We start from the raw sequence: 55,785 nt of genomic DNA on the forward strand, positions 1-55,785 counted from the left end.
CGCACCAGGCGCTCAACATGCGACCGCCAATGCCCGAGACTCTACAAAGAAGTGGCCCAGTCCGTGGGGGCTAGACAGATCTATGAGGACAGTTGAGTTCTCAGAAGTATTCAAAGGGCTTTCTTTCGAATACTGGTGTAACCTTTTGATTAAACGTCCGTCGCACTGAGACGCACCAAGGCCGCGCTGATCTACCGTGAACCAGGCTTGGGGCAGCGTGTTTCAAGCGATAACCGGCGCGACGCAATATGTGCCGAAAGGACGGGCGATGACCGGGACCAGCCGCAACGGGCCCAAGTTCTTTGGTTTGCGCGAGGTCGCAAAGCCATGATCCGCCAACGCTGCGCAATCTACACCCGCAAGTCGACCGAGGAGGGGCTGGAGCAGGACTTCAACTCGCTGCATGCGCAGCGGGAAGCCTGCGCGGCCTATATCCTCAGCCAAAAGCACGAAGGTTGGGCAGAGCTCTCTGATCGCTATGACGATGGCGGGTTCTCCGGCGGATCCATGGACCGACCTGGACTTGTACAATTGCTCAACGATGTTGAGGCAGGCCGCGTCGACGTCATCGTCGTATACAAAGTTGACCGCCTGACCCGGTCGCTGGCGGACTTTGCGAAGATGGTCGATCTCTTCGACGGGGCAGGGGTGTCGTTCGTGTCGGTCACCCAAGCCTTCAATACGACATCGTCTATGGGTCGCCTGACCCTAAACGTCCTATTGTCATTCGCACAGTTCGAGCGCGAGGTGACGGCTGAGCGTATCCGGGACAAGGTTGCAGCTTCCAAACGTAAGGGGATCTGGATGGGGGGCGCGGTGCCAATGGGGTATGACGTCAACGACAAAGCCTTGGTTGTTAACCCGGTTGAGGCCGAAGCGATCCGCACCATATTTGCTGAGTATCTGGCGGCCGGATCGGTACGCCAACTGTCCGACAGGCTCGACGTGCTCAGTATCGTAAGCAAACGCCGGACCGACCGGTACGGGCGCACGACGGGAGGTACGTCTTTCTCTCGTGGTGCGCTCTACAACATCCTGCGCAACCCCATCTACATCGGCAAGACCCGTCACAAGAACGAGCTCTATGAAGGGTTGCACGAGGCGATCATCGATAGTGTCACCTGGCAGAAGGTGCAGGACCAACTCACAGACCACGGTGGCAAGAAGATCAGCGCGTCCCGACGGTCGGCGAAGCGCCTGCTGGATGGGGTTCTCTATGATTCCAAGGGCCGCTTGATGCGCACGACCTACGCCATCAAGTCGAAGCGCTCTGGCGGAACAGAACAATCGCGGCGGTACTGGTATTACACATCCAAGCCAACCAGTTCAGACGACCAATGCCGTATCGAACGTTTTCCGGCCGAAGAAGTCGAGCGGATGGTTCTCAGTGCGATCATCAACCACTTGGCGGATAAGATCTGGCTGACCCAGCAAATTGGATCGACGGTCGATCTTGATCCTAGTTCGTTCCCGGAGATCCTCGCGGCGGCGGATGCCTTGTGTGCCCAAGCCGAGGCAACAAATGACGACTCAGTATCTGAGCATCTCAGCGGGTTGATCGATCGCATTGATGTAACAAAGCGGCGGTTTCTTGTTCAGATCAATCTGGGTGCTTTGCTGTCATCTGAAACAACCCAGCGTCTGGTTCATGCCGCCTTGGAGTTCTCATTCAAGAAGCGTCAGAACGGTCGGGCGAAGCCGATCGTCATTGCGCCGCCAGATGCACCGCAGCCAGACCAAGACCTCATCAACCTTGTCGCTGATGCGAGGAGATGGGGCGGCGAGTTGCTGGAAGGCAAGTCCAGCACCGTCCGCCAGATTGAAGACCGCGAAGGGCTCCGAAGTGGATCGGTTAGTCGCATCCTGCCACTTGCCTGGCTGGCACCGGATATCTCAACGGCCATTCTCGAAGGCCGTCAGCCACAACATCTCACAGCAAAGAAGTTGCGTAGCCTTCCGGAACTGCCGCTGGACTGGCATGAACAGCGGAAGATTCTGGGCTTTCCGCATCAAAAGAGCATCCAGGCCTGCCCCGAGACCTCACGCGCGAATGCGCCACTGAGACTTCTGCCTATATCGCGCTGAAATGGCTCAGAACAGAGACCAAATGCGAAGTCTCTACCGCCACCACCCCTCGTAACTCTCTGATAAATAACCACTATCCAGAGAAGGTGTGTCCGGTATGGTTTTGTGGAGACTGAGTGGTGGGCGACCCTGGAGTCGAACCAGGCGTGCGTCTCCGCGAGGGAACCGCAGGTGGCACCCGCCATCGGGTCGGGCGCAGGGTCGATCCGGGGGATCGACCGGCCGGAACCAGCGCAAAAGGTTTGCGACACTCAAGAGGTGGTACTGTTGAGGGAGAATGGTGGGCGACCCTGGAATCGAACCAGGCGTGCGTCTCCGCGAGGGAGTTACAGTCCCCTGCCACACCTTGCGGCCTGTCGCCCACTGTGCTCATGCGCATTGCGCTGAACGTGGAGGCGTGATTACAAGCGGGCCTGAGGGGCGTCAAGGCAAAATGCGCGGCATTTTCCGGCAGGGGCCGAGCGGGGATAGGGCCATGAAAAAACCCAAGTGGGTGATCCAGAAAGAGCAGGAGAAGAAGGCCGAGGCCAATACGACGGTCTGGCTTTTCGGGCTGCACGCGGTGCGCGATGCGCTGATGAACCCTGCACGCGAGAAACTGACGCTGATGGTCACGCCGAATGCTCTGGCCAAGCTGGAGGATGCGGTTGCCGCATCGGGGATTGAGCCGCAGGTTGTCGATCCACGCAAGTTTCGTCCGCCCATCGATCCGGGCTCGGTCCACCAGGGGGCCGCGCTGGAGGTCAAACCGCTCGACTGGGGGCGGCTTGAGGATGTCTGCATCGGAGATGCGGCCCCTCGGGTTCTGATGCTCGACCGGGTGACGGATCCGCATAACGTCGGAGCGATCCTGCGCTCGGCCGAGGTGCTGGGGGCGTCGGCGGTGATCGGCACGCGACACCATTCGGCACCGGAAACCGGCGCACTGGCCAAGAGCGCCTCGGGCGCGCTGGAGCGGCAGCCCTATCTGCGGGTGCGCAACCTCGCGGACGCGATCCGCAGTCTGCAGGACATGGGGTATCTGGTCTTCGGGCTGGCCGGGGAGGCCACGCAGAGCATCGAGGAGGCCGTCGAGGGACGGCGGGACAGGCCGATTGCGCTGGTCCTCGGCGCCGAGGGGCCGGGCCTGAGGGCAAAGACCCGCGAAACGGTGGACGCATTGGTACGGATCGACGCGACGGGGAAATTCGGCTCGCTCAATGTCTCCAATGCCGCGGCCATCGCCCTATATGCAGTGAGACTACCTGCAAGGGGCTGAGCCATGGGCTATCCGACCAAGATTGCAACCTGCTGCTACTGCGGCAGCCGTTCCGCACTGAAGCTCGACAGACAGCGGCATGAGCTGGCCTGCGCAAGCTGTGGTGCGCCCCTGAGCGTGCTCAAGATGATGCCCGCGTCACGACCGTCTCCCGAACCCGCCGTCAGTCACCACCCCTCACCCCGCAGGTTTCCGAACAAGCCAACCGCGCGGCTTTCTTCCAAGCCCCGCAGACGCAAGGATCGAAAGAACTGGTTGAAGGAGATCGCTGAGGAGGTCTTTGACCTTGTCGAGGATATATTCGACTGACGGGGCGGACACCGGCGGCTGACGATGCTTTTCCTGTCTTGTTCACATTCTCGGGATTGCCCTTTTATGGAGGCAACCCCGTACATATTTGGAGGTGAGGCGAAGGGGTTTTGGAACTCCCCTCTGCCTCTAACTGTCCCTCGTTCCACACTCTTGCGCCTCGGGTTCGCCTTGGGGCGCTTTTTTTCCGGCCCGGTGCAGGCTAGGGTTCGCACATGAACTACGATGACAAACTTCTGCGCGATGTTCTGAACCGCGCCAAGCGCGTGGCGGTCGTGGGCGTTTCGATGAACCCGGTGCGCGCCAGCTATTTCGTGGCACGCTATCTGGGGCTCAAGGGATTCGACGTGGTGCCTGTTAACCCGGTGCACGCCGGCGAGACGCTTTTTGGCAAGAAGATCGTCGCCTCGCTTTCCGAGATCGAAGGCCCTGTGGACATGGTCGACATCTTTCGGCGGTCCGAGGCGGTGCCGGAGATCGTGGATGAGGCATTGGAGGTTTTTCCCGATCTGCAGACGATCTGGATGCAGATCGGTGTGGAACATGCCGAGGCGGCGGCCAAGGCGGAGGCGCGGGGGGTGACGGTGATCCAGAACCGTTGTCCAAAGATCGAATACCAGCGGCTCTTCGGCGAGCTGCGGATGGGTGGATTCGCCACCGGGATCATTTCGAGCAAGCTGTGATCCGGCGGACGCGTCTGGGGCGCGACTCCCTTTATTCGGGGACTCCGCCCAGTCAGCAATGCTGACTCTGCCGGGACTTTCTTGAGCCAGAAAGAGGGACCTCAGCGCGCGGCTTTTTCCGCAATCCCCGATTGCGATTGGCGACGGGCGAGTTCGTCCATCACCGCAGAAAGCGGAACGTCCCGCGCGGCCAGCAGGACCAGCAGGTGATAGAGGACGTCGGCGGCCTCGGAGGTCAGCGCGGCTTTGTCGTCCCTCACCGCCTCGATGATGGCCTCGACGGCTTCCTCTCCGAATTTCTCGGCGCATTTCTCGGGGCCCTTGGCGAGCAGTTGCGCGGTCCAGCTGCTTGCAGGGTCGGCGTCCTTTCGGGCGAGGATGGTGGCGAATAGATCGTCGAGCGTCATGTGAGCCTCATCGGAATGCCTGCGGCGGCCATATGGGCCTTGGCCTCGGCGATGGTGTATTCGCCGAAATGGAAGATCGAGGCAGCCAGAACGGCGGAGGCGTGCCCTTCGATGACGCCATCAACCAGGTGGTCGAGGTTGCCGACGCCACCCGAGGCGATCACCGGGACATCGACGGCATCGGCAATCGCGCGGGTGAGGGGCAGGTTGAAGCCCTGCTTGGTTCCGTCGCGGTCCATGGAGGTGAGCAGGATCTCTCCGGCGCCCTTGGCGGTCACGATTTTGGCGAATTCGACCGCATCGATACCGGTAGGTTTGCGGCCGCCGTGGGTGAAAATCTCCCATTTGCCGGGGCTGACGGTCTTGGCGTCGATGGCGCAGACGATGCACTGGCTGCCGAACTGATCGGCGGCTTCGGCGATCACATCGGGGTTGGCGACGGCGGCGGAGTTGAAGCTGACCTTGTCGGCCCCGGCGAGCAGCAGGGCGCGCACGTCCTGCACGGTGCGCACGCCGCCGCCCACGGTCAGAGGGATATAGCAATGCTCCGCCGTGCGCTGCACGAGGTCGAACATGGTGCCGCGATTTTCATGGGTGGCGTGGATGTCGAGAAAGCAGAGTTCATCCGCGCCCGCGGCATCATAGGCGATGGCGGCATCGACGGGATCGCCCGCGTCGCGTAGGCCGACGAAATTCACGCCCTTGACCACGCGGCCGTCGGCCACGTCGAGGCAGGGGATGATGCGGGTCTTGAGCATGGTGTTCTTTATGGCAGCGGCGGGTCGGGTGGCAAGCCGGGTGTGAGTTGTATTGGAAAGATGAAGCCTAGGAGGACAGCGCCCGGAGGGCTTCGGCAAGGTCGATGGCGCCGTCGTAAAGCGCGCGGCCGGAGATGGCGCCCGAAATCACGCCGGTTTCCTTGAGGGCGGTGAGGTCGTCGAGGGAGGAGACGCCACCCGAGGCGATCACGGGGATCGAGACGGCACGGGCGAGGGCTGCTGTCGCCTCGATGTTGGGGCCACCCATCGCGCCGTCGCGGAGGATGTCGGTGTAGATGATCGCGGCCACGCCCGCGTCTTCGAAGGATTTGGCGAGGTCTGTGGCATCGACGTCGGTTTCCTCGGCCCAGCCCTTGGTGGCCACCTTGCCGTTGCGGGCGTCAATGCCCACGGCGACTTGGCCGGGGAAGGCACGTGCGGCTTCGCGGACAAGACCGGGGTTTTCGACCGCGACCGTTCCGAGGATGACGCGCGCGAGGCCCTTGTCGAGCCATCGCTCGATGGTCGCCATGTCGCGGATGCCGCCGCCCAGTTGCGCGGGCACGTCACAGGACGCCAGGATTGCCTCGACCGGGGCGGCATTCACCGGCTCACCGGCAAATGCGCCGTTCAGATCGACAAGGTGCAGCCACTGGCAGCCGGCCTCGACAAAGCTGCGGGCCTGCGCAGCGGGGTCGTCGTTGAAGACGGTGGATTTCTCCATGTCGCCGTGAACGAGGCGCACGGCCTGTCCGTCCTTGAGGTCGATGGCGGGGAAAAGGATCATGGGCGGGGCTTTCGGTAGCTGTCGGGCGCGGTTTTGCACGTCACGTCACGATTTGCAACGCGACGCAAGGGCACGCTTGCCAGATCGGTTGCAAGCGGGAAGACTGCCCGCGACAACAGGGAGGAGCACATGAGAACTCTTTTGACGGCCGCCGCGATGACCCTTGTGATGGGAGGCGCCGCGCTGGCCGCCGATCCGATCGTTGGCACCTGGCAGACCATCGCCGATGACAACGGCAATTCGGGCCAGATACAGATTTCCGAATGCGGGAATGCGATCTGCGGGACGCTGGTTCAGTCTTTCGATTCGTCCGGCAAGGCGTTCAAATCCGCCAACCAGGGCCGCAAGCTGATCTGGGACATGCAGAACGAGGGCGGCGGTAAGTACGGCGGGGGCAAGGTCTATTCACCGGACCGAGACAAGACCTACAACGGTCAGCTTGTTCTGTCGGGCAATTCGCTTGACGTGAAAGGCTGCGTGCTGGGCATTTGCCGCTCGGGCGGGAAGTGGAAGCGGGTCAAGTAAGCCTGCAATCGTTGAAGAAAAGGCGCGTCCAGCCTAGGGTGGTCGCGTCTTTTGTCGTTTCCGGGGCTTGGTGATGAGCGGGTTATTGCGTCGTGTCATTTTGCTTGCCGCGCTGTGCCTGCCCTCGGCGGCCCTGGCGCAGGCGGAGGGACAGATCGAGGTGCCGCGCGGCCTTTGGGAGACGGAGCCGGATTTCGCCGGGGTCATCCTCCACGTCCGCACGCGGCGCTGCGGTAACGCGCTGTGCGGCAGGGTGGAGCGGGCCAAGAACCGGGCAGGATTCGACGCGCCGTCGAATGCGGTGGGCGACAAGGTGCTCTGGGAGATGCGGGCACAGCCCGACGGCAGTTTCTTCGGGGAATACCGCGGACCGCGCGCGCACCGTTATCTGCAGTCGCGGGCGACGGTGGTTGGACGGGAGTTGCGGCTGGAGGTCTGCGACGAAGAGAAATGCAGCGCGCAGGTCTGGCAGCGCATCCGCTGACGCGGGGGGTCAGGGGGTCCAGGTCAGGAAATTGGCGATCAGGCGCAGGCCGGTCGTCTGGCTTTTTTCAGGGTGGAACTGGGTTCCCAGCATATTGTCGCGCCCGATGATCGCGGTGACGTCGCCGCCGTAGTCCACATGGGCCAGCCGCTCGGCGGGGTTTTCGACCACCATGTGATAGGAATGCACGAAATAGGCGTGATCGCCGGTCTTGAGATCGGCGAAGACAGGGTGGGCGTGATCGACAATCAGGTCGTTCCAACCCATGTGCGGCACCTTGAGCGACGGATCGGAGGGGGTGATCCGCGTGACCTCTCCGGCGATCCAGTCGAGGCCCTGCGTGTCCTCGTACTCGCGCCCCATGGAGGCCATCAGCTGCATGCCGACGCAGATACCGAGGAAGGGGCGGGCCTTGACCGTGACGGCCTCGACCATGGCGTCGTAGAGCCCGCCTGAGCCCTTGAGCGCGGCCATGCAGGCGGGAAAGGCGCCGTCGCCCGGCAAGACGATCCGGTCGGCGCTTGCCAGCACGTCGGCATCGGCCGTGACCGTGACATCGCCGGCACCGACCTCGCGCGCCATGCGCTCGAAGGCCTTGTGGGCGGAATGCAGGTTGCCAGATTCGTAGTCGATGATCGCGGTCAGCACGTCAAAGCGCACCCTTCGTCGACGGGATGGCATCGGCCTTGCGCGGGTCGACCTCGACCGCCTCGCGCAGGGCGCGGGCGACGGATTTGAACGCCGCCTCAGCGATGTGATGGCTGTTCAAACCGTGCAACATGTCCACGTGCAGGGTGATACCCCCGTGGGTGCTGAGCGCCTGGAAGAATTCGCGCACGAGCTCGGTATCGAAGGTGCCGATCTTGGAGGTCGGCATATCGACGTTCCAGATCAGGAAGGGGCGGGCTGACAGATCGAGTGCCGTACGCACCAGCGCGTCATCCATGGGCAGCAGGCAAGCGCCATAGCGTCGGATACCGCGCTTGTCGCCAAGCGCCTTGGTCAGGGCCTGGCCAAGTGTGATGCCCACGTCCTCGACCGTGTGGTGATCGTCGATGTGCAGATCGCCCTTGGCGCGGATCGTCATGTCGATCAGCGAATGGCGCGCCAACTGATCGAGCATATGATCGAAGAAGCCGACCCCGGTCTGATTGTCGTAGGCACCGGTGCCGTCGAGATTGATCTCGACGCTCACATCCGTCTCTGCGGTGGTGCGGGTCAGGCTGGTGCTGCGCATGGGGTGGGCTCCGGCGGCGGTTGGTCGCGGCCCTTATAGCAGCCCCGCCCGGCAGGCCAAGCCAGATCGCCATTGCGGGGGGCAGGACCATGTGCGACCGTGGCATGAACGACCTGATGAGGGCCCCATGACGACCTGTGTGTTTATCCAGATACGCTGCAGACCGGGAACCACCTACAAGGTGGCCGAGGACATCGCACTGCGCGAAATCCACTCGGAGCTTTACTCCACGTCCGGGGAATACGATCTGCTGATGAAGGTCTACATCCCGAAGGGCGAGGATGTGGGCAAGTTCATCAATGACAAGCTGCTGGATATTGAGGGGATCGAGAGGTCGCTCACGACGATGACCTTCAAGGTTTTCTGATGCGGCACTGGCTGGCCGCCGCGGCGCTTTCCGTTCTTTTCCTTGCCCCGCCTGGAGCTGCGCTAAGCCAGCGCACCTACGCCGGGGAGGAAGCAGCCGCGCTGCGCTGTGCCAATACGCTGGCGCTGACAGCGGTGGCGCTGTGGCGGGCGGGCATGATTGAAGAGGCGGAGAAAGAGGTGATGCTGGAGATCACCATTCTGATCCTCGAGCGTCATGTGAGCGGTACCTGGGCGCAGAAGAAGACGGCCATGGCGATCATGCGCGACAGGCGTAGCGTGCCGGACACGCTGGAGGATTATCAGAAGAATGCCGCCCGCTGCCTGCGGCAGTTCCCGATCAACTGAGGCCAGGGACCGGGTCGGCCCCTTCCCCGTTTCAGGTGCGGTGTCCTTGTCAAGAGAGGAACTTGCCGGGGCCGCCGGCCTTGGCCGATTTGCCGTGTTGCCTGTTCTTGATCTTCTCGCGGTTGAAGGCGCGGTCCTTGGCGCGGTCGAAGGTCTTCTTGACGCGCTGGTTGCGGCTTGCGTTCGGGGTGACGGGGTTGCCAACGGCGATGTCGATGCGGATCGGATGGCCGTCGTCGAAGCAGATGTTCTCTTCCGACAGTGCTTCGAGGATCATGTCCTCGATCTCGGGCCATGCGGGGGGCTCCTTGCCCTGCGTGATGCACAGGAACATGCCGTCGCCCTCATAGGCCATCAGCAGGTTGGGGCAGGCGACCACACGATTCACGGCCGATACCATCCCGGCGAGCGCGCGGGCGTATTCATGGGTCTTGCAGGAGGCGAAAACATGGTCGATGTCGGTGATCCGCAGAGCGAAGATCGAACAGTCGTCAAGGTACCGGCGCGAAAGCTGGGACAGGTAATTGCCAAGCGCGAAGGGCAGGATCAGTTTCTCGGCACCGACCAGCCGTACGGGTTCGGTGATGTCGAAATGGTGGCGGCCTTCTACGGCGTTCTCACTTCGCTGTTCGGGGTCGAGCACCGGGGCATTGACGGATTTTTCCGTCATGCGTTCGGCGACGCGCACGCGGGTGGCGATCTCCTTCACATCGAAGGGCTTGGTGATGTAGTCGTCCGCACCTGCGGCGAATGCCCGCTCGATCCGGGTGCTGTCGGATACGGAGGTAAGCATGAGGATCGGTGTGTGGCGATAGCGAGGCATCGCGCGGATCTTGCGGCACAACTCGATGCCGGTCATCTCGGGCATTTCGATGTCAAGGATAAGCCCGTCAACCTCGGTCTCTGGGTCGCTCAGCATCTCCAGTGCATCCGGTCCGGAGGAGGCCACGGTGATCTGCGGCAAGTTCGCCTGCCGGAACACGATCGGTAAAAGATCAAGGATCAGGGGATCATCGTCTACTGCAAGCAATCTCATAGGGGCACCTATCCAGAACGTTCCGGCTCCCGATCAGTCGCGAACCTTGTCTGTGGATAAGAACGTGCGAAACCGGCAATAATATGACGGGTTTTCGTCGAAATTGCATGATTATGCCGGAGATATGGGGGCAGCTTGCCGAAATCGCGGCAAAAGGACCTGCACGCAATCGGGGGAAGCCCAAAACGGCAAAAGACCGCCGATGGCGGTCTTTGCATCATCTGCCGGGGCTGGCAGGTCCCAATTGGAGCGGGCGAGGCGATTCGAACGCCCGACCCTAACCTTGGCAAGGTTATGCTCTACCCCTGAGCTACGCCCGCATCCTTGGGTGAGGGGGAGATACCCATCCCGGCGGTTGCGTGCAAGAGGGAAATCCGCTGCCTGTGCAAAAATTTTTCGATTTCTGGCACGGGTGCGGCCAGCATGCCGCCGTCCGGCGAACGTGACCTGTTCAGATCAGAGCGTGCCCCAGAAGTCCGAGAGCGGAGAGGGCGATCATGCCAAGTGTGAGCGCCATCCCGATCTGTCGCAGGATGATCTTTTGCGGGGTCGAGGCGAAGCCCCAGGCGTGCAGCATACGTCCGAACAGCAATGCGAGGCCAAGCGCATGCAGCACGAGGGCCGGCGCCTCGTTCGCTTCGGTCAGGGCCAGCAGGATCAGGGCGATGGGCGTGTATTCGGCCCAATTCGCCTGTGCGCGCATGCGCTTGAGCAGGTTCTTGTCGCCTTTGTCCCCCAGCGAGATGACATTTGCGCGGCGGTAGAGAATGACCCGCCAGCTGAGCACGAGAAAAAGCAGCGCGGCAAGCGCGGCGTAGATCGGGGTGATGGTCAGGGGCATCGCGGGTGTCCTTCGATCCTTTGTCAGCGTCGCCGCCAGAATGACGAAAGTACCGGCACTTTCCAGTGTGAACGCAACTGACGTTGCGCCACAGTATCTCTTTCGCAGGACCGTGACCTCATGGACGCTGCGAAAAAGAAAAGGCCCCAACCGCCGTTGGGGCCTTTTCTCGGTTTTTTTCAGCGCGCCTTAGTGGCTGTGCTTGTGATCCCACTCTTCCTGCTTGGGCAGGATTTCGAAGGTATGCTCCGGCGGCGGAGAGGGCAGGGTCCACTCCAGCGTGTCGGCATACTCGTTCCAGGGGTTGTTCTCGGTCACCCGCGCACCGGCGCGGAGCGAGTAGAACATCACGCCAAAGAAGAACAGGAACGATGCGAAGGACAGGAACGCGCCCCAGCTCGACCAGTAGTTCCAGTAGGCGAATGCATCCGGATAGTCGATGTAACGACGCGGCATGCCCTGACGCCCCAAGAAGTGCTGCGGGAAGAAGGTCAGGTTGGCACCGATGAACATCGCCCAGAAGTGCAGCTTGCCTGCCCATTCGGGGTACATGCGGCCGGTCATCTTGGGGAAGTAGAAGTAGATCCCCGCGAAGATCGCGAACACGGCACCGAGCGACATCACGTAGTGGAAGTGTGCCACCACGTAGTAGGTGTCGTGGTAGTAGCGGTCCACGGCAGCCTGCGACAGCACGATGCCCGTCACACCGCCAACGGTGAAGAGGAAGAGGAAGCCGAAGGCCCAGAGCATCGGCGTCTTGAACTCGACCGAGCCGCCCCACATCGTGGCGATCCAGCTGAACACCTTCACGCCGGTCGGCACCGCGATGACCATGGTGGCCAGCATGAAGTAGGCCTGCTGGTTCAGGGTCATACCCACGGTGTACATGTGGTGCGCCCAGACGACGAAACCCAGCGCGCCGATGGCGATGATTGCCCAGACCATCGGCAGGTAACCGAAGATCGGCTTGCGGCTGAAGGTGGCGATGACATGGCTGATGATGCCGAAGCCGGGCAGGATGATGATGTAGACTTCCGGGTGGCCGAAGAACCACAGGATGTGCTGGTACAGAACCGGGTCACCGCCGCCCGCAGGATCGAAGAAGGCAAAGCCGAAGTTGCGGTCCATCAGCAGCATGGTGATCGCACCCGCCAGAACCGGCAGGGACAGCAGGATCAGCCAGCTTGTCACGAAGATCGACCAGGAGAACAGCGGCACCTTGAAGAGCGTCATGCCCGGCGCGCGCATGTTCAGGAAGGTGGTGATCATGTTGATCGCACCCAGGATGGACGAGGCACCGGACACGTGAACCGCGAAGATCGCGAGGTCCATGGACATGCCGCCTTCTTTCACGGAAAGCGGCGGATAAAGCACCCAACCCACGCCGGAACCGGCCTGACCGTTACCGCCGGGAGACAGAACCGAGCAGACCGCCAGTGTCGTCCCGGCCACGTAGAGCCAGAAGCTGAGGTTGTTCATGCGCGGGAACGCCATGTCCGGCGCACCGATCTGCAAGGGCATGAAATAGTTGCCGAAACCGCCGAAAAGCGCCGGGATCACGACGAAGAACATCATCAGGATGCCGTGGCCGGTGATCAGCACGTTCCACAGGTGCCCATTGGGCGTACAGGTGGCGGAAGCATCGGCGAATAGCCGTGCGCCTTCCAGACACATGTACTGAACGCCGGGATCCATCAGCTCAAGCCGCATGTAGACGGTGAATGCGACAGATACGAAACCGGCGATCGCTGATACGATCAGGTACAGGATACCGATATCTTTGTGGTTGGTGGACATGAACCAACGGGTAAAGAAGCCCCGTTCGTCCTCATGTTCGTGCCCGTGAATGGCTGCGTCTGCCATGCGGTGCCTCCTGAGATATTTGACTTGATGCACCGCGCCTGTTGGCAACACGCGGTGCTGACTGGTGTTTCTTCTAGTCGGATGCAGGCGCGGGGGCAATGGGCGGGTTTGCCGCAGGACGGGTTATTTTGACGCGGGTTGAGCCATTTTTTCCGGTTGAAGACAGGCCCATGGGAGAGGGGCGGCGTGGCGCCTCGGTTCTCTGGGGGCAGAGGCCGAATCCCCTTGTCGCGCGAGAGTATGAGAACGCGTAGATCAGGCGCATCTTTCTCATTTGACATGGAACAACGACGGTGGGTGCCGCGCGCCCTATCAAATCTGGTGAGTGGTCGGTTCCGCCCCGTGCTGCTTCGATCCAAGAAAAGGGAGGAAATCGCAATGAAAATACTCGTCATTTACGGAACAGTCGAGGGGCAGACCGGCAAGATCGCGCGGTTCGCAGAGGCTGAACTCGAGAAGCTTGGGCACAGAGTCGAGTTGGTGGATGCCGATGATCCGACCGAAATATCCTTTGACGGCGTCGGGGCGGCGATCCTTGCGGCCTCGGTTCATCAGCGCCGACATCCGCGCACCTTTGAGGCGTTGTTGACGGCGCACAGGGAAGACCTCCGGAAAATCAGGACTTTACTGCTGTCGGTCAGCATGAACGCGGCGTTCCCGGAGGGCCTGGAAGAAGCAAGGGAATATCTGACCGAGATGGAAATGCGCACCGGGTTCACACCGAACGAGGAAATGCTGGTGGGCGGGGCGCTGCGTACATCACATTACGACTACTTCGCCATGCAGGTGATCCGGCACGTGGTCATGCGCGACCGTCCCTTCGATCCCTCCGAGACGGACCATGAGTTCACGGATTGGGATGCGGTCGCGGCCTGTCTGAGAGACTTCGCGGGCTGAACGGAGAGTGTCAGACAGCCTCCTTGGGGCTGTCAAAGCTGGGCCGCGGCAGCGCGAAGACAGTTTCGAAGGTCGACCGGAGGGCGACGTCGAGATCGTCCATCGTGACGGGTAGGCCCATATCGACCAATGAGCTCACCCCGTGGTCGGAAATGCCGCAGGGCACGATGCCGCCGAAATGATCGAGCTCGGGTTCCACGTTGATGCTGATGCCGTGAAAGCTGATCCAGCGGCGCAGGCGGATACCGATCGCCGCGATCTTGTCCTCGGCGGGGCTGCCGTCGGGTTGCCGACGCTTTTCCGGCCGTTGGACCCAGACGCCAACCCGTCCGGGCCGGATCTCGCCCCTTAGGTTGAACTGGTCTAGCGTCGCGATCACCCAGGTTTCGAGATCGCGTACGAAGCACCGCACATCGCGGCCCCGCTTGCCCACGTCGAGCATAACATAGACCACCCGCTGCCCCGGACCGTGGTAGGTGAATTGTCCGCCGCGCCTTGTCTCATAGACCGGAAAACGGTCCGGATCGACAAGGTCGGATGCCTTGGCCGAAGTCCCGGCGGTGTAGAGCGGGGGATGTTCGACAAGCCAGATACACTCATCTGCTTCACCTGCGGCAATCGCATCGACGCGGGCCTCCATGAAGGCCTCGGCCGCGCGGTAGTCGGTCAGTCCGTCCGTGATGATCCATTCCACCATGGGCGCGGTTTAGGCGATCAAGGCCTGCGAAGGAAGAGGGGCGTTCAGGCGGCGTCCTTTTCGCTGATCACCTTCGTCAGCATCTGCGCGTATTTTTCGGCACCCTGGGCCCCCGTGAGCAGGTAACGGCCATCGAAGATCATCGATGGCACCCCCGAGATTCCGCGCGAGGTCCAGAATTGCTGGTGCGCGCGCGTCTCTTCGGCGCGACTGCCCGAAGTCAGGATTTCCGCGGCTTCCATCGGGTCCAGCCCGACCCCGGCAGCGGTCTCCACCAGAACCTCCGGGTTCGAGACGTCCTTGCCGTCGGTGAAATGCGCCTCGAACAGCGCAAGTTTCAACGGATGCTGCAGCCCCTTGGTCTGTGCCCAGCCCAATAGCTGATGGGCGCCAAAGGTATTCACGATACGGCTTTGGTCGGTGAAATTGAACGCAATACCCAAAGACGCCCCGAGGTCGGTCAGCATCTTTCGATTCTGGGCGGATTGTTCTGGCGTGGTGCCATACTTCTGGGCCAGGTGTTCGCCCAGGTTCTGCCCCTCCGGCGGCATGGCGGGGTTGAGCTCGAACGGATGCCAGCGGATGTAGGCACCGGCACCGACCCTGCCGAGAGCCTGTTCAAGCTGACGGAAGCCCACGATGCACCACGGGCACATGACGTCTGAGACGATGTCGATCTGGACCACGGGGCCCTGAGGGGCAGTTTCAGCTTCGGACATTTGTCACCTGTTCGTTGCATTCAGTCCTTAAAGTCAGGAATTCCCCACCCGTTTTCAAGGGAAATGGCCGAATCTGCCCGGTCTTCGGGCTTTGGCGCACAAGGAAGCTGTGCTAGCCTGAACACAATATATCGAGTCTTTCATTATTCGGAGCAACTTAATGTATTTCAAAGCCATCACAGGAGCCGTGCTCGCGGTTTCGCTTTCCATCGTCCCGGTCGACACGGCGCGTGCCGATGCGGGTGATTTCATCGCCGGCGCGATCATCGGCGGCATCGTTGGCGCAAACGCCAAGAAGCAGCGCAGCACCACCCGAACCTACAAGAAGACCTACCGTCCCTCGATCCCCTCGACCCACGAAGGCCGCAACATCCAGGCATCGCTGAATTATTTCGGTTTCGATGCAGGTGCGGTGGACGGCCAGCTTGGCCGTCGCAGCCGCGACGCGATCTCGCGCTATCAGGCATACATGGGCTATCCGGTGACGGGCCAGCTTTCCGCCTTTGAACAGAACCTCCTGATCTCAAGCTACAACCGCGCTCAGGCCGGTGGCTACGCCGTCCAGCAGCAGGTGGCTGCGAACCCGGACGGAACCCGCGGATTGCTCAAGACCTACAGAGCCGAAATGGCAGGGCAGTCGCCCGGTGGAGCGCCTGCGCCCCAGACCACGATTGTGGTCGCTCCGCAGCCGGTGCCGCAACCGGTTCCGGCGCCAACGACAACTGTCGCTGCCGCTGCACCGCTTGCGGGTGCAGCCGGTCTTGCCGCCGCGGTGGCCCCGTCCACGGGGCTGCCCAACTTCATGGGTGCAGGAACGCAGGCCTCACTGGCGTCTCATTGCAACACCGTGTCACTCATCACCAATACCAACGGCGGTTTTACGACCCTCGCCAGCATGACCGACCCGAATATCGCCATCAATGAGCAGTTCTGCCTCGCACGCACCTATGCGATCGCCAAATCGGAGGAACTGGTCAGCCAGATCAGCGGTTTCACCCCCGATCAGATCGCGCAGCAATGCGAAGGTTTCGGGCCAGCCATGAAAGACTATGTGTCGTCATTGTCACTCAAGCCGCGTGATGCCGTGGTGGCGGATGTTTCCTCCTTCATTCTGACAACCGGTATGTCGCCTGCACAATTGGCGGGCACCGCACGGATTTGCCTTGGCGTTGGCTACCGCACCGACAATATGGATGTCGCCTTGGGCTCGGCCCTTCTGCTCTTCGCCATGGGCGAAGGTGTCTATGGCGAGCTGATGGGGCATCACCTCAGCCAGGGGTTCGGTCCAGCGAAGCGCGTGGATATGGCAGCAAGCTGGTACGAGGCCGCGCTCGCGGCGGCGGATTCCGGCGCGGCGGCGGTCTTTGTTCCCGGCCAACCTGAAAGGACCGAGCTGATCCGGGCCGCCGCGCAACGGATGGGCGGCGCAGGGGCTCTACCGCAGCCGCAGCCTGCCTCGGGTACTGGTTTGCCAACGTTTTCGATCAGCAAGTAGGACTAGAAAGCTCTCGTGATTTTGAAACCCCGGCTCCGAAATCGGACCGGGGTTTTTCCTTGCTTTTTGCTCTTCACAAGGCCCGCGTTCCCCGCTACACCCCCGCTACCTTCCATGGCATGCGGTCGTGGCGGAATGGTAGACGCGCAGCGTTGAGGTCGCTGTGGGGTAATACCCGTGAGAGTTCGAGTCTCTCCGACCGCACCACTGGCACTTCCGAAAGAAGATGCCAACACTCCCGAGACAGTTGCGTGCGGCAGTCGCGCCGAAGGAGCGATGAGGGCGGATGGCTCCAAATCTGTCTGATTGTCCGCTCCACTCATTTCTTCAATTCCATTTCCTGCTTTCCGCCCGCAGAACCGTCCCATGCGGCCCTCGCCATCAACAAGCGTCGCCGTAGGCTCAGAAGCCGTTTGCACATCCCGGTGACATGGCATTAGATCGATCTAGATAAGCAGAAGACCCGGCAATGAAGGCCTGCCCTGCGAAAGTGCAGGTCGGAACGCATAACAAAGGGCGCTTGGCGTGCGATCGACAGTGAATTCGGTTTTTTCAAATGTGGCGACGGGTCACCGGCTTGCGCTTGCGTTGACCTTTGTTGCCTCCATCGGCCATGCCGCCGACGTCAGGCTGACCGGCGTCGCGCAGGACAGCCCGCTCTACGAGACGTTGCGCGGTGGCTCCCTGCTGGTCGAGCAGGCGGCGGCAGAAACCCAGCCGTCGACACAGGAACTGGTGTCGGCGGCGCAGGCAGACTACGAGCGGCTGCTCTCTGTCCTCTATGACAACGGGTATTATGGCCCGGTCATCAAGATCACGCTCGATGGCATAGATGCCGCAGCGATCCCCCCGGTGCAGCCGCCCCGGCGCATCGACCGCGCGGTCATTGCTGTCGATCCCGGGCCGCTCTTCCGCTTCGGCCGGGCCGAGATCGCGCCGCTTGCCCCGGCTACAGAACTGCCCGCTGGCTTTGCGCGAGGCGAAACAGCGCGCCTTGGCGTGCTGAAGGACACGGTCGAGGCGGGTGTCGATGGCTGGCGCGCGGTGGGCCATGCCAAGGCGGAACTGGCGAGCCAGGAACTGACCGCGCGGCACGTGGACCGGACGATCAACGCGCGCCTGCGCCTTGCGCCGGGACCGAAACTGCGCTTCGGTGTGCTTTCGGTGAAAGGCAACAGTGCCGTGCGCACCAAACGCATTCTCGACATTGCCGGACTGCCCACCGGGCAAACCTATTCACCGCAGGAACTGCGACTGGCGGCGCAGCGCCTCCGGCGCACCGGGGCGTTCAACTCGGTGGCCCTTCTCGAGGCAGAGCGCATCGGGCCAAACGACACCCTGCCGATCACCTTGCAGGTGACGGAAGCGCCGCCGCGCCGCTTTGGTTTCGGGGCGGAGCTTGGATCGCTCGAAGGGCTCACGCTGAGCGCTTTCTGGTTGCACCGCAACCTGCTGGGCGGGGCCGAACGGCTGCGCTTTGATGCCGAGATCAAGGGGATCGGCGGCAATTCAGGCGGAGAGGACTATCGCCTGGGCGTCCGGTTCGAGAGGCCTGCAACCTTCAACGAGGACACGGATTTCTACGCGCTGGCCGGGATCGAGCAACTTGACGAGGTGAACTTCTTTTCACGGCAGGCGGCCATCGGGGCGGGTATCAAACGGTACGCCAACGAAAACCGTACGTATACACTGGGCCTTGGCCTGCGCCGGGCCGAGACGCGGGATGCCTTTGGCGAGAACCGTTTCACTCTTTTCACCCTGCCGCTGGGCGCGACCTTCGACTATCGAGATAACGACCTGAACCCGAAAACGGGCTTCTACGTGAACGCGAGCCTTACCCCCTTCCTTGCGGTGAGCGGCTCCGACAACGGCCTGCGCAGCTACGTCGATACGCGTTTCTATCGCACGTTCGGCACGGCACGGCCCGTCACGCTGGCGCTGCGTGGCCAGCTGGGGTCGGTCTACGGACCTGATCTGAGCGTGGCACCCGCCGATTACCTCTTCTATTCCGGTGGGGGCGGCACCGTTCGCGGCCAGCCTTACCAGGCGCTCGGCGTCGATCTGGGCGGCGGCAACGTCGTGGGCGGGCGCAGTTTCCTGGGCGTCTCGGCAGAGGCACGGGTGGAAGTGACCAAGACGATCGGTCTCGTCGGCTTTCTTGACGGCGGCTACGTCGGCTCTGAGGCATTCTACGATGGCTCGGGCGAATGGCATTCCGGCGCGGGCATCGGGCTGCGCTATAACACCGGGATCGGGCCAATCCGGCTTGACGTGGCGGTGCCAACTTCTGGGCCGGACACAGACGAGAACTTCCAAGTTTATATCGGTATCGGGCAGGCCTTCTGATGCGGTTTCTCGGACATATCATTGCGGTTCTCGGTATCTACCTGATGTCATGGACTACTGTCGCGGCGCAGGAAGACGACAAGGGCTTCCTGACCCGGAAGCTTCAGGAATTGCTGAGCGGGGCAGGACGAACGGTAAGCATCGACGGGTTCGAGGGCGCGCTGAGCTCATCCGCGTCGCTCGACCGGATGACGATCTCGGACGACGAGGGCATCTGGCTGTCGCTGGAAGAGGTGGTGCTGGAATGGAACCGTTCGGCGCTGCTGCGCGGGCGTCTCGAAGTGCAAAGCCTCACCGCGCAGCGGCTCGACATTGACCGCCTGCCTGCCGCGCAGGACGACGCGATGCCCGATGCGGAGGCCGCGCCCTTCAGTCTCCCGGAGCTGCCGGTGGCGATCCAGGTCGCGCAGTTCTCGGTGGCCGAGATCAACCTTGGGGCACCGATCCTCGGCGAGGCCGCGCAATTGACGGTTTCCGCCGCCGCCGCGCTCAACGACACGCTGGGCGACATCGACCTGCAAGCGCGTCGGACGGACGCAAAACGGGGTGAATTCGTCATACGCGCCAATTTCGAACGCAGCGACAGCATCCTCGACCTTCTTTTGCGCCTGAGCGAGGGCGAGGGCGGATTGGCCGCGCGCATTCTCGGCATCCCCGGTCAGCCCGACGTGGACCTTGCCGTCGAAGGCAGCGGCCCGCTTGACGATTTCACCGCCGATGTGTCGGTCAGGACCAAGGGACAGGACCGGCTTGCGGGGCAGGTGACCCTCGGGACCCAGGCGGTACGGGGCGCCTCGACAGGGCCGGACAGGCGTGTGCAGGCCGATATCGGTGGAGACATCACCGCCCTTCTGGCGCCACGATACCGGGAATTCTTTGGCGAAGATCTGCGCATACGGGTCGATGCGGTCCTCGAAAGCAGCGGGGTCATCGAGGTCAGCGATTTCGCCCTGACGGCCCAGGCAGCGGAACTGGCCGGCAAGATCACCCTGAACCAGGACCGCTGGCCAAGCCTGATCGACATCAGCGGTCAGATCGCCAATCCGGACGGTACGTCGATCCTGCTGCCGGTGGGCGGCGCGGGGACCACGGTCGAAACGGTCACGCTCAGGATCGACTACGATGCGGCGGGGGGCGATGCGATAGACGCCGGATTCGACATCGCTGGTCTTGCGATGACAGGCGTCGCAGTAGGCCGGACCCGGCTGGCGCTTAATGGTACGCTTGTCGGAAACGTCGGTGGCGTCGGCGCGTTCAACGGCGACGTCACCTTTGCGGCGGACGGTCTGGCACTGTCCGATCCGGGCTTGGCGCAGGCCCTGGGCGAGCGTGTCGATGGTCGGGCTTCCATCGCCTATCTCGAGGACCGCCCGGTCGAGATTTCCGGCCTGCGCCTCTCCGGTGCCGATTACGCGCTGACGGGGCAGGCGATCATCGACGGAATCGCGACAGGTCTTGTCACCCAGGTCGAGACGACGCTCGATGCACAGGACCTGCAGCGCTTCGCGGCGCTGGCCGGACGGGATCTGTCGGGGGCTGCCCGGCTGTCTCTGTCGGGTCAGGTCACGCCGCTGAGCGGGCAGTTCGACCTCGAGATTGCGGGCCGCACAGACGATCTGGCCCTTGGCATCGCTCAGGCCGATGCGGTCCTGGCGGGCCGGACAGATCTGAGCCTCGCCGCGCGGCGCGACGAGAATGGCACATTTCTGCGGGACCTGATCCTGCAGAACGACGCGCTGGACCTGACCGGCGCGGCGGAACTGCGGAGCGGCAACAGCCGTGCGGAGGCGCGGTTCAGGCTTGCGGATGTCGGTCTTGTGGTTCCGCAATACGAGGGGCCTGTGACGGTCAGGGCGACTGCAACGCAGGATGTCGCAGGCTGGCGCATCGACGCCGCCAGCGACGGACCCTACGGCGCGTCCCTGACCGCCGAGGGCCTTGCGACGGGGCCCGACGCCCTGTTGCGGTTCACTGCGGATATCCCGAACGTGCAACCCTTCGCGGATCAGATCGAGGGGCCGGTGCGGGCAGAGGGCACGCTGCGCCAGACACCTGAGGGTTGGCGGATCGACACCGACGCCACCGGTCCCTATGCGCTCAGCGCGGGGGTCGAGGGGCTTGTTGCGCCAGCGCTCGACGTGAATTTCGAGGTGGCGCTGCCCAACCTGCAGCCGCTGGTCCCGCAGGTGAACGGTCCGCTGAACGCCACCGGCACGCTGCGCCAGACGGAACGTGGCTTTGTCATCGATACGCGGGCGCAGGGGCCCTATGGTGCCGTGGCAGAGGTCGAGGGACTGGCGACGGGACCGGACATGCAGCTGACCTTCGATCTCTCGGTACCGAACGTCCGTCCCCTGGCCCCGGGTGTCTCGGGCCCGCTGGATGCACAGGGCGTGCTGCGGCAGACGCCGGACGGGATTGCCGTCACGGCCAATGCCTCCGGCCCCTATTCCGCGCTGGCCTCGGTTGACGGGGTGGTGACAGGGCCTGCTGCGAACGTCGATTTCTCCTTCGAGATGCCCAACATCGGGGCCTTCGTGGATAGGGTGAATGGCCCCCTGCAAGTGCTTGGTAACGTGCAAAAACAAGGAAACGCCTGGCGGCTTGAGACCGATGTCACCGGACCGTCCGGCACGCAGGCGCGCGCGTCGGGTCTGGTCAATGCCGATGGTACGCTGGCCCTCGACGTGAACGGGTCAGCGCCGCTCGGGCTGAGCCGTCCGTTCCTTGCGCCACGTGATCTGCAGGGTCAGGCGCAGTTCGACCTGAGCATCAACGGACCTGCGGCGCTCTCCTCTGTTTCGGGCACGATACGCACCGCAGATGCAACCTTCAGCGCGCCGAACCTGCGACTGGCGTTGCAGGGGATTTCCGCGGATGTCGACATTGCCAATAGCCGCGTCCAATTGGACGTGCGGGGGCAGGCGACAAACGGCGGCACCATGGCCGCGAGCGGGACGATCTCGCTGACACCCTCGTTGCCTGCGGACATCCGGATCGGCCTCGACAACCTCGTGCTGATCGACCCGAAGCTTTACCGGACCTCGGTCAGCGGCGATCTGAGTCTTGCCGGCCCTCTCACGGGTGGCGCGCGTATCAGCGGGCAGGTCGATGTGGGAGAAACGACAGTCAACGTGCCGTCGACCGGGATCACCAACATCGGGGATATTCCGCCGATCACCCATATCAATGCTCCCGCAGATGTCATCGCCACGCGCAGCAAAGCGGGCCTCGACAGTGCGGCGGCGGGGGATGATCCGACTGCAAACGGTTCGGGCGGATTTGGTCTGAACCTGCGGGTGAATGCGCCGAACCGCATCTTCGTACGGGGCCGGGGCCTTGATGCCGAACTTGGTGGGGCGCTGACGCTCACCGGCACCACCCGCCGCATCATCTCGGCCGGTCGGTTCTCGCTCTTGCGTGGTCGGCTGGATATCCTCGGCCAGCGGTTCGACCTTATTGAAGGGTCGATCCAGTTCCAGGGCGATCTGCTGCCTTTCATCCGTTTCGTCTCGGCCACGAATACTGCAACAGGTGAAGTGCGCGTGATTGTCGAGGGGCCGGCGGATGCGCCCGAGGTACGCTTTGAGTCCACGCCGGAGGCACCGCAGGACGAGGTTCTGGCCCAGCTTCTGTTCGGGCGGAAGATATCCGAAATCTCACCCTTCCAGGCGCTGCAGCTTGCGAACGCTGTCGCGACCCTGGCCGGTCGCGGCGGGGTCAGTGTGATTTCGAACCTCCGCGAGGGCTTTGGCCTGGACGATCTTGACGTTACGACGACCGAAAGTGGCGCGACCGCCGTCCGTGCGGGCAAATACATCTCCGAAAACGTCTACACCGACGTGACCGCCGCGTCAGATGGCACGGGTGAGGTGTCGCTCAACCTCGACATCACCTCGAACCTCAAGGGGAAGGCAACGCTCGGATCGGATGGAAACAGCGGAATCGGTATTTTCTTTGAGAAGGACTACTGAGGGGCGCTGCCTTATTTCGGCGCAAACGTCCCGAAACGGCCCTGGTCGAACAGCAGGCCCGCCCCCTGCCCGGGACGTTCGGAGGCATGCATGATCTGGCCAACGATCATCGAATGATCCCCCGCCGGGTGCACCGCGTAGCGCGTGCAGTGGAACGCGGCGAGGCAACCCGTCAGTTGCGGCGCGCCGTCCGGACCTTCGGTCCAGCCGAATTCCGAGAAGTCGTGTCCCTGTCCTGCGAAATGATTGGCCAGATCCGCCTGATCCTCGGCAAGGATGTGGATGCAGTAATGCCGTGCCTCTGCGAAGGCATTGTGCCGCTTTGATCGCAAGGCGGCTGACCAAAGGACAAGAGGCGGCTCCAGCGAGACGGAGGAAAAGGAATTTGCCGTCATGCCCAGCGGGCCCTGCGCCGTCTGGGTCGTGATCACCGTCACACCCGTACCGAAACGCCCGAAGGCGCTGCGCAACGCCCGGCCGTCAGAAGGCTCAAAGGAGATCATGCCATTGTCCATCGCGTCCTGCGGTGACACGGCGGTCCTGATTTGTCCATAGATGCCCATCGAGCAGCCCTTTTCCTGCAGATGCGCCCACGACCCTGACGGGCGCGGGCGCTTTGCCTTGGGGCTCTACATAAGTCGCGATCGGGTCAGGAACAGGTCCCGATCACGGCGATTATGTGCTTTTCTGCGGCAAATCGCCTATTTGCGGTTCATCCGGTTCTCGATGAGATCGTCCACCACGGCCGGTTCGGCCAGTGTCGAGGTATCGCCAAGCGCGCCGAAATCATCCTCGGCGATCTTGCGCAGGATGCGGCGCATGATCTTGCCCGAGCGGGTCTTGGGCAGTCCCGGCGCCCATTGGATCAGGTCGGGCGAGGCGATGGGGCCGATCTCGGAGCGGACCCAGTTGCGCAGCTCGGTGCGCAGCTCGTCCGAAGGTTCCTGGCCGCCCATCAGGGTGACATAGCAATAGATGCCCTGTCCCTTGATGGCGTGCGGATAGCCGACGACCGCGGCCTCGGCCACCTTTTCGTGGGCGACAAGCGCGCTTTCGACCTCGGCCGTTCCCATGCGGTGGCCGGAGACGTTGATCACGTCGTCAACGCGCCCGGTGATCCAGTAATCGCCGTCCGCGTCCCGCTTGCAGCCGTCGCCGGTGAAGTAGTAGCCGGGATAATCCGCGAAATAGGTCTTTTCGAACCGTTCATGATCGCCCCAGACGGTGCGCATCTGTCCGGGCCAGCTGTCGGCGATGACCAGCACGCCTTCGGCCGGGTTGCTGGTCAATTCCTCGGCGCTGGTAGGTTCCAGCACCTTTGGCTGAATGCCAAAGAAGGGCTTCATCGCCGCACCGGGTTTCATCGCATGCGCGCCGGGCAGGGGGGTCATCAGGTGGCCGCCGGTCTCGGTCTGCCACCAGGTGTCCACGATGGGGCAGCGCCCGCCGCCGACGACATTGTTGTACCAGTTCCAGGCCTCGGGGTTGATCGGCTCACCGACGGTGCCCAGCACCTTAAGACTGGAAAGGTCGCACTTGGTGACAAAGTCGTTGCCCTGGCCCATCAGCGCGCGGATGGCCGTCGGAGCGGTATAGAATTGGTTCACCTTGTGCTTTTCGCAAACCTGCCAGAAGCGCGAGGCATCGGGGTAGGTCGGCACGCCTTCGAACATCAGGGTGGTGGCGCCATTGGCCAGCGGCCCGTAGACGATGTAGCTGTGGCCCGTCACCCAGCCCACGTCCGCCGTGCACCAGTAGATATCGCCGTCGTGGTAATCGAAGGTGATCTCATGCGTCATCGCCGCATAGACGAGGTAGCCGCCGGTGGTGTGTACAACGCCCTTGGGCTTGCCGGTGGAGCCTGAGGTGTAGAGGATGAAGAGCGGGTCCTCGGCGTCCATGGCTTCGGGTGGGCAGTCGTCGGAGACCTTTTCAAGCTCTTCGTGCAGCCAGAAATCCAGATCGCCACGCCAGGCGACCTGCTGGCCGGTGCGCTGTACGACAAGGCATTTCACTTCGTCGAAATCGTTCAGGAGCGCCTTGTTGACGTTGTCCTTGAGGTTCGTGACCCGCCCGCCGCGCGGCGCGCCGTCCGAGGTGATCACCAGCTTGGCATCGCAACCATCCACCCGCGCCCCAAGGGCGTCGGGCGAGAAGCCTGCGAAAACGATGGAATGAATGGCCCCGATCCGCGCGCAGGCCAGCATGGCATAGGCCGCTTCGGGGATCATCGGCAGGTAGATCACCACGCGGTCGCCCTTGCCGATGCCGAGATTTTTCAAAACGTTCGCCATGCGGCTCACGTTGCGGTGAAGGTCCTTGTAGGTGATGTGATGCGCCGCGTCATCGGGGCTGTCGGGCTCCCAGATGATGGCGGTCTGATCGCCGCGTGTCTCAAGATGCCGATCGATGCAGTTTGCCGCGACGTTGAGCTGACCGTCGGCATACCAGTTGATCTTGACCTTGCCGAGGGTGAAGTCGACGTCCTTGACCTGGGTGAAGGGTTTGATCCATTCCACGCGTGCGCCCTGCTCGCGCCAGAAGCCGTCGGGGTCGTCGATAGAGGCCTTGTACATTTCTTCGTAGCGGGCAGCGTTGACGTGGGCGTTCGCGGCCATTTCGTCGGATGGCGGGTAGGTCTTTGCGACAGTATCGGACATTGATCACTTCTCCCTTGGCAGTCTTTCGGCACCTCGTGCGTGCATCCACACCGGGGTGCGCCTCCTCGGGCGCGATCATAGCGTCCCTTTGAGGGAAAGAAATAAGCAACTGGGATGAGAGGGTTTCGGTGTAAAGTATTTTCCGATTGCCGATGTAATCAGTAAAATTCTTGAAATGGAAGTTAAATAATATTCTGATAAATTGAGCATTTGCAGTCAATTCCTTTGTACCCCATCGCTTTACTGCCCGGTATTTCCGAAGCGTTCTCTCCTCTTTCTGAAAGCGGCGACTGTCGTTTTCGCCCGTTGCGCGACCGGCCCCGGTCGGGTGGGGCGCCCGGGGATTTGTGATGACCGTGGCTTGGCCTCAGTCGGACAGGGTTTCTAAGCGGGCCGTCGGTTTCGCGGTGCCCAAGCGCATCTTTCGTGCGCTGCGTGTCCAAATGCCGTTTCCTTCAATTCCTAGGCCGCATCGCGTGTTTCCGGAACGATCGAATAGAAGTAACCTTGGTCTTGGAACTCTCGTTCGGGCGCGCTAGCTTAGGCCGCAAGCGCGCCGAGGAGGGCGCGCAGAAACGGGAGAAACATCAATGACCAAATTTCTGAGCGGCGCAGCCGTATGCGCCATCAGCTTTGCATTTGTCAGCGAAGCAGCCGCGACCGAATGGAACGTGTCCGTCTGGGGTAAGCGCCGCGCCTTCACCGAGCACATCGAGAAACTGGCCGAACTGGTGAGCGAAAAGACCGGTGGCGAGTTCACCATGAACATCAGCTACGGCGGCCTTTCCAAGAACACCGAAAACCTCGACGGTATTTCCATTGGTGCGTTCGAGATGGCCCAGTTCTGCGCGGGCTATCATGCGGACAAGAACCGGGTCATCACCGTGCTTGAGCTGCCGTTCCTCGGTGTCGAGAACCTCAAGCAAGAGCGCGCTGTCTCCAAGGCGGTCTATAGCCACCCGGCCGCCGCCGAGGAAATGGCTCAGTGGAATGCAAAGCTGCTGATGACCTCGCCTATGCCGCAGTACAATCTCGTTGGTACCGGCGAGCCGCGCACAACGCTGGAGGACTTCAAAGGCATGCGTGTGCGCGCGACCGGCGGTCTTGGCAAGGCATTCGAAGCGGTCGGTGGTGTGCCGACCTCTGTGACCGCAACGGAAGCCTATCAGGCCATGGAATCCGGGGTTGTCGACACGGTTGCCTTTGCCCAGCATGCGCACCTGTCCTTCGGCACCATCAATCAGGCGGACTGGTGGACGGCCAACCTGAACCCTGGCACGGTCAACTGCCCGGTGGTGGTAAACATCGACGCATACGAGAGCCTCTCGGACGAGCATCGCGCGGCGCTTGATGGCTCCATCGAGGAATCGCTGGACCATTATCTCGCCAATTACGATGAGCTTCTGAAGCGTTGGGACGCGGTTCTCGAAGAGAAGAAAGTTCAGAAGGTCGAGATTGCACCGGAAGTGCTTGAAGAATTCCGTGCTGCCGCTGCCGCGCCGGCGCGTGATGCCTGGATCGCGGACATGGAAGCGCAAGGCCTGCCGGGCCAGGAGCTCTATGACCTCGTGGTCAAGACACTGGAAGAAGCGAAGGCCGGCGGCAGCTGAGGCTGCCACGGTCCTGATGTGACCTCGCGGGGTGGGCCCCGCCCTACGAAAATGCGTAGGGCAGGGTTCACCCCGCCGCACATCCACAAGACGGGAGGGGAAATATGGCCGGTTCCGCCGCAGTGCTGGAAGACTCCAGCCTTCTGAGCAGACTTGACAAGGCATTGCTGCCGCTCGAACGGTTTGCAGCCCTCTTATCCGGGCTTGCGATCTTTTCGCTGATGTTCCTCGCCGCGTATTCGGTCACGGGACGCAAGTTCTTCGGCTCGCCGATGATGGGTTACGTCGACTACATCGAGGCAATGATGCCGATCATCGCAATCATGGGCATATCCTACGTGCAAAGGGACGGCACGCATATCCGGATGGATATGCTGGTCTCTGCCTTGAAGGGCCGGGCGCTTTGGTTCTTTGAGCTGGTTTCGGTCCTGCTCATCCTCGTTCTGATCGTCGCGCTGACCTGGGGAGCCTGGGCCCATTTCGACCGCTCGTTCGACTGCGCGCGGCCCTTGTGCAGCCGGGACAGTTCCATTGACGTGGGCCTGCCCATCTGGCCCAGCAAGCTGGTTGTGCCGATTGCTTTTGGTGTGCTGGTGCTGCGTCTGCTGCTGCAGGTGTGGGGATACGGCCGTGCACTGGTTCTGGGGCTTGAAAACCCCGTCGCCGTGCCGCTGAACCTGACCATCGAAGAACAGGCCAAGGCGGAAGCCGCCGCATTGGAGAGGGACGCCTGATGGAACCTATCGAAATCGGCCTATGGGTCTCTGGCGGCCTGCTGGTGATGGTCGTCCTGGGCATGCGGGTGGCTTTTGCGGCAGGTATGGCAGGCTTGGTCGGCCTTGTCTGGCTGCGCTGGAACGGCTTTGACTATGATCCGGCGCGTTTCTGGAAGGCGGTGGAAATCAGCGTCAAGATCGCGGGCCTGACGCCGCATTCCAAGGTGTCTGCACAGGTGCTGAGCCTGATCCCGGTGTTTATCATGATCGGCTATCTTGCCTATTATGCCAAGCTGACCACGGCATTGTTCGAGGCGTGCAAACGCTGGTTTGCCTGGGTGCCGGGCGGGCTTGCCGTTTCGACCGTCTTTTCGACCGCCGGTTTCGCGGCGGTCTCCGGGGCCTCTGTGGCGACGGCGGCGGTTTTTGCCCGCATCGCCATCCCCGAGATGCTCAAGATCGGCTACAATAAGCAGTTCGCGGCGGGTGTCGTCGCCGCCGGTGGCACGCTGGCCTCGCTCATTCCGCCCTCCGCGATCCTTGTGATCTACGCGATCATCGTGGAGCAGGACGTGGGCAAGCTTCTGCTGGCCGGATTTATTCCGGGGGCTTTCTCGGCCATCGTCTATGCAATTCTGATCATCGGCATTGCGGTCATGTTCAAATCCGTCGGCCCTGCGGTCACCGGGTTCACGTGGCGCGAGCGTTTCGTGTCGCTGCCGCCTGCGCTGCCCATCGTGGCGGTGGTCGTGATCATCATCTTCTTCGTCTACAACCCCTTCGGCGATGCCTGGGGTACACCGACAGAAGGTGGTGCCGTGGGGGCCTTCATCGTCTTCCTCATGGCCCTCTACCGCGGCATGCGCTGGGGCCAGTTGAAAGAGGCGCTGCTGGAAACAGCCAAGCTGACGGTGATGATCTTTTCGATCATCTGGGGCGTGCTGATCTACGTCCGGTTCCTGGGCTTTGCGGAGCTGCCCGAGGCGTTCGCCGACTGGATCACCTCGCTCGAGATGTCGCCGATGGTGATCCTGATCTGCATCCTGCTTGCCTATGCGGTGCTGGGAATGTTCATGGACGCGATCGGGATGCTCCTCCTCACGCTGCCGGTTGTCTACCCTGCGGTCATGGCACTGAACGGGGGCGAGTTCGTCTCGGCTGCTGACAGCGCCTTCGGCATGTCGGGTCCGATGTGCGCGATCTGGTTCGGTATCCTCGTGGTCAAGATGGCAGAGTTCTGTCTGATCACCCCGCCCATCGGGCTGAATTGCTTCGTCGTGGCAGGCGTGCGTGATGATCTTAATGTGCAGGACGTGTTCCGCGGGGTTGCACCCTTCTTTGTCGCGGACGCGGTGACCATCGCCTTGCTCGTGGCCTTCCCGGGTATCGTTCTCTGGTTGCCGTCACTCGCCGGGTGAGGGGGCGGTGGCCTCTTTCGGGGGATTGTCCTTTTCATCCCCCGACAGAAAGATGCCTACCGTGCGCAGCGGCTCGAAATTCTCGCAGATCACCTTGAAGACGACGAGGAAGGGCACGGCGACAAGCGCGCCCGGTATCCCCCAGAGCCAGCCCCAGAGGACAACTGTGAGGAAAACCGCGACCGTGTTCATCGCCAGCCTGCGGCCGACAAGCCAGGGCGTGATGAACTGGCCCTCCAGGCTGGTCAGGAAGAGATAGCCCAAGGGCGCAAGTAGCGCGTAGCCAAGGCTGTCGAAGGTGACGATGGCGAAAGCGCCCACCAGCATGCTGCCAACAAAACCGCCGATGTAGGGCAGGAAGTTGAGAAGCGCGGCCGCGATCCCCCAGACATAGGCATTGGGCATCCCGAGCGCTGCGAGATAGAGCCAGAGGGAGGCACCGAGGCTCGCGTTGATAACGGCGATCGTGAGCAGGTAGCGCGATACGCGTCGTTCAATATCGTAGACGGTGGCAAGCGCGCGTTTCTTGCCATCCATGGTGGGGAACACCTGGACCAGTTTGCGATAGAAGAGCTCTCCCGAAGAAAGCAGAAAAAAGGCGAGGACCAGCGTCACCGCGATGGTGGCGCCAACGCGGGTCACCGTGTCGAAAGCGGAATCAAGCAATCCGGGTTGTTTGACGGTCACCTCGGGTACAGTGTTCTCTCCATCGCTCAGCTTCTCGACTTCCTCGGTCGCCTCGCGCACTTCTTCCACGGCGTCTGACATGGTTCGCAGCTTGTCACGGATCTCTGCCCCCATCTGCGGCAGTTCATCGCTCCAGGCTGCGACCGTGCTCGCTGTCCCCGCGAAGATCAGCAGAATGACGAGGGCGGTCGCGCCAACAAGAGCAAAGGCGGAAACGGCGTGGGGACTGCCCATCCGGAACAGCACACGGGAGACCGGGCTGAGCATCAGTGCAAGGATGAATCCCAGCACGATGGGAAGGATCAGGTCGCGTGCGAAGTAGGCTGTCGCGAAAAGCGAGATGATCACCAGAACGCGCAGCGAGCGCTGAATGGACTGGCTGGTATCCAAGGTGACCCCCTTGCGGCGGAATGCCGCGCCTGAGGTGTTAACGCCGCGAGTGCGGCTTTGGTTTCACGGACGGCAATTTTTTGTGACATGCACGGGCGCTGACAGCCGCCTTCGCTTGTGGCCCGGGCGTCCGGACGGTGTTGCGCTTGACCGATGGATGGCTGAAAATGATGCGCAACCGATCCGTCCGGGTAGCCTTCACCGGCTGATACCGGTCATGGGTGGATCAGCCAATATCAGCACTATTCCAAGGAGCGCCCCACATGCCCGTTTTGCCCGTCATCGCGGAAAGCACTGAAGAACTGAACGAGATTTTCAAGGACCTCCATGCCCATCCCGAGATCGGTTTTCAGGAGCGGCGTACGGCAGCCGTCGTTACGCAAAAGCTGCGGGACTACGGTGTCGACGAAGTGCACACGGAGATCGCCGAAACAGGGGTCGTCGGGCTGATCAAGGGCAAGTACGACGGCGACCGCCGCATCGGGCTGCGCGCCGACATGGACGCCCTTCCGATTCACGAGGAAACCAACCTCTCCTATGCCTCGACCCATCCGGGGGTCATGCATGCATGCGGCCACGACAGCCATACCACCATGCTTCTCGGGGCGGCCAAGCACCTTGCTGCCACGCGGGATTTCGCTGGGACCGCCGTGCTGATCTTCCAGCCCGCCGAGGAGGGTCTGGGCGGTGCACGCGGCATGTTGAAGGCGGGGCTTTTCGACCGCTTTCCCTGTGACGAGATCTACGGGATGCACAATTCGCCAAACGGTCAGCCCGGCACCGTCAGCATCTGCAAGGGGGCCGCGATGGCGGGGGCGTCGTTCTTCGACATCGTGGTCAAGGGCAAGGGGAGCCATGCCGCCATGCCGCACCAGTCCCGCGATCCCCTGATGATCGCTTCGGCCCTCGTAGGCAGCCTGCAGTCGGTGGTGTCGCGCAATGTGGCACCTCTGGACACCTGCGTGCTGTCGGTGACCCAGTTGCACGCCGGGTCGGCTTACAACGTGGTCCCGGATACGGCCGAACTTGCCGGGACGATCCGCTATTTCAAGGACGAGGTCATCGCGCTGGTCGAACAACGCATGCAGGAGCTTTGCGATGGTTTCGCCAAGGCGTACGGGGTCGAAATCAGGCTCGATCTGCGTAACGTCTTTGACGTGCTGGTCAACGATGCCGCCTTGTCCGACGCCTATCTGGAGGCAGCGGCAGACGTCGTCGGGGCAGAGAACGTGACGGACAACATCGCGCCCGCCACCGGCTCCGAGGACTTCTCGGACATGCTCAAGGTCGTGCCCGGCGCCTATTGCCGCGTGGGACATACCGGGACAACCGGCCTGCACAACCCGAGCTTCTTTCTTGACCCGGATGTGCTGCCCGTGGGGGCATCGATCATGGCGCGCGTGGTCGAGCGTCGGCTGTCGACCTGAGCCCGCTCAGATGCGGTAGGAGGGCAATCCGTCCAGCGCCGCTTTCAGCGCTTCACCCCAGCCGGACGAGATGGTCTGATAGACGTCATCGTCCGCCTCGATCCGGGTGGGGCTTTTCTGGGCAAGGCTGTCGTTCTCGTAGACGTGAAAATCGAAGGGCAGGCCGACGGAGAGGTTCGATTTCACGGTCGAGTCGAAAGAGACCAGCAACAGCTTGATCGCATCCTCAAAGGGCATGTCGGCCTCGTAGGCGCGGACCAGGATCGGCTTGCCGTACTTCGTTTCGCCGATCTGAAAGAACGGCGTGTCATCCGAGATCTCGATGAAGTTGCCTTCGGGGTAGACCAGAAAGATCGTCGGCTGGCCGCCCTTGATCTGCCCGCCTACGATCACCGAGGCACTGAAGGTATCTGCCGAACTGGGGCTGCCCGGGCTGCTGTAGGAAATCACTTCGCGCAGGGTGGAGCCCACCAGCCGCGCCACCTGAAACATCGTCGGCTGCGCGAAGATGGACGGGCTTCGGTCGTCCTTGGCCTCGGTCCGTTCCTTGAGCAGGCTGATCATCGCCTGCGTGGTCGCGAGATTGCCCGCGGTCATGATCGTGATGCTGCGTTCGTTCGGAACGTTGAAGTTGAACATCTTGCGGGTGGAGGCGAAGTTGTCGACGCCCGCGTTGGTGCGGGTGTCCGACATGAACACCAGTCCGTTATTGAGGCGCATGCCGACGCAGTAGGTCATGGGAATCTACCGATAATGATCCTGCGCAGGATTACTGCTGGACCTGTAAAGATACAATCAAGCTTTCGTCTCCCGGACCCATTCGCAGGCCGGATACCGGGGCCGCATCGTGCGCATCACGCCCGGTGGCCAGCCTTACATAGCGTTCGTCCGGCGAAATACCATTTGAGACGTCAAATCCGACCCAGCCCAGGTCATCCACATGCGCCTCGGCCCAGGCATGGCTGGCGTCTTGGTCGATGCGGTCGTCCATCTGAAGATAACCGCTCACGTAGCGTACCGGAAAACCCAGATACCGGGCGGCGGCGATGAAGATATTCGCGTGGTCCTGACAGACGCCGTGACCGTGCGCGACGGCCTCTTCGGCCGTGGTTTCGGGATGCGTTTCATCGGGTGTATAGGCGACCGCGTCGAGGATCGCGGCAGAGAGCGCGTGCAGCCGGTCAAGCTGGGGCAGGGCTTTGTCCACCGAATGCGCGATTCCGCTGATCTGGGGGCCTGCCTCGGTCAGTGCCGTGGCGCGCTGGAAATGCCACAGCGGTGCGCGCCCGTAGACCCTGCCGAGGATGCCAGCCCTGTCGTGCGTCTCGACCGTGCCTTCGACCCGGATGGAAAGGGCTCGGGTGCCCTCGTCGGCGCAGATCAGGTCGACGAGATTGCCGTAGTGGTCGCTGTAACCGGTTTCGACCTTGCCGCCCTCGACGGCAAGCGACCAGTCCAGAACCTCCTGCATGACCGAGGACGCAGGCCGCAGCCGGACGCGCTGCAACGCGTAGGCAACGGGCTGGTCGTATTGGTAGGTGGTGGTGTGGGCAATTTTCAGGCGCATCTATTTGTTGAACCTGTACTGCTCTTCGATTGTCGAGCCAAGCGCCGCCAGTTCGATGATGGTCTGGGTGACGAACTCATGCAGCCCTTCCTCGAAAATCGCGTCGATGTCGCGACCCTTGATGCGCGCGCGAAATTGCCTGGCCGCCTCCTGGCTTGGCCCGCTCTCGCCGTATTCCTGGGACAACTGCTCGAGGTTTTCCTCGATCCGCTTTGCGCAGAACGCCAGGGAGCGGGGGAACCGGCGATCAAGGATCAGAAACTCGGCGATATTGGCGGCATTGTACTCGTCCTGAACCGCAAACCGGAACGACCGATGCGCCGAGACCGAGCGCAGGATCATCTCCCACTGGACATTGTCCAGCCGGCTGCCGACGAACGACGGCGAGGGCAGGAGCGCGTGGTATTTCACGTCGATGATCCGCGCCGTGCTGTCGGCGCGTTCGATAAATGTGCCAAGGCGGCAAAAGTCGTAGATGTCGTTGCGCAGCATGGTGCCGTAAAGCGCGCCGCGCACAAGCGCCGACTGGTGCCGGATCGCCTCCATCACCAGAGGCAGGTCGCGTTCGGGGATCGGGTCCTTGAGCAGATCGGTCAACAGCATCCAGGTTTCATTCACCGCCACCCAGACCTCGGTTGTGAGCGCGGTGCGCACCAGCCGTGCGTTGTCGCGCGCCTGCTTGATGATCGACAACACCGCGCTGGGGTTCGCGGGGTCGCGCAGCAGGAAATCGGTGACGCGCTGGCTGTCGTAGCCGTCGTGCCTGGCTTCATAGGCGGTTTGTTGCGCCGCTGTCACGATGATCGACCGCCAGTCGGAGGCCGGGTCAGAGGAGCGCGTCAGCGCGATGCGAAAGCCCGCCTCGATCAGGCGCGCGGTGTTCTCGGCCCGCTCGAGCCCGCGAAACATCCAGTAGAGGCCACCTGCGCTTTTGCCCAGCATATCAGCCCTCCAGCACCCAGGTGTCCTTGGTCCCGCCACCCTGGCTGGAATTGACGACCAGACTGCCTTCGGTCAACGCCACCCGTGTCAGTCCGCCGGGCGCGATGTTGATCTCGTTCGGGGCGACAAGCGCGAAGGGACGCAGATCGACATGCCGGGGCGCAAGACCAGCCTCGGTAAAGATCGGCACCGTCGAGAGGCTCAGCGTCGGCTGGGCGATGTAATTGCCGGGCCGCGCGCGCAGCTTTTCGGCGAAATCGGCCAGCTCCTGCTTGCTGGCGGCGGGGCCTACGAGCATGCCGTAACCGCCCGAGCCGTGCACCTCCTTCACCACCAATTCCGACAGGTTGTCGAGTACGTATTTCAGGCTGTCCGGTTCCGAACAGCGGTAGGTTTCGACGTTCTTCAGGATCGCCTTCTCGCCGGTGTAAAACTCCACGATATCGGGCATGTAGCTGTAGATCGCCTTGTCATCGGCGACGCCGGTCCCGGGCGCATTGGCGATGGTGATGTTGCCCGCGCGGTAGACGTCGATGATGCCGGGCACGCCCAGCATGGATTGCGGATTGAAGGTCAGGGGGTCGAGGAAATCGTCGTCCACCCGCCGGTAGATCACGTCCACGTTGCGGTACCCTCGCGTGGTGCGCACCGCGATGCGCCCGTCGACCACCCGCAGGTCATGCCCCTCGACCAGTTCGACGCCCATCTGGTCCGCGAGGAAGCTGTGTTCGAAATAGGCCGAGTTGTGAATGCCCGGGGTCAGCACCACGACAAAGGGCCTGCCCTCGCAATTGGGCGGCGCAGCCGCCTCGAGCGAGGCCCGCAGGTTCTTGGGATAATCGCTGACCCGCTTGACCTTGATCTGGCTGAAAAGCTCGGGGAACATCTTGAGCATGGTCTCGCGGTTTTCCAGCATATAGCTGACACCGGAGGGCGTGCGCGCGTTGTCCTCGAGAACGAAGAACTCCTCTTCGCCGGTGCGGACGATGTCGGTGCCGACAATATGGGTATAGACGCCGCCCGGCGGCGTGAATTCCATCATCTGGGGCAGGAAAGCGTCGTTCTCGGCGATCAGTTCTGTCGGCACGATACCCGCCTTGAGGATTTCCTGGCGGTTGTAGATGTCGTGGAGAAAGGCGTTGATGGCCCGTACCCGCTGGTCGACACCGCTTTCCAGCTTGCGCCACTCCTCATGCGACAGGATACGGGGCACCAGATCGAAAGGGATCAGGCGCTCCTCGGCATCGGCCTGGCCGTAGACATTGAAGGTGATGCCGGTACGCCGAAAGAACTGCTCGGCCTCGCGGGATTTCTGGGCAAGACGGCCGAGGTCCTGGTCTTCGAACCAGGTCCCGTAAGCTTGGTAAGGCGGCCGCACGCCCGGCGCTCCGCTCATTTCATCGAAGAAGGATGAGTTGTTTCCCATTTCGTCAGTTTACCGGGGCTGGCAGCGGATTTGCAACGTTCTGGCTCCGTCCGCGCGCGCTTTGCAGGCGCAGCGCCCATTAATCGGGCAGTTCCCCGCGCCGCGGCAAGGCGGCGCAAAGACGCTTTCGCTTATGTTGGCTTGAAGATGCCGCCGAGTTGTTCGGCCAGTGCTGCGGCCTCGCCCCAGGGCAGGACGTTCGCGACATATTGGTCGGGCCGTACAAGGATCAGGCAGCCCGGGTCGCGGTTGATGCCCCGCATGTCATAGACATTGCCCTGCGGGTGGTCCGAACAGAACACCTTTTCGTAGTCTCGCAGGCCCAATGCACCCTTGGCGGGGAAAAGGCGCTCAGGCACTGCCGTGATGTCGAGCGCATGGTGATGCGCGTCGAGGACGGCACGCAGATCGACCCGGCAATCGGGATCGCCCCCCTTTGGCGTCACGGCCTCCAGAACCGGATCGAGCCGCGCGCAAAGCGCCCTCAGCCGTTCGATCTGCACCTCGGGCGTGCCACCACCGGGGAAGGCCAGCAGCGACCATCGCGCATCGGCCCGCTGCACATGACCCAGGTGGACAGACTTGCCATCTGCCAGACGTATGACCGGGGCGGAGTGAAACCGCATGCCGATGGGAAACCCTTTGGCAAGGTGCTGCCATCGCCCGTCACCTGTCAGCAACGAGGGCGTATAGCGCACGGATACGCCAGCCGTGTAGCGCCCGTGTTCGACGAAGTATTTCTGGAATCGGGGCGCATCCTCGCCCTCGCGTGTTTCGGGCGGTGCGCTCATGATCCGCGCCCATTCGTGATCGAAATCAATAAGGTCCTGCGCGACGCTCTGGCGTTCCTCGGAATAGCTGCGCAGCAGGGAGGCGTCCGATGCGCCCGCGAGCACCTGAACCAGCTTCCAACCAAGGTTGAAGGCATCCCCCATCGACACGTTCATGCCCTGTCCGGCTTTGGGGCTGTGCGTGTGGCAGGCATCGCCCGCGATAAACACCTGTGGGATGGGGTCGCCCTCCGCATCGTCGAACCGGTCGGTGAGCCTGTGTCCGATCTCGTAAACCGACCACCAGGCAACCTCCTTAACGTCGATGGTGTATGGGGCGAGGATACGGTTCGCGGCCGCGATCAGGTCACTGGCCTGCAGGTCACGGTTTGCGACGCGTTCCTCCGGATTGAGCTTGTCCATCTCCACATAAAGCCGCACCAGATAGCCACCCTCGCGCGGGATGATCAGGACGGTGCCCTGCTCGGCGGACTGGATCAGGCTCTTATACCGGATATCGGGGAAATCGGTGTTGCACAGGATGTCCATCACGCCCCAGGCCTGGTTGGCGCTGTCACCCTCCAGTTTGCGCCCGATGGCCCGGCGCACCGCGCTGCGGGCGCCGTCGCAGCCCACCACGTAGCGGGCGCGCAGACTTTCCTTCTTGCCGCCATGTTCCACATCGACCGTCACGCCGTCCGGGTCGGTCCGCAAACCTGTCACCGCGCGCCCGTAAAGAGGTTCGAGGCGCGTGGGGGATTTGCGCATCACCTCGAGATACATGTCGTGGACCCGCGCCTGGTTGAGGATGACATGGGGCATTTCCGACAGGCCTTCCTCGACATCCTGCACGCGTCCGTTCCGTGTGATGCGGGCCGGATCCTCCGGATCGGGTTTCCAGAAGGTCGCCTCGTTCACCCAGTAGGCCTCTCGTTTGACGCGTTCGGCGAAACCGAAGGTCTGGAACATTTCCATCGACCGACAGGACACACCGTCGGCCTGACCTTTTTCCATCGGTCCGTCCTTGCGTTCCAGCAACACCGTCCGGATTGTCGGGAACCGCGACAGATAGGCCGCGAGCGTCAGCCCGGCGGGACCAGCACCCACGATCAGGACGTCGATTTCGTCCGAGGCGGGTTCCACCGACGGGAAGAGATCGGGGTCACCGGGGCGGAATGTGTCGAGATGGAATTGCATGGGCACTTTCAGGTTGGTCTGGTCGGTTTTCGGTGCGGGTTCGTTCCGGTGGGCGGAGAGGGTCCGGCACCTCTTGTTGGTCGATACATCGGTCCCGGTACCCTGAGATGTTTCGTCCAATTCGTCCAGAGTTCAAAAAGAGATGACAAGTACCACCCTTATGCGGCTATGCTTCCAAAGCGTGATGGGGGATCGTCGGAGCAATTTTTTCCGACCAAGCCATAGGAGGGGTTATCCAAGGGGCGGATATGGCCAAGGCAATCAGTGCGCGCGCACTGCGGAAGGTTTACCCGGGCAATCCGCCGGTGGAAGCGCTTGGCGGCGTGGATGTCGAAATCAGTGACAACGAGTTCTTTACGCTCCTGGGGCCGTCAGGCTGCGGCAAGACGACGATCCTGCGCCTGATTGCGGGGTTTGAGCATCCGACCTCCGGCACACTGGAGATGTTCGGTCAGAGCCTTCTCGATCTGCCGCCCTTCAAACGTCAGATCAACACGGTTTTTCAAAGCTACGCGCTGTTTCCGCATCTGACGGTGGCACAGAACATCGGCTTTGGTCTTGAAATGCTGGGCAAGCCCAAGTCCGAGATCAAGGCGACCGTCGCCGAGATGATGGAACTGGTGCAGATGACCGAAATGGCGGATCGCCAGACAAGCCAGATCTCCGGCGGGCAGCAACAGCGTGTCGCGCTGGCGCGCGCTCTGGCGCCGCGCCCGAAAATCCTGCTTTTGGATGAGCCGCTAAGCGCGCTGGACTTCAAGCTGCGCAAGAACATGCAGCTTGAGCTGAAGCGCTTGCAGACGGAAACGGGAATCACCTTCATCTTTGTGACCCATGACCAGGAAGAAGCGCTGACCATGTCGGACCGCATCGCGGTCATGTCGAATGGGGCCATCCGCCAGATCGGCACCCCTCGGGACATCTACGACCACCCGGCGGACCGTTTCGTGGCCGACTTCATCGGCGACACGAATTTCCTCGATGCAGAGGTGACCGGCACGCAAGGGGAAGAGGTGACGCTCAAGCTCTCCTCGGGGGCGAGCCTGCACACCCGCGCCGATGGCGGATCGCGGGGCAGGGTGACGATAGCCATCCGGCCCGAGCATGCACGTCTCGTCAGGGAGAACGAAGGCCTGCTGTCGGGCACTTTGGGCGAGGTGGTCTATTTCGGGACGGATACGCATTTTCACGTCGCCCTCGACGACGGTACTGCCTTTGTGCTGCGCCAGCAGAACGGGCCGGAGGCCGCGAACGGGTTCGCTGGCGGCGATCGGGTGGGCATCGCCTTTCCGGGCGCGGTCGCGCAGGTGCTGAGGGACTGAGCCATGGCCGACCTGCCTGATCCCACGGCCCGCCGCGCCGCCCGGAACCGCTGGCTGCTGCTGACACCGGCACTGGTCATCCTGATCTTCGCGGCAAGCGGCCCCTTGCTGATCACGCTGGTCTATTCCTTCCTCACGCCCGGCGACTACGGCGGCGTGGTCTGGGACTTCTCCGGCGAAGCCTGGTTCAACGTCTTCATGCAGCGCGATATTTTCGATGACACGCTGGGCTGGTCCGACGCGCATCTGAGCATTTTCTGGCGCTCGGTGAAGCTCTCATTCCTGACCACCGTCTTCTGTCTGATCTTCGGTTTTCCCACCGCCTATTTCATCGCGACGCGCCCCAAGAAACAGCGCGACCTTTGGATGCTGCTGATCATCATCCCCTTCTGGACGAACCTGCTGATCCGGACCTTCGCGATCCTTGAGCTGATCCGCAATGAAGGCACGGTGAACACGCTTCTGATCGCTGTCGGAATCATAGACGAACCGATCCAGATGCTTTTTACCGAATTCTCGATCCTGCTGGGGATGGTCTATGTCTACCTGCCGTTAATGGTCCTGCCGGTTTACGCCTCGATGGAGCGGTTCGATTTTCGGCTGGTGGAGGCGGGCTATGACCTTTACGCCACGCGTTTCCAGGTGCTGCGGCGGGTGATCCTGCCGCTGGTCAAGCCCGGGGTCATCGCGGGCTCGATCCTTGTCTTCGTGCCGTCGCTTGGGGCCTACGTCACCCCGCGTGTCATGGGCGGCGGCAACCAGTTGATGATCGGGAACCTGATCGAACTGCAATTCGGGCAGGGGCGCAACTGGCCGCTGGGTGCCGCGCTTTCGATCACGCTGCTGGCCATCGTGATGGTGGCGCTGCTGGCCTACGTGCGGGCGGCCGGCAACGAGGAGGTGCGCCATGGCTAGAACCTTCAATATCCGCCGCCAGACGGGGTTCACCACCATCGCAGTGGCCTGTTTTGTCATGCTTTACATGCCGATCATCCTGCTGGTGGTCTATTCCTTCAACGCGGGCACCTCGATTGCCATTTGGGAGGGCTTTTCCTGGCGCTGGTACGCTTCGGCCTGGGAAAACGAACTGGTTCAGGAGGCGACCATCCGCAGCCTGATCATCGCCTTCTGGGCTTCCCTGATCTCGACCACCGTTGCGGTTCTGGCAGCCCTTGCCACCACGCGCACACGAAAATTCCGGGGGCAGACGACGGTCTTTGCGATGATCAACCAGCCCCTGATGGTGCCGGAGATCGTGACCGCCGTGGCGCTGCTGATTTTCTTTGCCATGATCAAGGTGGCGACGGGCTACACCGGGCTCTTCTACCTCATCATCGCGCATTCCGCTTTCTGCATTCCCTTTGCCTACCTGCCGATCCGGGCGCGGTTGCAGGGGATGGACCTGAGTCTCGAACAGGCGGCCGCCGATCTTTACGCAACACCTTTCCAGGTGTTTCGCCGGATTACCCTGCCGCAGCTGTGGCCCGGTATCCTTGCCGGTGCGATGCTTGCCTTCGTCATCAGCCTCGATGACGTGGTGATCACGGAGTTTGTCAAATCCGCCGGGCAGGATACGCTGCCGACTTACATGCTGGGCCAGTTGCGGCGGGTGGTGACGCCGGAAATCAACGCGATTTCCACCGTCCTGCTGGGGATATCGGTCACCATGGTGATCGCTTTCACCCTGCTCAGCAAATTCAAGAACTAACCAACCAACGGGAGACCAAAAAATGAAAAAGACACTCACCGCACTGGCCCTTGTTCTGGCCGGGCCAGCCTTGGCCGAAGGAGAACTGAACATCTACAACTGGGGCAATTACACCTCCCCCGAGATGATCGAGAAGTTCGAAAAGGAGACCGGTATCAAGGTCACCATCACGGATTACGACAGCAACGACACCGCTTTGGCCAAGATCAAGGCGGGCGGCCACGGCTTCGATATCGTCGTGCCTTCCGGCACCTATATTCCGATCTTCGTCGCCGAGGGCCTGCTGATGGAAAGCAACCCTAACCAGATGGAGAACTTCAAGCACATGGACCCGCAATGGGTCGATGTGGATTTCGATCCGGGCCGCAAATATTCGGTGCCGTGGCAGTGGGGCACCGTGGGCATCACCGTGAACACCTCCGTCTACGGTGGTGACATCAACACGGCCGCCGTGATCTTCGATCCGCCCGAGGAGCTGAAGGGCAAGATCAACGTCGTTCCCGAAATGAACGACGTGATGGGCATGGCGATCCAGTACGCGGGCGGCGAACAATGCACCGCCGACAAGGAAGTGTTGAAGAAGGTGCGCGACATCCTGCAGGCGGCCAAGCCGAACTGGCTGTCCATGGACTATGGCAACATCGAGAAGTACGCCAAGGGCGATTTGGCTGCCGGTGTGAACTGGAACGGCGCGTCCTTCCGCGCGCGGGTGCAGAACGCCGACATCGCCTTCGGCTACCCGCAGGAGGGTTTCCCGGTCTGGATGGACAATGCCGCGATCCTCGCGGACGCGCAGAACGTCGAGGAGGCCAAGACCTTCCTCAACTTCATCATGGCGCCCGAGAATGCCGCGATGCTGTCGTCCTTTGCGCGTTATGCCAACGGCATCAAGGGCTCCGAGGCGTTCATGCCCGAGGATATGAAAACAGCACCCGAGGTTGTCGTGCCCGACAATCTGAAAGGTGCGGCCTATGTCTCCAAGACCTGCCCGCCCGAGGCGCAGAAGCTCTATACCGCGATCTGGACCTAGCTTCAGAAGTAACCAGCGCGGCAGCCGGGGTTCCGCTCCCCGGCTGCCACCCGCACCCCGGAGTTTTCAAAAACTCCGGCCCGATTTCTCCGAAGAAATCGGCGCTCACTTCCACGGAGGCGCTGAATGGCCGCTGACATCATCATCCACAATGGCACGCTGATCACCTTTGACGACAGCCAGCCGAACGCGCAGGCCTTGGCCATCGCAGATGGCAAGATAACCGCCGTCGGCAGCGACGCGGACATCACGGCGCTTGCGGGTCCAGATACCCGCATGATCGACGCGAAAGGTGGCACCGTGCTGCCCGGTTTCATCGACAGCCACGTCCATCTCTTCGGCGGCTCGGTCGAACTCGACTGCCTCAGCCTCTACGGTGTACAGGGCCTCGATGCGATGCGCGACGCGATCCTGCCCTATGCCAAGGCCAATCCCGACGACGACCTCGTCTTTTGCGTCATGGCCGACTACGGCATCCTGGGCACGGGCAAGACGCTCACCCGCCACGACCTCGATAGCATCCTTGCCGAGCGCCCGCTCGCCATGTTCGCCCCCGACCACCACACCGTCTGGGCGAATACCGCTGCGCTTGAGGCCACGGGCCTTCTGCAGGGAGGAGAGGTCGACGCGGGCTCCGAGATCGTCATGGGGGACGACGGCCTTGCCAACGGCGAGCTGCTGGAACCCGGTGCCTACGGCCCGATCCTCGGCCTGACCAGGCACGGTGGGCGCGAGATGCTGGGGCTGACCACCGGCAAGGACCCGGTGCCGCCCGCCACCCCGAAACAGCGCGCGATGGACAAGGACGTCATTGTCGGGGGCCTTGCCCATTGTGCCGCGCAGGGCATCACCGGGCTGCACCTGATGGACGGCAACCGCTATCAGCTGGAGCTTCTGAGCGAGTTGGAGGCCGAAGGCCGTCTACTCTGCCGATGCCTCGTGCCCTTCCATATGAAGGGCACCGATCCCGTGGCGCGCATGACCGAGGAAGCACCGAAACTGCGCGACGATTTCCAGGGGGACAAGGTGCGCTGTGGCCACGTCAAGATGTTCATCGACGGCGTGATCGAAAGCGGCACCGCATTGATGCTGCGCCCTTACCCGGGCGAGATGGGCGCAGACGGCAACACCGGCGACGAGGTCTTTACCCAGGACCATTTCGTCGCCTGCTGCAAGGAAGCCCATCGTCTCGGCTTCCAGATTGCCGTCCACGCCATTGGGGACGCTGGCGTGCGCCGCACCATTGACGCGCTGGAGGCCGCGCAAGAGGCCAACTGCAGGCGCGATGCACGCCACCGGATCGAACATATCGAGGTTATCCACCTCGACGATCTGCCCCGTCTTGCGGAACTGGGCATCGTGGCCTCCCTGCAACCGGGACATGCGCCCCGCGGCCACATCTTCCCGCCCGCAGCCGTGGGCAAGTATCTGCATCCCGACCAGCTCGAAGGGGCCTATGCCTGGCAGTCCATCCGGGAAAGCGGCGCACGGGTCGTGTTCTCGACCGATTGGCCGGTGATCCCGGTGGATGTCATGTCAAGCCTCAAGGCGGCGATTGCGCCGCTTGATCTGGGCGCGGGCTGGCCGGACCAGACACAGAGCCTGCACGATACGCTGGCCAGCTACACCCGCGACAACGCCTGGGTCGAATTCAAGGAAGACAGCTTCGGCAAACTCAGGGAGGGGATGGCCGCGGATATCGCCGTGCTGAGCCATGATCTGACAGGCCTCGCGCCGGAGGCCATCACAGAGGCTGCTGCGGTGGTCACGATCATGGACGGGACGATCACGTATCAAAGAGAGGACTGAGAAACGTTTGTGCCCTTCTTCTGACCCGCTCCTCTCTCCACGCTCCATCCCGCGGCCAGACAGGGTTACATGTCGGCGGCCGTGATCGTGCTCATCGGCTGAATTTGGTCATCACCTTAGGATCGAGGCTTGCCGCCGAGAGGAGACCACCCCAGAGGGCACCTGGTATGCCGGGGCTTGCCACGTCCTGCCCCGCAAGGAAGAGACCGGGGATGGGGGTTTTGGCCCGCAGCGCGTCGCACATCACACGTTCCGGCGTCACGTCGAGCCCGTAGAACGCCCCCTCCCGATGCCCGGTGAAATCCACCGTCGACAGCGGTGTTGCAAGGTCACGAAAGACCACCAGCTTGGCGAGATCGGGAAAGTACTGTGCGAATTGTGCCATGAGGGTTTCCTCGGTCCGGTGCTTGAACGCGGCATAATCCTCGCCGCGCGCGCCTGCGGGCCGATCCGCCCATTCAGCGGCGCTGGACCAGTCCGTCCACACCAGAAACTGTCCCATGTGCCTGTTGCGCGGTCCCGGATCATGCGCCGGGTTCTTGAGCGATCCGAAGGAGGCCACCATGCAGCGCGGGGCGCCATCGGGGGCCGTGGTCCAGACCGCATCGGTCTCCCCGGTGGGATAAATCCAGTGATTGGACCTCGTGGCACCCGCCGCCTCAATATCGCCCTCGAAACCGAGGAACAGGGTGAAATGTGCGATGCTGGAGGGCAGGGCTCGGATTTCCGCAATCCAGTCCTCGTGCCCGCAGTCCTCGGGCAAAAGCGTATCAAGCGTCTCGCGGACGCCGATGTCCGAGATCACGGCCTTGGCCCTGATTTCCGCGCCGTCCGCCGTGCGGACACCCACGGCGGCGCCGTCCTCCAGAAGCAGTTCGTCGACGCGGACGCCCGCGCGCGCCTCTCCCCCGGCGTTCGTGATCGTCGGGATGATATGCTCGGCAAAGGCGGCGCTGCCGCCCACCGGATACCAGGAGCCGCTTGGCAGGTAGGCGCCCGCGATCAGCGCATGCATGGCAAAGCTCGCCTTGCTGGGGCGCCCGCCATGGTCGCCCCATTGTGCGGCCATCACGGCGGCCAGTTCGGGATGATCGGTAATGTCGTCGATCACCTCCTTCGTCGTCCGGGCGCACCATTTCGAAATCGCGCGGCGGTTCCACCAGTCAAGCACGTCTCCCGCGATCTCGGGCATGGCGCGTGTCGGGAATATCTTATACATCGTGTCCCGTCCTTCCCGTAGCGCATGTGTCCATGCCTCGATGGCCTCGATCTGGTCGGGGAAACGATCCTTGAGATCCCTTTCCTGTGCTTCGTAGGGGCGCGACAGCGACAGGGGTTCAGCCGATCCGATATGGACGTTGTCATAGACCGCTCCCATCGGTACGAATTCCATGGGCGTTTCACACAGCCAGTCCAGCAATTGGCGTCCCGTGTTTTCCGGCGCCATGTCGCTGAGGTAGTGGATGCCGACGTCCCAGGTGAACCCGTCGCGTGAGAAACTATGCGTAAGCCCGCCCAGCGTCGTGTGTTGTTCGAGTAGGAGCACCCTGTGCCCCAACCGGCTCAGCGCGGCAGCGGCGGCCATGCCGCCCATGCCTGAGCCGATGACGATGGCGTCCCATTGGCCGTTCTCCTCAGTACTCATTGTTTAATCTCCTTTTTTGGGTTCTCTGCCCGTAGCGCGCGACACCATCTCCATCGGGGCACAATCTTTTGGCTGCAGAGCAATACGTTCCGGAAGAATTCTCTCTGCCGCGACCGGGGCAGCCTCCGGGAACATTGCTCTTCACTGGCACGCGTGCAGTCGGGCAGTCGCTTTGGAGCGATGAACTTATATGCTTGAACGAAAATGTGGCCAAGAAATACCCCTTGTGACATTCAGAATGCGCCGCTCGCGAGACAGCATGATTGCGACGCGAGCGGCCGCAGCAATGGGGTGAGGCTGACACGCGGGCCGATGGCCCTCGTTGACGTGCCTCAAGGCGTGGCAGGGCAATCGTCATGCGACCGGCGGCCAGCGCTGCAGCCGACCGCGATCATCCGCGGGCGGCCTTTGCGGGGCGGACTTGACCGCTGGCTTGGCCTTTACCGGAGAGCGCAAAGGCGCATCGCGACCGGATCGGACGGGCGCGCGAAAAGGGATATCCGCAAGGGCAGGGTTTCGACATCCCCGCTGCAGACCAGCAATGTGCCGGATTGAACCTCGTTGTAGACAAGGCTCATCGGAAGCCAGGCGCGGCCGAGGCCCAGCAGGGCCATCTCCTTGATCCCGGCGGTGAAGGCGCTTTCGGCGACGGTTCTGCCCAGATGGCTGGCGTAGGAAGAGCTTCCGTCGGCCAGCAACTCCGCAAAGAAACTTCCGGGTGGATAGCGGATCACCGGCGCATCGGGCGGCGGGTTGCCCCGGGTGCCAAGCGAAAAGCGCAGCGGTCCGCCCACGACAGGGACCAGCCGGTCGCGCCCCCAGACCGCGCGACGAATGCTGTCGTCGAAGGGCATCGGGTTTCCGCCGTCACGCTCGTAGCACATCAGCAGCGACGCCTCGCCACTGAGGAAAAGCGAGATGCAGTCGTTGTGGTTCGCGGCGCGCAGGCGGAAGTCGAGCCCCGGGCTCTCGGCAAGAGCGGTGGCGGCGAAATCGGGAAAGGTCGACACGATCAGCGAATGCTGCGCCGCGACCGTCACCGTCGATCTGGCCGGATCGTAACCGGCAATCCGGCGGCGGAGGGCCTTGACATGTCCGACGAGGGCCTGAAGCTCGAAGGTATTCTCGAAGAGCGCCGGTTCGATCTCGACACGATTGGCCGTCCGTTTCACAATGCGGCGGCCCAGCCAGTTCTCAAAGCTCTGGATGCGGCGGGAGAAGGCCGGCTGCGTCACGTTCCGGCGCCGGGCTGCACGGCTCATGTTACCCTCTTCCAAGAGCACGAGCACGTCGTCGAAAAGGCTCAGGTCCACTGCTCTTCTCCCTTCCACTCATACTATTCGTATGGGCAGACCAAGAAAATAGCATTTTTCCGGCGGAGGGAAGGGCGGTTAGTCTGTGTGCGATGTTGGGTGAGGGGAAACCAATGGCAGACGCAGAACCTTCCGGCACGCACCGCGCAAATCCTTCCGTGGGCCCCGCCGCCGCGCAACGCAAAGACCTTGCAAGTGCGCTGGCGGGGTTTCCCCGGGTCCATCTCGGACATCTTCCGACACCGCTTGAACCGATGGACAGATTGTCCGAACACCTTGGCGGCCCGCGGTTCTGGGTGAAGCGCGACGATTGCACGGGGCTGTCTTCCGGGGGCAACAAGACGCGCAAGCTGGAATTCCTCATGGCCGAGGCGGTGGAGCAGGGTGCCGATACAATCGTGACGCAGGGCGCCACGCAGTCCAACCATGCCCGCCAGACGGCGGCGGCTGCGGCGCGGCTCGAAATGGCCTGCCACCTTCTCTTGGAAGACCGGACCGGGTCCAACGACCCCCAGTACACCCTCAACGGAAATGTGCTTCTGGACCGGCTCCATGGTGCGACCGTGGCCAAGCGCTCGGGCGGAGCCGACATGGCCGCCGAAATGGAAGCGCTGGCGGACAAGCTGCGCGCGGAGGGCCGGAAGCCCTACATCATCCCCGGCGGCGGCTCGAACACGACGGGCGCGCTGGGCTACGTCAATTGTGCGCTGGAGCTGGACGAACAGACCGCGACCATGGGGCTGAAGATCGACGCGCTGGTCCATGCCACGGGAAGTTCGGGCACCCAGGCCGGTCTCGTCGCCGGCCTGGCCGCGCTCGGTAGCGATATCCACCTTCTTGGCATCGGCGTGCGCGCGCCACGCGAGAAACAGGAAAGCATGGTCTTCGACCTTGCCACGCGCACCGCAACCTGCATCGGGCGCGAGGGCGCCGTCCGGCGCGAGGACGTCCGTGCCAATTGCGATTACGTGGGTGCCGGCTATGGCATCCCGACACCGGGCATGGTCGCCGCTGTCAGGCTGCTTGCTGAACTCGAGGGTTTGCTTTTCGATCCCGTCTATTCCGGCAAGGGGCTCGACGGACTGATCGACCTGACCCGGAAAGGTGCCTTCGACGGCATGGAGAATGTCGTATTTCTTCACACCGGCGGGTCCGTCGCGCTTTTCGGTTATCCGGAGGCCTTCGATCTGCCGGGCTATCAACCAAACTGAAAATCCAGACACCAAGGGGAGACTTGATCAATGACATTCACACGTACCCGCCACCTGCTTGCCGCAGCGGCCCTGGCCATGGGCTTTGCCCCAGCCGTGCTGCATGCGCAGGACTTTACCGGCACGCTTGGCAAGATCGCCGAAAACGGAGAGATCGTGATCGGCCACCGCGAGAGTTCGGTGCCGTTTTCCTACCTCAATGCCCAGCAGCAGCCCGAGGGCTATTCGATCGACCTCTGCATGAAGATTGTCGAAGAAGTCGAAAAGACGATCGGCAAGGACGTGGAAGTCCGCTACGTGCCGGTCAACCCGAAGACCCGCATCGCGCTCATGGCGAATGGCACCATCGACCTTGAATGCGGCTCCACCACCAACAACCTCACCCGCCAGCAGCAGGTTGAGTACCTGCCTGTGACCTTCGTGACCGGCACGAAGATCCTGACGCGCAAGGATTCGGGCATCTCTTCGGTGGCCGATCTCGACGGTAAGTCGATCGCGCTTGCCCAGGGCACCACGAACGAGCGCGCGGTCAAGGCGGCCGTGGAAGAACTGGGCCTCGACGTGAAAATCCTGCCGGTGCGCGACCATGCCGAAGGCATGCTGTCGCTCGAGACCGACCGGGTTGACGCCTATTCGACCGACCACATCCTGCTGTTCGGCCTGATCGCCAAGTCGAAGACGCCCGATGACTTTGCGGTCGTGGGCGATTTCCTTTCCTTCGATCCCTATGCGCTTATGGTCCGCCGTGACGACAGCGCCTTCGAACTGGTCGGTAAGATCGCGCTGGCGAACGTCTTTCGCTCGGGCGAGATCGACGCGATCTATGCCAAGTGGTTCGACCCGCTGGGCGTGCCCGCCGATCCGCTCCTGAAGTCCGCGTTCCAGCTGGGCGCACTGCCTGAATGACACCGCGGCGGCCCGTCCCTGACCAGACGGGCCGCACCGCATCGGGGACCGGGGGCAATGAACTATAACTGGAACTGGAGCGTCCTTTTCGAGCCGGAGTATTTCGGCTGGCTGCTCAGCGGCCTCGGCTGGACCATCTCGGTCGCGCTCTGCGCCTGGGTGATCGCGCTTGTCGTCGGATCGCTCGTGGGCGTGGGCCGGACGCTGCCCAACAAGTTCATCAGCACGATCTGCACCGCCTACGTGGAGCTTTTCCGCAACATCCCGCTTCTGGTGCAGATGTTCATCTGGTACTTCGCCGTGCCCGAGATGCTGCCCGAGGATGCGGGCCGCTGGATGAAGCGCGAAATGCCCCAGCCTGAGTTCGTGACCGCCGTGGTCGCACTGGGGCTTTACACGGCAAGCCGGGTGGCCGAGCAGGTGCGCGCCGGGATCGAGACGGTGCCCAAGGGCCTCAGCGCGGCGGCGACCGCGCAGGGAATGACCGTCGCGCAGGTTTATCGCCACGTGTTTCTGCCGATCTCGTTCCGGCTGATCGTGCCGCCCATGACCTCGGAGTTTCTCACCGTCTTCAAGAATTCCTCGCTGGCATTGACCATCGGCCTTCTGGAGCTGACCGCGCAAAGCCAGCAGATCGCGGAATACACCTTCCAGAGTTTCGAGGCCTATACCGCGGCAACGGTGATCTACGTGCTGATCGCCCTCACCGCCACGATCATCATGACCATCCTCGAACGCTACACCCGCATCCCGGGCTATGTGGGCAAGGAGGGCTGAGATGGGCGATTTTGACTTTGGCGTCATCCTCAACAACCTGCCGTTCCTCTGGCAGGGCTTGCAGCTTAGTCTGCTTCTGACGTTTCTCGCCGTGCTTGGCGGCATCGCGCTCGGCACGCTACTCGCACTGGCACGGCTCTCGGGGATCAAGCCGCTCGCGCTGGTCGCCGCGGCCTATGTCAACCTGATCCGGTCGGTGCCGCTGATCCTCGTGATCTTCTGGTTCTATTTCCTCGTACCGCTCGCGCTTGGACGTCCCATTGGCGGCTTCTACTCGGCGCTGATCGCCTTCGTTATGTTCGAGGCGGCCTATTACTCCGAAATCATGCGCGCCGGCATCCAGAGCGTGAAGAAGGGGCAGGTCCACGCGGGGCAGGCCACGGGCCTCGGCTACTGGCAGATTCAGCGCTACATCGTCCTGCCGCAGGCTTTCCGGAACATGATCCCGATCCTCGTCACGCAGGGCATCATCCTCTTTCAGGACACCTCGCTTGTCTTTGTAGTGTCGCTGCGCGACCTGATGACCGCCTCCTCCATCGTGGCCCGCACCGAGGGCCGCCTCGTCGAAATGTATCTCTTCGCCGCGCTCGTCTACTTCGTGATCTGCTTTGCCGGATCGCTCTTCGTGCGCAGGCTTCAAACACGGATGGCGACATGATTGAAATGCACAACGTCAGCAAGTGGTACGGGGATTTCCAGGTCCTCACCGATTGTACAACCCAGGTCGCCAAGGGTGAGGTGGTTGTGGTCTGTGGACCTTCGGGGTCGGGCAAGTCGACCTTGATCAAATGCGTCAACGGGCTTGAACCGGTGCAAAAGGGCCGGATCATCGTGGACGGCGCCGAGGTGACGGGCAGGGGGGCAAAGCTGACCAGGCTGCGCTCGAAGATCGGTATGGTGTTCCAGCACTTCGAACTTTACCCGCACATGAGCGTCCGCGACAACCTGTGCCTCGCGCAAGAAAAGGTGCTCGGTCGAAGCCGGAAAGAGGCTGAGGCGCGTGCGGAGACGCTTTTGGCGCGCGTTGGCATGACCGATCACATCGCCAAGTATCCCGGCCAGTTGTCGGGCGGTCAGCAGCAGCGCGTCGCAATCGCCCGGGCGCTTGCCATGGACCCGATCGCCATGCTTTTTGATGAGCCGACCTCGGCGCTTGACCCCGAGATGATCAAGGAGGTCCTCGACGTCATGGTGGAACTCGCCCGCGAGGACGGGATGACCATGATGGTCGTCACCCACGAGATGGGCTTTGCCCGGAAAGTCGCCGACCGGGTTGTCTTCATGGACGCAGGTGCCATCGTCGAGGACCGTCCGACGCAGGAATTCTTCGAGGCGCCGGAAAGCGAACGTGCGCAGGATTTCCTGTCGAAGATTCTCCAACACTGAGTGATGCGACCGAGACGCTTGCGCGCCACGCCTGCCAGACCGACGGTTTCCGAAAAGACGCCGTGGCTGTGCAGGGTCGCCGGATGGGCAACGATCATCTTGCGCAAGCCGGTGCCGATCTTCGGTGAAACCGGACCCGCGCCGCGCTCGGCACGCATCCTGCCAAAGCCAATCGGCTCAGACTGAAAGAGACAAATTGTCTGCTGCAAGCTCAGATCACGCTTCAAAGTGGCACTCAGCGCGAGCTTGGCGTGCGCCGGTGCGGTTTCAGTTGAACGGGTTTTCGACCTTGGGCCAGTAATTCCCGTCGCGCTTCGTAAACGGAATGATGGTCATGTCGGGTGTCACCGTTCCGGGCGAACGGACATGGATCACCCGCGAACTGATCCTCTCGAAGTTCTGGTAGAAATGGTTGGTCGATTTCGGGATGAGCGCGCGCATCTGGCTGATGTCGATTCCGAGATCCGTGTAGACCGAGGGCGAGAAATTCTGCGTGCGCAGCGATGAGACGACGAGGTGCACCCCATCTGCATCCAGCCATACTCCCGTGCCAAAGGGCATTTCCGTCTCAACCAGCATTTGCGTCATGTTCTCGCGGATGGCGCGGACAGTCACGTCAAGGTCAACAGGCTTGCCAAACTCCGCGCAAATCTTGCCGCCCAGCCGAACCCGCATCCGCGCGCCGACCCCATCATCCTGGCACTTGGTCACAAGGACAGGATCCCAGAAAATGCCATGGGCGATCTCTGTCATGCCGCGCTTCAGGATCTCTTGCAGGAAAAAGGTTGAATCGGCAGGCGCGCCGCCGCCCGCGTTGTCGCCCATATCGGCCAGAACGACGGGGCGGGCCCTGGCGGTCTCGGCGCGGGTCAGCGCTGTGGGGATATCGGGCCAACTGATCCTGAGCGCCTCGCGTCTTTCCTGCAGGCGCATCCCGACCCGTTCTGCGGCCTCTTGCGCCACTCTGGCATCGCCATCGGCGATGGCGAACATGCGCGTGCCCGTGTGAACCTTGTTTCAGTAGGCAAAGCCGTGCGCCAGCGAGGGGGACAAAAGGCCGTCATGCCCCCTCTGCATTCCTGTCATGCCGTTGCGCTGTCGCTGATGCCTGATGCCGACAAGGACAGTTTCCTGCCGCCGCTGACCCCTTACGGCATCATGAAGCTGGGGCGGGTGAAACTGCTGCCCTTCTTTCTGCCGGGCGATCCCGCGATGGGTCAGGCCATTCGCGGACTTGCCGGCAAGCGGTCTGCCGTCATGCTGGCCGATCATGGGCCCGTGGTGGCTGGCAAGGATGTGGAGGCGGCCTGCAACGCAATCGAAGAACTGGAGGACAGCGCGCGGCTTGCGATGCTGACGCGGGGCTTGCACCCGCGCGCGCTCAGCCCTGATCAGGTGCAGGCGCTGGTCACGAAATTCGATGTGGACTGGGACGATTGACCCGGCTTTCCGCCAACCTCGGCTTTCTCTGGGCCGACCGCCCGCTGCCCGATGCCATCCGCGCGGCCAAGGCCGCGGGCTTTGCCGCCGTGGAATGACACTGGCATTACGCCACCCCCGTAGCCGAGGTCAAAGCGGCACTTGATGAAACGGGCCTGCCGATGCAGGGGCTGAACACCGCGCGCGGCGATCGGGCCGCCGCGGGAAAACGGGCTTTCCGCGCTGCCGGGCAGGGAGGGCGATGCCCGCGCAGCGATCGATCAGGCGCTGGGCTATGCCCGCGCGATCGGGGCAGGGGCGGTGCATGTGATGGCGGGGCTCACCTCTGGCGCGGAGGCGGAGAGGACATTCGCCGCGAACCTGCGATATGCCTACCGGCAAGCGGGTGAGATCACGATCCTGATCGAGCCGCAGAACCGTCACGATGCGCCCGGCTATTTCCGGTCGACGACAGATCAGGCGCGCCGGATCATCGAGAGGGTGGGACAGCCCAACCTGAAAGCTACTATGTCGGGCGGACGGAAGGCGACATTATCACCCGGTTCACGGCGCTGAAATCCATCATCGGGCATGTGCAGTTCGCCTCTGTCCCTGACCGCGGCCCACCTGATGGGGGGGAGATCAACTACGGGGTCGTGTTTCTGGAGTTGGCGAAGCAAGGCTGGGAAAGCCCGCTTGGTGCTGAATACCGACCGCAGATCGAAACGCATGAAACACTTTGCTGGATGGCGGCTCATTCGCGGGGTTGAGGCAGCAATGGTTCTGGTGCGACGTGTGGCCTTGAGGATAGTGGCCAACTTTCCGCTCCATTCTCGGCGTTTTGGATTTCATCGGCATTGGATATCATCCGGCGCTGGTAGGTGTTCGGATCGGGTTCTCGAGACGATGTTGCTGGCGGGACCGACCAATCACCGCCGCCTCCCTGTCTTTGCACGAGGTGGGGTGGCGAGACGCACGCCGTTTGCGTATGTTGTGGAAGGGTCCGTTGCCGAAGTCGGCGGACCCAAGGAGATCGCAGAATGCCCTTAAACGCAGCCACCGAGGCCGCGCGGCTGTCCGTCGCGCCCATGATGGACTGGACCGACCGCCATTGCCGCTACCTTCACCGGCTGCTTAGCCGCGACACGCTGCTCTATACCGAGATGGTCACGGCACCCGCGCTGGTGCGGGGCGGCGCGCTGCACCTGCTGGACCACGATCCCGCGGAACACCCGGTCGCCCTGCAACTGGGCGGCTCAGATCCCAAGGAGTTGGCGCAGGCCGCACGCCTCGGGGCGCAGGCGGGCTATGACGAGATTAACCTGAATGTCGGCTGTCCTTCGGACCGTGTTCAGTCCGGCACCTTCGGTGCGGTGTTGATGAAACAGCCCGCACTCGTTGCCGATTGCGTGGCCGAGATGATCGCTGCGGTGGAGGTGGACGTGACCGTCAAATGCCGCATCGGTGTCGATGACCAGAATCCAGAGGAGGTTCTTCCCGAATTCCTCGCCCGGATCGTCGCTGCGGGATGCACCCGCGTGATCATACACGCGCGCAAGGCCTGGTTGCAGGGTCTCAGCCCCAAGGAAAACCGCGAGGTGCCGCCGCTCGATTATCCGCTTGTCCACCGGATGAAACAGTATTTTCCCAATCTGCATATCTCGATCAATGGCGGGATCACCTCGCTCGATCAGGCCGAGGCCTTTCTAGACGGCGGGCTGGACGGGGTGATGATCGGGCGGGCGGCCTATCACCAGCCTGCCGACATCCTCTGCCAGGCGGACCGGCGGATCTTCGGGCGCGGGCGCGACAGCACGCCCGAGGATGCGGTGCGTGCGATGGTCCCCTACATCGAGGCGCATCTCAGCGCGGGCGGCAAGCTCAACCAGATCACCCGGCACATGCTGGGGCTGTTTGCCGGGCGTCCCGGCGCGCGGGGCTGGCGGCGGACGCTGTCCGAAGGGGCAACGCGCCCCGGCGCAGGGCCGGAACTTGTGCTCGGTGCGCTGGAAGAGATTGAGGCACTGGCGGTACGGCAAGAAGCGGTGTAGCAGAGCCCCAACAGAAGGGGACAGACCATGCCAGACACCATGCTTCTCATCCAGATGGCGGTATTGCTGATGGCCATCGGCGCCTTCGCGGGGGTGCTCGCCGGTCTTCTGGGCGTGGGCGGGGGCATCGTGCTGGTGCCCGCGTTTTTCTATGCTTTCCAGACGCTTGGTTATGACGGTCCGCAGCTGATGCAGATGTGTCTTGCGACCTCGCTGGCGACCATCATCGTGACCTCGGTCCGCTCGGTGCTGAGCCACAACAAGAAGGGCGCTGTCGACTGGGACATCCTGCGTTCTTGGGCACCGGGAATCGTGATCGGCGCGGTTGTGGGCATGCTGCTGGTCGCGCAACTGCGCTCGAACACGTTGCAGGCGATCTTCGGTGTGCTGGCGCTGATCGTGGGGCTTTACATGGGGCTCGGCCGCGCGCACTGGCGGCTGGGGCAGGCGATGCCCACCGGGATCACCCGCGCGATCCAATCGCCGCTGGTGGGCTTCATGTCAGTGCTGATGGGCATCGGCGGCGGCAGCTTCGGCGTGCCGCTGATGAGCCTTTACAACGTGCCCATCCACCGGGCGGTGGCGACAGCAGCCGGTTTCGGCGTGCTGATCGCGGTGCCTGCGGTCATCGGCTTCATCTTCGTCCCGATGGGCGAGGTAGGCAGGCCGCCCCTGACGCTCGGCACGATAAACCTCATTGCTTTCGTGCTGATCATCGCGATGACCCTGCTGACGACACCGCTGGGCGTGAAGCTGGCCCACGCGATGGACCCCAAGCCGCTCAAGCGCGTCTTCGCGGTGTTCCTCGTCCTCGTCGCGCTCAACATGCTGCGCAAGGCACTGGGGTGGTAGAAGAAGGCTACGAGGTCTTCGACAGCGACGCGGCGGTTGCCAGATGGGCGCGGGCCGCGCTGCGGATCGCCCGTGTTATCGCCGCTGATCCGGCGCAACGTGCGCAACACCTGCGGCATGGCAAGACTTGGTTTGTCGGCGTCGATGCCCTGCCGAATGCAGCTGACGGAGCAATTGAGGGGGTCCCGCTGACCGGCCCATGGGAGAGGCGCGTCGACAGGCCCGCAAGCTGGCATGCTGCTCAGCTTTCCATCGTCTACCCCGGTTACCCTGCACGGGACCCGGATCAAAGCGAGGCCAACCACCGTTTCCGCGTCACCCGCTTTGCGGCCCACGTGGACGGGCTGTTGCCGGTAGGTCCGGACCGGCGCCGCTATCTGCGCGAGCCCCACGCCTTCGTGCTTGGGCTGCCTTTGAACCTGGCCGAGGTC

The 55,785-nt window shown here is 62.5% G+C and carries 51 protein-coding genes, 3 tRNA genes and 1 pseudogene (1 of these 55 only partly in view); 32 read left to right on the forward strand and 23 right to left on the reverse strand.

What is annotated here, in order from left to right; translation table 11 throughout:
* The first annotated feature begins 327 nt into the window (after window positions 1–327).
* A complete protein-coding gene (locus tag AB2B41_RS17200) occupies window positions 328–2,085 on the forward strand; it encodes a recombinase family protein (RefSeq protein ID WP_367879055.1) in 1,758 nt (585 codons plus the stop codon).
* A gap of 278 nt (window positions 2,086–2,363) precedes the next feature.
* On the opposite strand, the gene AB2B41_RS17205 is transcribed toward AB2B41_RS17200, so the two are convergent.
* A tRNA-Tyr gene (locus AB2B41_RS17205) sits at window positions 2,364–2,447 on the reverse strand.
* A 113-nt stretch (window positions 2,448–2,560) separates the two neighbouring features.
* On the opposite strand from AB2B41_RS17205, the gene rlmB reads away from it, so the two are divergent.
* The 3 genes from rlmB to AB2B41_RS17220 all read left to right on the forward strand — a co-directional run bounded on the left by rlmB (window position 2,561) and on the right by AB2B41_RS17220 (window position 4,335).
* Window positions 2,561–3,343, forward strand: coding sequence for a 23S rRNA (guanosine(2251)-2'-O)-methyltransferase RlmB (gene rlmB, locus AB2B41_RS17210; RefSeq protein ID WP_367879056.1), 783 nt, complete (start codon window positions 2,561–2,563; stop codon window positions 3,341–3,343).
* A gap of 3 nt (window positions 3,344–3,346) precedes the next feature.
* Window positions 3,347–3,652 (forward strand): hypothetical protein, encoded by a 306-nt coding sequence (locus AB2B41_RS17215; protein ID WP_367879057.1) that lies wholly within the window; start codon window positions 3,347–3,349, stop codon window positions 3,650–3,652.
* Window positions 3,653–3,867: 215 nt separating this feature from the next.
* A complete protein-coding gene (locus AB2B41_RS17220) occupies window positions 3,868–4,335 on the forward strand; it encodes a CoA-binding protein (protein ID WP_367879058.1) in 468 nt (155 codons plus the stop codon).
* A gap of 101 nt (window positions 4,336–4,436) precedes the next feature.
* On the opposite strand, the gene AB2B41_RS17225 is transcribed toward AB2B41_RS17220, so the two are convergent.
* From AB2B41_RS17225 to hisA, 3 genes are all read right to left on the reverse strand, one after another.
* Complete coding sequence (locus AB2B41_RS17225; protein ID WP_367879059.1) at window positions 4,437–4,742, reverse strand: phosphoribosyl-ATP diphosphatase; 306 nt, start codon at window positions 4,740–4,742, stop codon at window positions 4,437–4,439.
* Window positions 4,739–5,500 carry an imidazole glycerol phosphate synthase subunit HisF gene (gene hisF / locus AB2B41_RS17230; RefSeq protein WP_367879060.1) on the reverse strand — a complete coding sequence of 254 codons (762 nt, stop codon included), beginning with the start codon at window positions 5,498–5,500 and terminating at the stop codon, window positions 4,739–4,741. Before hisF ends, AB2B41_RS17225 begins: the two co-directional genes overlap by 4 nt.
* Window positions 5,501–5,567: 67 nt before the next feature.
* Complete coding sequence (gene hisA, locus AB2B41_RS17235; protein ID WP_367879061.1) at window positions 5,568–6,287, reverse strand: 1-(5-phosphoribosyl)-5-[(5-phosphoribosylamino)methylideneamino]imidazole-4-carboxamide isomerase; 720 nt, start codon at window positions 6,285–6,287, stop codon at window positions 5,568–5,570.
* Between the two features lie 129 nt (window positions 6,288–6,416).
* Between hisA and AB2B41_RS17240 the strand changes: the two genes are divergently transcribed.
* Together AB2B41_RS17240 and AB2B41_RS17245 are read left to right on the forward strand one after the other, a co-directional pair.
* A complete protein-coding gene (locus AB2B41_RS17240; RefSeq protein WP_367879062.1) occupies window positions 6,417–6,812 on the forward strand; it encodes a DUF2147 domain-containing protein in 396 nt (131 codons plus the stop codon).
* 73 nt (window positions 6,813–6,885) lie between these two features.
* Window positions 6,886–7,296: a DUF2147 domain-containing protein gene (locus AB2B41_RS17245; RefSeq protein ID WP_367879063.1), complete on the forward strand. Its 411-nt coding sequence runs from the start codon at window positions 6,886–6,888 to the stop codon at window positions 7,294–7,296.
* A gap of 9 nt (window positions 7,297–7,305) precedes the next feature.
* Here the strand turns inward: AB2B41_RS17245 and hisH are convergent, their stop codons facing one another.
* On the reverse strand, window positions 7,306–7,944 hold the full coding sequence (hisH, locus tag AB2B41_RS17250) for an imidazole glycerol phosphate synthase subunit HisH (RefSeq protein ID WP_367879147.1): 639 nt from the start codon (window positions 7,942–7,944) through the stop codon (window positions 7,306–7,308).
* Between the two features lies 1 nt (window position 7,945).
* The gene (gene hisB / locus AB2B41_RS17255; protein ID WP_367879064.1) at window positions 7,946–8,533 is read right to left on the reverse strand and encodes an imidazoleglycerol-phosphate dehydratase HisB; all 588 of its coding nucleotides are present in this window, start codon (window positions 8,531–8,533) and stop codon (window positions 7,946–7,948) included.
* A gap of 127 nt (window positions 8,534–8,660) precedes the next feature.
* Between hisB and AB2B41_RS17260 the strand changes: the two genes are divergently transcribed.
* Together AB2B41_RS17260 and AB2B41_RS17265 are read left to right on the forward strand one after the other, a co-directional pair.
* The gene (locus tag AB2B41_RS17260) at window positions 8,661–8,900 is read left to right on the forward strand and encodes an Lrp/AsnC family transcriptional regulator (protein WP_367879065.1); all 240 of its coding nucleotides are present in this window, start codon (window positions 8,661–8,663) and stop codon (window positions 8,898–8,900) included.
* Window positions 8,900–9,247 carry a hypothetical protein gene (locus AB2B41_RS17265; protein ID WP_367879066.1) on the forward strand — a complete coding sequence of 116 codons (348 nt, stop codon included), beginning with the start codon at window positions 8,900–8,902 and terminating at the stop codon, window positions 9,245–9,247. Before AB2B41_RS17260 ends, AB2B41_RS17265 begins: the two co-directional genes overlap by 1 nt.
* Before the next feature lie 49 nt (window positions 9,248–9,296).
* Here AB2B41_RS17265 and AB2B41_RS17270 read toward each other — a convergent pair whose 3' ends face one another.
* The 4 genes from AB2B41_RS17270 to ctaD all read right to left on the reverse strand — a co-directional run bounded on the left by AB2B41_RS17270 (window position 9,297) and on the right by ctaD (window position 12,987).
* Entirely contained in the window at window positions 9,297–10,283 is a 987-nt protein-coding gene (locus tag AB2B41_RS17270; protein ID WP_367879067.1) for a response regulator, read from the reverse strand.
* 245 nt (window positions 10,284–10,528) lie between these two features.
* Window positions 10,529–10,603: transfer RNA gene (locus AB2B41_RS17275), tRNA-Gly, on the reverse strand.
* 131 nt (window positions 10,604–10,734) lie between these two features.
* Window positions 10,735–11,124, reverse strand: coding sequence for an MAPEG family protein (locus AB2B41_RS17280; RefSeq protein WP_367879068.1), 390 nt, complete (start codon window positions 11,122–11,124; stop codon window positions 10,735–10,737).
* A gap of 189 nt (window positions 11,125–11,313) precedes the next feature.
* On the reverse strand, window positions 11,314–12,987 hold the full coding sequence (ctaD, locus tag AB2B41_RS17285) for a cytochrome c oxidase subunit I (RefSeq protein ID WP_367879069.1): 1,674 nt from the start codon (window positions 12,985–12,987) through the stop codon (window positions 11,314–11,316).
* A 378-nt stretch (window positions 12,988–13,365) separates the two neighbouring features.
* On the opposite strand from ctaD, the gene AB2B41_RS17290 reads away from it, so the two are divergent.
* Window positions 13,366–13,884 (forward strand): flavodoxin domain-containing protein, encoded by a 519-nt coding sequence (locus AB2B41_RS17290; RefSeq protein WP_367879070.1) that lies wholly within the window; start codon window positions 13,366–13,368, stop codon window positions 13,882–13,884.
* A 10-nt stretch (window positions 13,885–13,894) separates the two neighbouring features.
* Here AB2B41_RS17290 and lipB read toward each other — a convergent pair whose 3' ends face one another.
* Window positions 13,895–14,581, reverse strand: coding sequence for a lipoyl(octanoyl) transferase LipB (gene lipB, locus AB2B41_RS17295; RefSeq protein ID WP_367879071.1), 687 nt, complete (start codon window positions 14,579–14,581; stop codon window positions 13,895–13,897).
* Window positions 14,582–14,625: 44 nt separating this feature from the next.
* Window positions 14,626–15,300 (reverse strand): DsbA family oxidoreductase, encoded by a 675-nt coding sequence (locus AB2B41_RS17300; RefSeq protein ID WP_367879072.1) that lies wholly within the window; start codon window positions 15,298–15,300, stop codon window positions 14,626–14,628.
* 160 nt (window positions 15,301–15,460) lie between these two features.
* On the opposite strand from AB2B41_RS17300, the gene AB2B41_RS17305 reads away from it, so the two are divergent.
* The 4 genes from AB2B41_RS17305 (at window position 15,461) to AB2B41_RS17320 (ending at window position 23,115) form a co-directional block, all read left to right on the forward strand.
* A complete protein-coding gene (locus tag AB2B41_RS17305) occupies window positions 15,461–16,795 on the forward strand; it encodes a peptidoglycan-binding domain-containing protein (protein ID WP_367879073.1) in 1,335 nt (444 codons plus the stop codon).
* 121 nt (window positions 16,796–16,916) lie between these two features.
* Window positions 16,917–17,002 (forward strand) — tRNA-Leu (locus AB2B41_RS17310).
* 381 nt (window positions 17,003–17,383) lie between these two features.
* Entirely contained in the window at window positions 17,384–19,141 is a 1,758-nt protein-coding gene (locus AB2B41_RS17315) for an autotransporter assembly complex protein TamA (RefSeq protein ID WP_367879074.1), read from the forward strand.
* The gene (locus AB2B41_RS17320; protein ID WP_367879075.1) at window positions 19,141–23,115 is read left to right on the forward strand and encodes a translocation/assembly module TamB domain-containing protein; all 3,975 of its coding nucleotides are present in this window, start codon (window positions 19,141–19,143) and stop codon (window positions 23,113–23,115) included. The genes AB2B41_RS17315 and AB2B41_RS17320 overlap by 1 nt, the downstream gene beginning before the upstream one ends.
* Before the next feature lie 11 nt (window positions 23,116–23,126).
* Here AB2B41_RS17320 and AB2B41_RS17325 read toward each other — a convergent pair whose 3' ends face one another.
* Both AB2B41_RS17325 and acs read right to left on the reverse strand, forming a co-directional pair.
* Entirely contained in the window at window positions 23,127–23,678 is a 552-nt protein-coding gene (locus AB2B41_RS17325) for a flavin reductase family protein (protein ID WP_367879076.1), read from the reverse strand.
* A 138-nt stretch (window positions 23,679–23,816) separates the two neighbouring features.
* On the reverse strand, window positions 23,817–25,775 hold the full coding sequence (acs, locus tag AB2B41_RS17330; protein WP_367879077.1) for an acetate--CoA ligase: 1,959 nt from the start codon (window positions 25,773–25,775) through the stop codon (window positions 23,817–23,819).
* A 590-nt stretch (window positions 25,776–26,365) separates the two neighbouring features.
* On the opposite strand from acs, the gene AB2B41_RS17335 reads away from it, so the two are divergent.
* The 3 genes from AB2B41_RS17335 to AB2B41_RS17345 all read left to right on the forward strand — a co-directional run bounded on the left by AB2B41_RS17335 (window position 26,366) and on the right by AB2B41_RS17345 (window position 29,519).
* Window positions 26,366–27,385 (forward strand): C4-dicarboxylate TRAP transporter substrate-binding protein, encoded by a 1,020-nt coding sequence (locus AB2B41_RS17335; RefSeq protein WP_367879078.1) that lies wholly within the window; start codon window positions 26,366–26,368, stop codon window positions 27,383–27,385.
* 104 nt (window positions 27,386–27,489) lie between these two features.
* Window positions 27,490–28,119, forward strand: coding sequence for a TRAP transporter small permease subunit (locus tag AB2B41_RS17340; RefSeq protein WP_367879079.1), 630 nt, complete (start codon window positions 27,490–27,492; stop codon window positions 28,117–28,119).
* Window positions 28,119–29,519: a TRAP transporter large permease gene (locus AB2B41_RS17345; protein WP_367879080.1), complete on the forward strand. Its 1,401-nt coding sequence runs from the start codon at window positions 28,119–28,121 to the stop codon at window positions 29,517–29,519. Before AB2B41_RS17340 ends, AB2B41_RS17345 begins: the two co-directional genes overlap by 1 nt.
* Here AB2B41_RS17345 and AB2B41_RS17350 read toward each other — a convergent pair.
* Entirely contained in the window at window positions 29,505–30,596 is a 1,092-nt protein-coding gene (locus AB2B41_RS17350; protein ID WP_367879081.1) for an AI-2E family transporter, read from the reverse strand. The genes AB2B41_RS17345 and AB2B41_RS17350 overlap by 15 nt on opposite strands.
* 263 nt (window positions 30,597–30,859) lie before the next feature.
* Here AB2B41_RS17350 and AB2B41_RS17355 point away from each other — a divergent pair, with 263 nt between their 5' ends.
* Window positions 30,860–32,023 (forward strand): M20 aminoacylase family protein, encoded by a 1,164-nt coding sequence (locus AB2B41_RS17355; protein WP_367879082.1) that lies wholly within the window; start codon window positions 30,860–30,862, stop codon window positions 32,021–32,023.
* 6 nt (window positions 32,024–32,029) lie between these two features.
* On the opposite strand, the gene AB2B41_RS17360 is transcribed toward AB2B41_RS17355, so the two are convergent.
* The 5 genes from AB2B41_RS17360 to AB2B41_RS17380 form a co-directional block, all read right to left on the reverse strand.
* Window positions 32,030–32,761: a proteasome-type protease gene (locus AB2B41_RS17360; protein WP_367879083.1), complete on the reverse strand. Its 732-nt coding sequence runs from the start codon at window positions 32,759–32,761 to the stop codon at window positions 32,030–32,032.
* Between the two features lie 31 nt (window positions 32,762–32,792).
* Window positions 32,793–33,590, reverse strand: a complete 798-nt coding sequence (locus AB2B41_RS17365) for a transglutaminase family protein (protein WP_367879084.1) — start codon at window positions 33,588–33,590, stop codon at window positions 32,793–32,795.
* A complete protein-coding gene (locus AB2B41_RS17370) occupies window positions 33,591–34,532 on the reverse strand; it encodes an alpha-E domain-containing protein (protein ID WP_367879085.1) in 942 nt (313 codons plus the stop codon).
* Between the two features lies 1 nt (window position 34,533).
* Window positions 34,534–35,958 carry a circularly permuted type 2 ATP-grasp protein gene (locus AB2B41_RS17375; protein WP_367879086.1) on the reverse strand — a complete coding sequence of 475 codons (1,425 nt, stop codon included), beginning with the start codon at window positions 35,956–35,958 and terminating at the stop codon, window positions 34,534–34,536.
* 131 nt (window positions 35,959–36,089) lie between these two features.
* Window positions 36,090–37,925, reverse strand: a complete 1,836-nt coding sequence (locus tag AB2B41_RS17380; RefSeq protein ID WP_367879148.1) for an FAD-dependent monooxygenase — start codon at window positions 37,923–37,925, stop codon at window positions 36,090–36,092.
* A 248-nt stretch (window positions 37,926–38,173) separates the two neighbouring features.
* Here AB2B41_RS17380 and AB2B41_RS17385 point away from each other — a divergent pair, with 248 nt between their 5' ends.
* The 5 genes from AB2B41_RS17385 to AB2B41_RS17405 all read left to right on the forward strand — a co-directional run bounded on the left by AB2B41_RS17385 (window position 38,174) and on the right by AB2B41_RS17405 (window position 43,794).
* Entirely contained in the window at window positions 38,174–39,247 is a 1,074-nt protein-coding gene (locus tag AB2B41_RS17385) for an ABC transporter ATP-binding protein (protein WP_367879087.1), read from the forward strand.
* Between the two features lie 3 nt (window positions 39,248–39,250).
* Window positions 39,251–40,162 carry an ABC transporter permease gene (locus tag AB2B41_RS17390; RefSeq protein ID WP_367879088.1) on the forward strand — a complete coding sequence of 304 codons (912 nt, stop codon included), beginning with the start codon at window positions 39,251–39,253 and terminating at the stop codon, window positions 40,160–40,162.
* Window positions 40,155–40,955 carry an ABC transporter permease gene (locus AB2B41_RS17395; RefSeq protein WP_367879089.1) on the forward strand — a complete coding sequence of 267 codons (801 nt, stop codon included), beginning with the start codon at window positions 40,155–40,157 and terminating at the stop codon, window positions 40,953–40,955. The genes AB2B41_RS17390 and AB2B41_RS17395 overlap by 8 nt, the downstream gene beginning before the upstream one ends.
* A gap of 22 nt (window positions 40,956–40,977) precedes the next feature.
* Window positions 40,978–41,985, forward strand: coding sequence for an ABC transporter substrate-binding protein (locus tag AB2B41_RS17400; RefSeq protein ID WP_367879090.1), 1,008 nt, complete (start codon window positions 40,978–40,980; stop codon window positions 41,983–41,985).
* Between the two features lie 126 nt (window positions 41,986–42,111).
* Window positions 42,112–43,794 (forward strand): amidohydrolase, encoded by a 1,683-nt coding sequence (locus AB2B41_RS17405; RefSeq protein WP_367879091.1) that lies wholly within the window; start codon window positions 42,112–42,114, stop codon window positions 43,792–43,794.
* Between the two features lie 91 nt (window positions 43,795–43,885).
* Here AB2B41_RS17405 and AB2B41_RS17410 read toward each other — a convergent pair whose 3' ends face one another.
* On the reverse strand, window positions 43,886–45,439 hold the full coding sequence (locus AB2B41_RS17410; RefSeq protein ID WP_367879092.1) for a phytoene desaturase family protein: 1,554 nt from the start codon (window positions 45,437–45,439) through the stop codon (window positions 43,886–43,888).
* 440 nt (window positions 45,440–45,879) lie between these two features.
* Window positions 45,880–46,752, reverse strand: coding sequence for a LysR family transcriptional regulator (locus tag AB2B41_RS17415; protein ID WP_367879093.1), 873 nt, complete (start codon window positions 46,750–46,752; stop codon window positions 45,880–45,882).
* A 113-nt stretch (window positions 46,753–46,865) separates the two neighbouring features.
* Between AB2B41_RS17415 and cuyA the strand changes: the two genes are divergently transcribed.
* Genes cuyA through AB2B41_RS17440 form a run of 5 tightly spaced genes read left to right on the forward strand, consistent with a single transcriptional unit; the run spans window position 46,866 to window position 51,032 of the window.
* Entirely contained in the window at window positions 46,866–47,963 is a 1,098-nt protein-coding gene (cuyA, locus tag AB2B41_RS17420; RefSeq protein WP_367879094.1) for a D-cysteate sulfo-lyase, read from the forward strand.
* Window positions 47,964–47,993: 30 nt separating this feature from the next.
* Window positions 47,994–48,869, forward strand: a complete 876-nt coding sequence (locus AB2B41_RS17425) for an amino acid ABC transporter substrate-binding protein (RefSeq protein WP_367879095.1) — start codon at window positions 47,994–47,996, stop codon at window positions 48,867–48,869.
* Window positions 48,870–48,926: 57 nt separating this feature from the next.
* Window positions 48,927–49,646, forward strand: a complete 720-nt coding sequence (locus AB2B41_RS17430) for an amino acid ABC transporter permease (protein ID WP_367879096.1) — start codon at window positions 48,927–48,929, stop codon at window positions 49,644–49,646.
* A gap of 1 nt (window position 49,647) precedes the next feature.
* Complete coding sequence (locus AB2B41_RS17435; protein ID WP_367879097.1) at window positions 49,648–50,304, forward strand: amino acid ABC transporter permease; 657 nt, start codon at window positions 49,648–49,650, stop codon at window positions 50,302–50,304.
* Complete coding sequence (locus tag AB2B41_RS17440) at window positions 50,301–51,032, forward strand: amino acid ABC transporter ATP-binding protein (RefSeq protein WP_367879098.1); 732 nt, start codon at window positions 50,301–50,303, stop codon at window positions 51,030–51,032. The genes AB2B41_RS17435 and AB2B41_RS17440 overlap by 4 nt, the downstream gene beginning before the upstream one ends.
* Window positions 51,033–51,299: 267 nt before the next feature.
* Here AB2B41_RS17440 and AB2B41_RS17445 read toward each other — a convergent pair whose 3' ends face one another.
* Window positions 51,300–51,965, reverse strand: coding sequence for an MlrC C-terminal domain-containing protein (locus AB2B41_RS17445; RefSeq protein WP_474104441.1), 666 nt, complete (start codon window positions 51,963–51,965; stop codon window positions 51,300–51,302).
* On the opposite strand from AB2B41_RS17445, the gene AB2B41_RS17450 reads away from it, so the two are divergent.
* From AB2B41_RS17450 to AB2B41_RS17470, 5 genes and pseudogenes are all read left to right on the forward strand, one after another.
* Window positions 51,858–52,472, forward strand: a complete 615-nt coding sequence (locus tag AB2B41_RS17450) for a class II aldolase/adducin family protein (protein ID WP_474104442.1) — start codon at window positions 51,858–51,860, stop codon at window positions 52,470–52,472. The genes AB2B41_RS17445 and AB2B41_RS17450 overlap by 108 nt on opposite strands.
* Window positions 52,469–53,221 (forward strand): annotated as a pseudogene (locus AB2B41_RS23890) (hydroxypyruvate isomerase family protein). Before AB2B41_RS17450 ends, AB2B41_RS23890 begins: the two are co-directional and overlap by 4 nt.
* A gap of 270 nt (window positions 53,222–53,491) precedes the next feature.
* Complete coding sequence (gene dusA, locus AB2B41_RS17460) at window positions 53,492–54,502, forward strand: tRNA dihydrouridine(20/20a) synthase DusA (protein ID WP_367879100.1); 1,011 nt, start codon at window positions 53,492–53,494, stop codon at window positions 54,500–54,502.
* Window positions 54,503–54,529: 27 nt separating this feature from the next.
* Window positions 54,530–55,354: a sulfite exporter TauE/SafE family protein gene (locus AB2B41_RS17465; protein ID WP_367879101.1), complete on the forward strand. Its 825-nt coding sequence runs from the start codon at window positions 54,530–54,532 to the stop codon at window positions 55,352–55,354.
* A protein-coding gene (locus AB2B41_RS17470; RefSeq protein WP_367879102.1) for a hypothetical protein crosses the window boundary here: on the forward strand, window positions 55,348–55,785 show its 5' portion. 306 nt of this gene lie beyond the right edge of the window; 438 of the gene's 744 nt are visible here — the first part of the coding sequence; the start codon lies at window positions 55,348–55,350; its stop codon lies off the right edge, out of view. The genes AB2B41_RS17465 and AB2B41_RS17470 overlap by 7 nt, the downstream gene beginning before the upstream one ends.

The organism is Sulfitobacter sediminis, from assembly GCF_040811725.1.
Taxonomy (GTDB): domain Bacteria; phylum Pseudomonadota; class Alphaproteobacteria; order Rhodobacterales; family Rhodobacteraceae; genus Sulfitobacter; species Sulfitobacter sediminis.

Coding starts and splice junctions, on each gene's coding strand:
- AB2B41_RS17200 (WP_367879055.1), top strand. CDS start 328: ATGATCCGCCAACGCTGCGCAATCTACACCCGCAAGTCGACCGAGGAG.
- rlmB (WP_367879056.1), top strand. CDS start 2,561: ATGAAAAAACCCAAGTGGGTGATCCAGAAAGAGCAGGAGAAGAAGGCC.
- AB2B41_RS17215 (WP_367879057.1), top strand. CDS start 3,347: ATGGGCTATCCGACCAAGATTGCAACCTGCTGCTACTGCGGCAGCCGT.
- AB2B41_RS17220 (WP_367879058.1), top strand. CDS start 3,868: ATGAACTACGATGACAAACTTCTGCGCGATGTTCTGAACCGCGCCAAG.
- AB2B41_RS17225 (WP_367879059.1), bottom strand. CDS start 4,742: ATGACGCTCGACGATCTATTCGCCACCATCCTCGCCCGAAAGGACGCC.
- hisF (WP_367879060.1), bottom strand. CDS start 5,500: ATGCTCAAGACCCGCATCATCCCCTGCCTCGACGTGGCCGACGGCCGC.
- hisA (WP_367879061.1), bottom strand. CDS start 6,287: ATGATCCTTTTCCCCGCCATCGACCTCAAGGACGGACAGGCCGTGCGC.
- AB2B41_RS17240 (WP_367879062.1), top strand. CDS start 6,417: ATGAGAACTCTTTTGACGGCCGCCGCGATGACCCTTGTGATGGGAGGC.
- AB2B41_RS17245 (WP_367879063.1), top strand. CDS start 6,886: ATGAGCGGGTTATTGCGTCGTGTCATTTTGCTTGCCGCGCTGTGCCTG.
- hisB (WP_367879064.1), bottom strand. CDS start 8,533: ATGCGCAGCACCAGCCTGACCCGCACCACCGCAGAGACGGATGTGAGC.
- AB2B41_RS17260 (WP_367879065.1), top strand. CDS start 8,661: ATGACGACCTGTGTGTTTATCCAGATACGCTGCAGACCGGGAACCACC.
- AB2B41_RS17265 (WP_367879066.1), top strand. CDS start 8,900: ATGCGGCACTGGCTGGCCGCCGCGGCGCTTTCCGTTCTTTTCCTTGCC.
- AB2B41_RS17270 (WP_367879067.1), bottom strand. CDS start 10,283: ATGAGATTGCTTGCAGTAGACGATGATCCCCTGATCCTTGATCTTTTA.
- AB2B41_RS17280 (WP_367879068.1), bottom strand. CDS start 11,124: ATGCCCCTGACCATCACCCCGATCTACGCCGCGCTTGCCGCGCTGCTT.
- ctaD (WP_367879069.1), bottom strand. CDS start 12,987: ATGGCAGACGCAGCCATTCACGGGCACGAACATGAGGACGAACGGGGC.
- AB2B41_RS17290 (WP_367879070.1), top strand. CDS start 13,366: ATGAAAATACTCGTCATTTACGGAACAGTCGAGGGGCAGACCGGCAAG.
- lipB (WP_367879071.1), bottom strand. CDS start 14,581: ATGGTGGAATGGATCATCACGGACGGACTGACCGACTACCGCGCGGCC.
- AB2B41_RS17300 (WP_367879072.1), bottom strand. CDS start 15,300: ATGTCCGAAGCTGAAACTGCCCCTCAGGGCCCCGTGGTCCAGATCGAC.
- AB2B41_RS17305 (WP_367879073.1), top strand. CDS start 15,461: ATGTATTTCAAAGCCATCACAGGAGCCGTGCTCGCGGTTTCGCTTTCC.
- AB2B41_RS17320 (WP_367879075.1), top strand. CDS start 19,141: ATGCGGTTTCTCGGACATATCATTGCGGTTCTCGGTATCTACCTGATG.
- AB2B41_RS17325 (WP_367879076.1), bottom strand. CDS start 23,678: ATGGGCATCTATGGACAAATCAGGACCGCCGTGTCACCGCAGGACGCG.
- acs (WP_367879077.1), bottom strand. CDS start 25,775: ATGTCCGATACTGTCGCAAAGACCTACCCGCCATCCGACGAAATGGCC.
- AB2B41_RS17335 (WP_367879078.1), top strand. CDS start 26,366: ATGACCAAATTTCTGAGCGGCGCAGCCGTATGCGCCATCAGCTTTGCA.
- AB2B41_RS17340 (WP_367879079.1), top strand. CDS start 27,490: ATGGCCGGTTCCGCCGCAGTGCTGGAAGACTCCAGCCTTCTGAGCAGA.
- AB2B41_RS17345 (WP_367879080.1), top strand. CDS start 28,119: ATGGAACCTATCGAAATCGGCCTATGGGTCTCTGGCGGCCTGCTGGTG.
- AB2B41_RS17355 (WP_367879082.1), top strand. CDS start 30,860: ATGCCCGTTTTGCCCGTCATCGCGGAAAGCACTGAAGAACTGAACGAG.
- AB2B41_RS17360 (WP_367879083.1), bottom strand. CDS start 32,761: ATGACCTACTGCGTCGGCATGCGCCTCAATAACGGACTGGTGTTCATG.
- AB2B41_RS17365 (WP_367879084.1), bottom strand. CDS start 33,590: ATGCGCCTGAAAATTGCCCACACCACCACCTACCAATACGACCAGCCC.
- AB2B41_RS17370 (WP_367879085.1), bottom strand. CDS start 34,532: ATGCTGGGCAAAAGCGCAGGTGGCCTCTACTGGATGTTTCGCGGGCTC.
- AB2B41_RS17375 (WP_367879086.1), bottom strand. CDS start 35,958: ATGGGAAACAACTCATCCTTCTTCGATGAAATGAGCGGAGCGCCGGGC.
- AB2B41_RS17380 (WP_367879148.1), bottom strand. CDS start 37,925: ATGCAATTCCATCTCGACACATTCCGCCCCGGTGACCCCGATCTCTTC.
- AB2B41_RS17385 (WP_367879087.1), top strand. CDS start 38,174: ATGGCCAAGGCAATCAGTGCGCGCGCACTGCGGAAGGTTTACCCGGGC.
- AB2B41_RS17390 (WP_367879088.1), top strand. CDS start 39,251: ATGGCCGACCTGCCTGATCCCACGGCCCGCCGCGCCGCCCGGAACCGC.
- AB2B41_RS17395 (WP_367879089.1), top strand. CDS start 40,155: ATGGCTAGAACCTTCAATATCCGCCGCCAGACGGGGTTCACCACCATC.
- AB2B41_RS17400 (WP_367879090.1), top strand. CDS start 40,978: ATGAAAAAGACACTCACCGCACTGGCCCTTGTTCTGGCCGGGCCAGCC.
- AB2B41_RS17405 (WP_367879091.1), top strand. CDS start 42,112: ATGGCCGCTGACATCATCATCCACAATGGCACGCTGATCACCTTTGAC.
- AB2B41_RS17410 (WP_367879092.1), bottom strand. CDS start 45,439: ATGAGTACTGAGGAGAACGGCCAATGGGACGCCATCGTCATCGGCTCA.
- cuyA (WP_367879094.1), top strand. CDS start 46,866: ATGGCAGACGCAGAACCTTCCGGCACGCACCGCGCAAATCCTTCCGTG.
- AB2B41_RS17425 (WP_367879095.1), top strand. CDS start 47,994: ATGACATTCACACGTACCCGCCACCTGCTTGCCGCAGCGGCCCTGGCC.
- AB2B41_RS17430 (WP_367879096.1), top strand. CDS start 48,927: ATGAACTATAACTGGAACTGGAGCGTCCTTTTCGAGCCGGAGTATTTC.
- AB2B41_RS17435 (WP_367879097.1), top strand. CDS start 49,648: ATGGGCGATTTTGACTTTGGCGTCATCCTCAACAACCTGCCGTTCCTC.
- AB2B41_RS17440 (WP_367879098.1), top strand. CDS start 50,301: ATGATTGAAATGCACAACGTCAGCAAGTGGTACGGGGATTTCCAGGTC.
- AB2B41_RS17445 (WP_474104441.1), bottom strand. CDS start 51,965: ATGCGCCTGCAGGAAAGACGCGAGGCGCTCAGGATCAGTTGGCCCGAT.
- dusA (WP_367879100.1), top strand. CDS start 53,492: ATGCCCTTAAACGCAGCCACCGAGGCCGCGCGGCTGTCCGTCGCGCCC.
- AB2B41_RS17465 (WP_367879101.1), top strand. CDS start 54,530: ATGCCAGACACCATGCTTCTCATCCAGATGGCGGTATTGCTGATGGCC.